This window comes from Szabonella alba (assembly GCF_016765775.1).
Classification (GTDB): Bacteria; Pseudomonadota; Alphaproteobacteria; order Rhodobacterales; family Rhodobacteraceae; genus Szabonella; species Szabonella alba.
Window position 1 is genome coordinate 1 of the sequence record NZ_JAESVN010000012.1, and the last position, 57,671, is coordinate 57,671.

Genomic DNA, 57,671 nt, shown 5'->3' on the forward strand with positions numbered 1-57,671 from the left:
CATTCTTGGCTAGGTCAACTCCAATTATGGCAAACTTCTTCATGGGTACCCCCTCCTATGTGGCGATGATGACCTCACCACCCTGGCACATTGCGATGCCGTCGGGCGGGGGTATCCACCACATCAGAACTGGATCGCATTCGTCGGGAAAACAGTCCCCCGGACTGTTTTCCGATCCTCCTCATTCCGCAAACACCGCAGGCCGACCGGGGCTGCCGTCATGCGGCGCAAGCCAGGTCATGTCCTTGTCCAGCCAGATCAACAGCGACCCACGCTTGCGCAGAGAAGCTGTGTAGCTGGACCAGTTCCTCGTGCGGTATCGGGCGAGTGATGGCTTGCTCATACGATCCGTCTAACCGCATGGATTCGCGATGTGAATCGTTGGGAGACAGGGTTTTGCAACAACGCCCAATGACACGCTCAATGGCGGCTATACGGCAAATGTGCTGACCGGCGGGGCGGGCGATGACCAGCTGTATGGCGATGCGGGGGCGGATGTCTTTGTCTTCGATCAGTCCCCGGCTGCGGGCGGCACTGACCGGATTGTCGATTTCGTCTTGGGCGTCGACCGGATCGATCTCAGCGCGATGGATGCGGATGCGTTACCGGCGGGCGATCAGTCCTTCACCTTCATCGGGGCGGCCCTGTTCTCGGGCGTCGCCGGTGAATTGCGCTATGACGCGGTGACCGGCAGGCTGCTGGGCGATGTCACGGGCAATGCCAATGCCGATCTGACGGTGAACCTTGACGGTGTGGCAGCACTTGGGTTTGGTGATCTGATCCTGTGACCGTCCCGGCCGCGAGGCCGGGGCGCATGGTTTCAGGATATTCAGTCAGGCCCCGTCGCGCAGGATGCCGTTGCCCGCGTAGTTCCGGCTGCGGCGCCGGAAGGCCAGCGCGCTTTCGCCAAAGCGGCGCGAAAAGGCCCGCGACAGGACCGAGGGACAACTGAACCCGGTCAGCACCGCAATCTCGGCCATGTTCAGATCGCTGCCCGCAAGATTGCGCCGCACCGCCTGAAGCCGCAATTCGGCATAGAACGCACCGGGACTATAGCCCAGATCCCGCTGGAACAGGTTTTCCAGCCGCCGCACCGAAAGCCGGACCCTTGCGGCAATATCCCTGATGCGCAGGGGGGCCGAGACTGTGGCCTCCATCATGCCGATGGCGGCGGAAACCTTGGCATCCACCGCCACCCCGTCATATTGCGGGTTCTGCTGCGGCGTCCGGCGGTCGCTGGTCGCGGTGATGAAACTGGTCGCCACCTCATGCGCCAGCCGCGCACCGAAGCGGCGGCGGATCAGGTCGATGGTCATGTCCAGCGCGGGCCCGGCCCCGCCCGCCGTGATACGGTTGCCGGAAATCACGAAACGGTCAGGCACCACCTCAAGATCGGGATAGGTCTGCGCCAGCGCGTCCAGATCCTCCCAATGCACGGTGACGCGGTGACCGTTCAGCAGCCCGGCCTTGGCCAGAACCCATGACCCCGCATCCACCGCCGCCATGGTGCCGACCGACGACGCCAGTTTGCGCAACCCGGTCAGCAGCGGCGTGGTGATGACTTCGGCAATGCGGAACCCGGCGATCACGATCAGAAGATCAAAGCCCTGCGCCGCCGCCAATGTCGGCTGGCAGGGCAGTTCCAGCCCGCAGGTCAGCGGCACCGAGGTCAGCCCCGGTGAAACGACCAGCCATTGAAACGCCTCACGCCCCAATTGCCGGTTGGCGCTGCGCAACGGGTCCAGCGTCGAGGCCACCGTCAGAAGTGAGGCATGCGGCAGCACCAGAAGCGCCACCCGGCAGGGCGGCGGCAGGGCGGTTGTGCGTGTTGCCTTTTCCGTCATCCGATTGCGCAATTTGCCATTCCGGCCCCGTTCTGCGCGCATATCATTGCGCTGTAAAGGAGGACCCCATGCCCTTGACCATGAATCGCGAGGTTTTCATCACCTGTGCCGTGACCGGCTCGGGCGGCACGCAGGACCGGAGCCCGCATGTGCCGCGTTCACCGCGCGAGATCGCCGAAAGCGCGATTGCCGCCGCAAAGGCCGGGGCGGCGGTGGTGCATTGCCATGTGCGCGACCCCGAAACCGGCAAACCGTCGCGCGACCCGGCGCTGTATCGCGAAGTGACGGAACGCATCCGTGACAGTGCGACCGATGTCGTGCTGAACCTGACCGCCGGAATGGGCGGTGATCTGCTGTTCGACGGCACCGAAGCGATGAACCGCATGAGCGCGAAATCCGATATGGCGGGCGCGGCAGAGCGTGTGCAGCATGTCGTCGATTGCCGCCCCGAAATCTGCACGCTGGATTGTGGCACGATGAATTTCGCCGAGGCCGATTATGTCATGGTCAACACGCCGGGCATGTTGCGCGACATGGCGGCCCGGATGGCCGCAAGCGGTGTGCGGATCGAGATCGAGGCCTTTGACACCGGCCATCTGTGGTTCGCCAAGCAGCTTGTGACCGAAGGCATTATTCCCGACCCGGTGCTGGTGCAGCTTTGCATGGGCGTGCCATGGGGCGCACCGGATGACCTGAACACCTTTCTGGCCATGGTCAACAATGTGCCGCAGGACTGGCATTGGTCGGCCTTTGCCATCGGGCGCAATCAGATGGCCTATGTCGCCGCCGCTGTGCTGGCCGGGGGCAATGTGCGCGTCGGGCTGGAGGACAATCTCTGGCTGGACAAGGGCGTGCTGGCCACCAATGCGCAACTGGTGGAACGCGCGGTCGGCATCGTGCAGGCCATGGGCGCGCGGGTCATCACCCCGGCCGAGGTGCGCGCAAGGCTGAAGATGGAAAAGCGCGCGCCGGTGGGCCGGTAGCCCCCAACCTCTCCCTCCGCCACGAGGGGGGAGGGAAGCGCCCGGGATCGACGGGCGGCACGGATGAAATCAGGCGGTCCCCTCCCCCTTGTGGGGGAGGGATGGGGAGGGGGGCTTGGCCCCGCGAATGACAGGATCAGGACCATGACACAAAAAGCGGCAATCATCGGGGGCGGGGTCATCGGCGGCGGTTGGGCCGCGCGTTTCCTGCTCAATGGCTGGGATGTGGCGGTGTTCGACCCCGACCCCGAGGCCCCCCGCAAGGTGGACGAGGTTCTGGCCAATGCACGCGCCGCCCTGCCCGCCCTGTCGGACGGCCCGATGCCGCCCGAAGGGCGGCTGAGCTTTGCCGAAACGCTGACCGAGGCGGTCGAAGGGGCGGATTACATTCAGGAATCGGTTTCCGAACGTCTGGACCTCAAGCACCGCGTCTTTGCCCAGATCCAGCAGGTATCCCCCGATGCGCCCATCGGCAGTTCCACCTCGGGCTTCAAACCGTCCGAATTGCAGGAAGGGGCAGCCAATCCCGCGACGATCTTTGTCGCCCATCCGTTCAACCCGGTCTATCTGCTGCCTCTTGCCGAAATCGTGCCTTCGGCGGTTTCCGATCCGGCGCTGATCGAACGCGCCAAGGAAATCCTGCGGGAACTGGGCATGTTCCCGTTGCATGTCCGCAAGGAGATCGACGCCCATATCGCCGACCGTTTCCTTGAGGCGGTCTGGCGTGAGGCGCTGTGGCTGGTCAAGGACGGCGTCGCCACGACCGAGGAAATCGATGAGGCGATCCGCATGGGCTTTGGCCTGCGCTGGGGGCAGATGGGCCTCTTCGAGACCTATCGCGTGGCGGGCGGCGAGGCGGGCATGAAGCATTTCATGGCGCAGTTCGGGCCCTGCCTGTCCTGGCCCTGGACCAAGCTGATGGATGTACCCGAATTCAATGATGAACTGGTCGATCTGATCGCCGGGCAATCCGACGCGCAATCGGGGCATCATACCATCCGGGAACTGGAGCGCATCCGCGACCAGAACCTGATCGGCTTTCTGCGCGTGCTGAAAGACCGCGACTGGGGCGCGGGCAAGGTCCTGCTGGATCATGATGCGCGCCGCCGTGCGGCGATGCCTGATCCGTCACCCGACCATGCCGCGCCGATGGAAATGGCCCGGATGACCGTGCTGCCGGGCTGGATCGACTATAACGGTCATATGACCGAAAGCCGCTATCTGTTCGCCGCGTCCGAAACCTGTGACGCCTTTCTGCGCCATATCGGCGCCGATATCGCCTATGTCGGCACGGGGTTCAGCTATTACACCGCCGAAACCCATATCCTGCATCTGGGCGAGGCAAAACTTGGCGATGCGCTGACCGGCACGGTGCAGGTGCTGCATGTGGATGAAAAACGGTTGCATATCTTCATCCGCATCCTGAAAGAAGGCGCGCCGGTCGCCACGCTGGAACAGATGCTTTTGCATGTCGACATGAAGGCGGGCCGGGCTGCGCCTGCGCCACAGGCAATTCAGGACCGGCTGCGCCCCATCGCCGCCGCCCATGCCGCCCTGCCCCGGCCCGAGGGCGCGGGTCGCCATGTCGGCCAGCGGAGGGCATGATGCAGTTCGGACTGAGCGATGAACAGCGGATGATCGTCAACACCACCCGCGCCTTTGTCGAGGCAGAACTGTATCCGCATGAGGCCGAGGTGGAACGCAGCGGTCATCTGCCGCTGGACCTGATCCGGGATTTGCAGGCCAAGGCCATGGCGGCGGGGCTTTATGCTGCCAATATGCCCGAGGAGGTGGGCGGCGCGGGTCTCGATACCCTGTCCTGGCTGCTTTACGAACGCGAATTGGGCCGCGCGAATTATGCGCTGCACTGGACCTGTGTCGCGCGCCCCTCGAACATCCTGCTGGCCGGCACCCCGGAACAGCGCGAACGCTATCTGATGCCCTGTATCCGGGGGGAAACCTGGGATTGTCTGGCGATGACCGAACCGGGTGCCGGATCGGACCTGCGCGGCATGAAGGCCAGCGCCCGGCCTGACGGATCGGATTGGGTGCTGAACGGCACCAAGCATTTCATCTCCCATGCCGATATCGCGGGCTTCACCATCGCCTTCATGGCGACCGGGGAAGAGGACACACCGCGCGGCCCGAAAAAGAAGATCACGGCGTTCTTCGTCGACAAGGGCACACCCGGTTTCACCGTGCGCGACGGCTATCGCAATGTCAGCCATCGCGGCTATTCCAATGCCGTGCTGGAATTCGACGACTGCCGGGTGCCTGCCGAAAATGTGCTGGGTGAGCCGCACAAGGGCTTCGAGGTCGCCAATACATGGCTGGGCGCGACCCGGTTGCAGGTCGCCGCAACCTGTCTGGGGCGCGCGGCGCGGGCGCTGGATCATGCGGTATCCTATGCCGCCGAGAGGCGGCAGTTCGGTCAGGCCATCGGCAAGTTTCAGGGTGTCAGCTTCAAGCTGGCCGACATGGCGATGGAGTTGAAGGCCGCCGAACTGCTGACATGGGAGGCGGGCTGGAAATTCGATCAGGGTACGGTCACCGAGGCGGATATGTCCATGGCGAAGCTCAAGGCAACCGAGATGCTGGCCATGGTCGCGGATGAGGCGATCCAGATTCATGGCGGCATGGGCCTGATGGAGGAACTGCCGCTGGAACGGATCTGGCGCGATGCGCGGGTGGAACGGATCTGGGAAGGCACATCCGAGATCCAGCGCCATATCATCAGCCGCGAACTTCTGCGCGCGGTTGGTGGCTGACGCGCCGCGCCGGGGGTTTTGCACCCCCGGACCCCCGCAGGATATTTGAGAACAGATGAAGGAACCAAATGTTAACCTTTGCCCTCCATCCTTCTGACGCGGTACAGGCGGGGACGCCGATGACCGTAACAGGTGAAGCGACCCTGCCTCCTTCGTTGGGGGCAGGGCGTCTTGTGAGTTTCATCTGTTCAAAAGTATCCTCGGAGGGAGGAGGCGCGCCCCGCGCCTCCGTGGGGGGCAGACAGCCCCCCTTCGACATTCACCGTCGAGTGTGGACCGTGGCATGAGCCGCCTGTCACGCCTGCTGCGACCCCGGTCGATTGCCGTTCTCGGCTCGGGCTGGGCGCTGAATGTGATCGAGCAATGCCGCGCAATGGGATTTGCGGGTCCGGTCTGGCCGGTGCATCCGACGCGGGCGCAGATCGGCGGGCTGGACTGCTATCGCTCGCTTGCCGATCTGCCCGGGGTGCCGGATGCGACCTTCATCGGGGTCAATCGCCATGCCACGCTTGAGGTGGTGCGGGAGCTTTCGGCCATGGGGGCCGGGGGGGCGATCTGCTTCGCCTCAGGCTGGCAGGAGGCAGGCGAGGCGGATCTTCAGGCCGGACTTGTGGCGGCGGCGGGGGATATGCCGGTGCTCGGCCCGAATTGCTATGGCCTGATCAACTATCTCGATGGGGCGCTGCTCTGGCCGGATCAGCATGGCGGGCGGCGGGTGGAACGCGGGGTTGCGCTGCTCAGTCAGTCCTCGAATATCGTCATCAACCTGACGATGCAGGCGCGGGGGCTGCCGGTGGCCTATGTCGCCTGTCTGGGCAATGCAGCACAGGTGGGGCTGACCGAACTGGCCGGGGAATTGCTGGCCGATCCGCGCGTCACCGCGCTGGGGCTTTATGTCGAGGGGATCGGCGATGCGCCGGGGTTCGCGGCACTGGCCGAACGGGCGGCAAAGGCGGGCAAGGGCATCGTCTGCATCAAATCGGGCAAGACCGAACAGTCCCGGCAGGCGGCGCAGTCGCATACCGCGTCGCTGGCCGGTGGCGGCGCGGCCTCATCGGCCTTTCTGCGGCAGGCAGGCGTGGCCGAGGTTGCCAGCCCCGATGCGCTGATCGAGACGCTGAAAATCTTTCATGTTCACGGACCATACCTTGGCCCGCGACTCTGTTCGCTGTCCTGTTCGGGCGGAGAGGCGGGGCTGGTCGCCGATCTGGCCGCCCCGGCGGGTCTGGAATTTCCGCCCGTGCCCGGCCCGGTAGCAGCGCATCTGTCCGGGATTCTGGGGCCGATTGTCGCCATTGCGAACCCGCTGGATTACCACACCTTCATCTGGGGCGACGGGCCGCGCACGACGGATGTGTTCAGCACCATGTTGGCCGCCTATGATGCGGGGATCTTCATCATTGACCCGCCGCGCCCCGACCGTTGCGATCCGTCCAGCTTTCTCCCGGCGCTGACGGCCATCGAGGCGGCACAGGCCGCGACCGGCAAACCCGCCTTTCCGGTCTCGTCACTGTCCGAGAATTTCGATGAGGATCTGGCGATTGCAATGATGGCGCGCGGAGTTGCGCCCCTGATGGGGCTGGAGGCGGCATTGCCTGCGTTGAAGGCGGTGCAGCGACCGGCCGCGCGTCCGGGCTGGCGTCCCTTGCCCGCCTTGCCTGTCCGCCCGGTCAGGCTGCTGGATGAGGCAGAGGCCAAGGCGCGGCTGGCCTCTGCCGGGATTGCCGTGCCGCAGGGCGTGACGGCGGCGGACCTGCCGGGACTTGCGGCGCGGACCCATGCGTTGGCGGGGCCTTTCGCGCTGAAAGGTCTGGGCTTTGCCCACAAGACCGAGGCGGGGGCGGTGCGGCTGAACCTTGTCTCGCTGGAGGGGCAGGCCGAAATACCGGGGGCGACGGGCTATCTGGCCGAGGAAATGGTGACGGGGGCGCTGGCCGAACTGCTGGTCGGGTTGCGGCGCGATCCGGTTTACGGCGCGACGGTAACGCTGGGATTGGGCGGCACCATGGCGGAACTGCTGGCCGATACGGTGACGCTGGTCCTGCCGGTCACCGGGGACGAGGTGAACGAGGCGCTGCGCCGCCTGCGGCTTTGGCCGCTGCTGGACGGCTATCGCGGGCGGGCGGTGGCGGATTCCGGCGCGGTGGTCGCCGCGGTGCTGGCATTGCAGGACATGATACAGGCCGATGACCGGCTTGAGGAAATTGAAATCAATCCGCTGATGGTCCGCGCCCGCGGTGCCATTGCGGCGGATGCGGTGATCTGGGAGGCAGAGACATGATGCAGATGCGAACGGAAGGCCCGATCCGGACAAGGCGCGAAGGTGCCATTCTGGAGGTGACGCTGGACCGGCCCAAGGCCAATGCGATCGACCTTGCCACCAGCCGGATCATGGGGCTGGTGTTCCGGGATTTCCGCGATGATGACAGTCTGCGCGTCGCGATCCTGCGGGCCGAGGGCGAGAAGTTCTTTTGCCCCGGCTGGGATCTGAAGGCCGCCGCTGATGGTGATGCCGTCGATGGCGATTACGGGGTCGGCGGCTTTGGTGGCTTGCAGGAATTGCCGAACCTGAACAAGCCCGTCATTGCGGCGGTCAATGGCATCTGCTGCGGGGGCGGGCTGGAACTGGCGCTGTCCTGTGATCTGATCCTCGCCTCGGACAATGCCACATTCGCGCTGCCGGAAATCCGGTCGGGCACGGTGGCGGATGCGGCCTCGATCAAGCTGCCCAAGCGCATTCCCTATCATGTGGCGATGGATCTTTTGCTGACCGGGCGCTGGTTCGATGCCGAGGAGGCGCGGCACTGGGGTCTTTTGAAGGAAATCACCACGCAGGCCGATCTTTTGCCCAAAGCGTGGGAATTGGCGCGATTGCTGGAGAGCGGCCCGCCGCTGGTCTATGCCGCGATCAAGGAGGTTGTGCGTGAGGCCGAGGACATGCGTTTTCAGGATGCGCTGAACCGGATCACCAAGCGGCAATTCGTGACCGTCGACCGGCTTTATTCCAGCGAGGATCAACTGGAAGGCGCGCGCGCCTTTGCCGAGAAGCGGGCTCCGGTCTGGAAGGGGCGGTAAGGGCGCTTTTCAACGCGCCTTGCCGCCTGCAAACGGGCAGGATTGCCCCGCCCCCTGGGAGGGCTGTCTGCCCTCCTAGGGCCCCTCCCGAGGATATTTCCGGACAGAAAAAGGCCGGGCGTAAATGGGTCTGGAGGTTATTCCCCCCAGACCCTTTCCAGCAGCGCGATCCAGTTGCGATGCGCGATCTTCTCGACCAGTGCGGCGCCGAACCCGTGATCCAGCATCGCCTGTTGCAGCGCGGGCAGGCCGGTGACATCGCCGATGCCCTGCGGAACGGTCGCGCCGTCGAAATCGGACCCGAAACCGACGCCCTCTTCGCCAAGATGCGTCAGCAGATGGTCCAGATGGCGCAGCACCGGTTCCCACGTCATTTCGGGTGATTGCCGCCCGTCGGGGCGCAGGAAGCAGGTCGCGAAATTCAGCCCCACCAGCCCGCCGCGTTCTGCAATCATGGCAAGCTGCCGGTCGGTCAGGTTGCGGGTCGAGGGGGTGACGGCATGGGCATTGGAATGGGTCGCAACCAGCGGCGCGGTCGAGATCCGGGCGATGTCGTTGAACCCGGCCTCATTCAGATGTGACAGATCCAGCATGATGCGCAGCGCGTCGCATTCGCGCACCAGCGCCCGGCCCGCATCGGTCAGGCCCGGCCCGGTATCGGGGCTGCCGGGAAAGCGGAAGGGCACGCCATGGCCGAACACCGTGGGCCGGGACCAGACCGGCCCGATGGACCGCAGCCCCATCGCATGCCAAAGCGGCAATTCGTCCAGACCGGGGCTGATCGCCTCGGCCCCTTCCATATGCATGACGCCCGCAATCCGGCCTGTGGAAATGGCCGCGCGGATCCCGGCCGCCGTGGTGCAAAGGCTGAAATCATTCGGCGCGCTGCGGGCCATCCAGTGCAGATGTCCTGCCATGGACAGGGCGACGGGTTGCGCGCCCTTGGCGTCGATCAGATCGGGCAAAGGCAGGTCATAGGGCGGCGCATCCATCTGCGCCATGAAACCGGCACTGTCATGCGCGACCGGCGAGGGGATGTAGATCGCAAAGAATCCGCCCGCGAACCCGGCCTTTTGCATGCGGGGCAGGTCCAGATGGCCGACGGGATTGCCCTGTTCGTCCCGTTCACCCTTCAGCCAAAGCTCATCCCGCCGGTCGGGCGCATGGTAAAGCCGCAGCAGGAAATCGTTATGTCCATCAAAGACGGGGTGGTTCATGTCATCCTCTCCGGGGGTCAGCTGCCCAGCATCCTGTCCGCGCTCGCCTCGAACAGGGTGCGGGCATAATCGGTTTTCATCTGTGCGCCGGCCAGCGCCTCGCGCGTCAGTTCCTCGACCGCGCGGCCATGCTGCATGACCAGAACGCGGTCGCACATATGGTCGATCACGGCAAGGTCATGGCTGACCATCAGGAAGGTCAGACCGCGTTCGGCCCTCAGCCGGTTCAGCAGGTTCAGCGTTTCCGCCTGAACCGAGGCATCCAGCGCCGAGGTCGGTTCATCCAGCAGCAGGATTTCGGGTTCCAGCATCAGCGCGCGGGCAATCGCGACGCGCTGGCGCTGCCCGCCCGACAGTTGATGCGGATAGCGGAAGCGGAAGGCCGCGGGCAGGCCGACATCCTCCAAAGCGCGGACGACCCGCGCATCACTGCCGCCGATGCCGTGAATGGCCAAGGGTTCGGACAGGGTGCGGTCCAGCGTATGGCGCGGGTGCAGGCTGGCATAGGGGTCCTGAAACACCATCTGCACCCGGCGGCTGAAGGCGCGGCCGCGCGGGGTCGGGACCGGTTCGCCGCCGATGCGGATCGTGCCTGCGCTGACCGGGGCCAGCCCGCAGATCGCGCGCAGGATGGTCGATTTGCCCGATCCGCTTTCGCCCACCAGTCCGAAACTGTCTTTCTCACCGACGCGCAGGCTTACGCCCTCCACGGCGCGCACAAGCTGGCCTTTGGCGGGGTAATGCACCGACAGGTTTTCGATCTCGATCATGGACATCGCACTATTCCGCCCATTCCGCGGCCCGGTCCAGTCCGGGCAGGGGGCTGCGGTTGCCGCCGATGCGGGGCAGGCAGTTCAGAAGGCCCTGAGTATAGGGATGGGTCGCGTTCATCAGATTCTTCGCCTCCAACTCCTCGACCACGCGGCCCTTGTACATGACCAGAACCCGGTCGCAGAACCGGCCCACCAGCCGCAGGTCGTGGCTGATGAAGATCAGCCCCATGCCCCGGTCGCGCACCAGCCCGTCAAGAATAGACAGAACTTCGGCCTGCACGGTCACATCCAGCGCCGAGGTCGGTTCATCCGCAATCAGCAGATCGGGGTTCGGGATCAGCATCATCGCGATCATCACGCGCTGGCCCATCCCGCCGGACAATTCATGCGGATAGGCCTCCATCACCCGTTCGGGGCCGCGGATCTGCACGGCCTCCAGCGCCTCGATGGCTTTGAGGCGGGCCGCCTTGGCCGACATGCCGTCGCGCAGGCGCAGCCCCTCGGTCAGTTGTGCGCCGATCTTCATCACCGGGTTCAGCGAATATTTCGGATCCTGCATGACCATCGCGATGCGCTGACCACGCAGGGCGCGCATCTGGCGTTCGGATGCGGCCATCAGGTCGATGCCGTCAAAGCGCATCTCCTCCGCCTCGATCCGGCCCGGCGGGCGGATCAGCCGCAGCACGGAACGCCCGGTCATCGTCTTGCCCGAACCGCTTTCGCCGACGATGCCCAGCCGTTCGCGGCCAAGCGAGAAGGAAACGCCGCGCACGGCCTCGACCTTTCCGGCCTCGGTGTCGAAGGTCACGCGCAGGTTCTTGACGGAAAGAAGCGTCATTTGCCGCTGCTCCTTGGGTCCAGAACATCGCGCAGCCCGTCACCCAGAAGGTTGAACCCAAGGCTGACGATGAAGATCGCCAGCCCCGGCATGGTCGCGACCCACCATTGTTCAAACAGGAACTTGCGGCCCGAGGAAATCATCAGCCCCCATTCCGGGGTCGGCGGCTGCACGCCAAGGCCAAGGAACCCCAGACCGGCAGCGATCAGGATCACCCCCGCCATGTCCAGCGTTACGCGGATGATGACCGAAGGCAGGCACATCGGCATGACATGGCCCCAGATGATTCGCCCCGATCCCGCGCCTTGCAGGCGCACGGCGGCGATATAATCCGATGTCCGCACGGTCAGGGTTTCGGCCCGCGCCACCCGCGCATAGGGCGGCCATGCCGTCAGCGCGATGGCCAGTACCGCATTCTCGATCCCCGGCCCCAGCACGGCGACAAGCGCCAGCGCAAGGATCAGGCGGGGGAACGCCAGAAAGATATCGGTTATGCGCATCAGCACCTGATCGACCCAGCCGCCGAAATAGCCCGCGACCGTGCCGATCATCAGCCCCAGCAGCGGCGCGGTGACCGCGACCAGCGTGACGATGTAAAGCGTGATGCGGCTGCCATAGACGATCCGGCTCCAGATATCGCGGCCGAAATCGTCGGTTCCCAGCCAATGCCCAGGCGTGCCGGGTGGCAAAAGGCGTTGGCCAAGGTTCTGCGTCAGCGGGTCATGCGTTGCCAGCCATGGCGCGAAGGCTGCCATCGCCAGCAAAAGAAGGATAATGAACAGCCCCACCATGGCCAGCGGATTGCGCCGCATCCTGAGCCAGGCCAGATAGCTTTGCCCCAGACGGGCTTGCAGGCGCGACGAGGGGCTGGGATCGCGCAGCCATTCGGTCATCGTGGCCATCAGCGTGCCCTCGGATCGACAAGACGATAGAGCAGGTCGGAGGCCATGTTCAGCGTCACGAACACCACCCCGACAACCACCGTGCCGCCCAGAACGGCGGGCATGTCCGCCGCGAACAAGGCATCGGTGATATAGCTGCCAAGGCCCGGCCATGCGAAAATCGTCTCGGTCAGGACCGACCCTTCCAGCAGATAGGCATAGGAGAGCGCGATCACCGTGATCAGCGGCACCATAACGTTTTTCAGCGCATGGACCCAGACCACGCGCCATTCGGGCATGCCCTTGACCCGGGCCGTGGTGATATATTCCTGCCCCAGTTCATTCATCATGAAACTGCGGGTCATGCGGCTGATATAAGCCATGGAGGTGTAGCCAAGCACCGCCGAGGGCAGCACGATATGGCTGAGCGCATTGCGGAACATCGCCCATTCGCCCGCCAAGGCGGTGTCGATCAGAATCATCCCGGTGCGTTGCGGCACATCCAGTTCGAACATCATCGAGAATCCGGCATCCAGTCGCCCCGGCCCGCCGACCCAGCCCAGAATGCCGTAGAAGATCAGCAGTGCCAGCAGCCCCAGCCAGAAGACCGGCATGGAATAGCCCATCAGCCCGACGATCCGCACGATCTGGTCAACCCATGTGCCGGGCCGCGTTGCCGCCAGAACACCGGCAGGCACCCCCACCAGAACCCCGAACAGCGTGGCGATGGTGGCCAGTTCCAGCGTGGCGGGGAAATAGCGGATGATATCCTCGGACACCTCGCGCCGGGTGCGCAGCGACTGGCCCAGATCACCCTGAACCGCATCGCCGACATAGATCGCGAACTGCTTCCACATCGGCTCATCAAGGCCAAGGGCGATGCGCGTTGCCTCATATTGTTCGGTCGTGGCGCGTTCGCCGATGATGGCCAGAACAGGGTCGATGGGCACGACACGGCCGATGATGAAGGTTACCAGCAAAAGGCCAAGGATGGTGATGGCCAATGACAGAGCCGTGCCGCCGATCAGGCGGATCGGACGCGGCAGCCGGAACGGCGGGGCGGGGGTGTCGGGGACTACGGTCATGCGGGAAAGGGCATCGGCGGGCGGAACAAGCCGCCCGCCGAAAGCCTCTTACTTCTCGACCAGCCAATAAGTCGCCTGATCGACGGTGCCACCGGTGTAGAAGTTCTGCACATTGCTGCGCATCGCGGTGCGGTTGTTTTCCTGGAACATCGCGATGAAGGGCGAGGTGTCACGATGCTTGCGCTGGATCTCTTCGTAAAGCGCACGGCGCTTGTCGGCATCGCGTTCGATCACGGCGGCCTCGGTCAGGGCCATCAGTTCGCCCGGATCATAGGCGTTGCGCCATGCAAGGCTGCCGGTCAGGTTCGCCTCATCCGAATTGTCGGCATTCAACGCGAAGGTCGAGGCATTGGTATGCGGGTCGGGATAGTCCGGTCCCCAGCTTTGCAGTGTCAGGTCATGCTGGCGTGCGCGGTATTCGCCCAGCACTTCCGCGCCTTCGCCGATGGACAGCGTCAGGTTGATCCCGGCCTGCGCAAAGGTGTTCTGAACCGATTGCGCCATATCGGTGCGGTTCTGGCTGTTGCGCACGCTCATCTTGATTTCAAGCGGCAGGGTCACACCGGATTCCGCCAGCAGCGCCTTGGCCTTTTCGATATCCAGCGAATAGGGCGTCTCGTCTATCGAACCCAGATAGCCGCGCGGCAGGAAGGCCTGATGCACGGTCTGTTCGCCCTTCAGGAAGCTTTCGGTCATGCCCTGATAGTCGATGGCCCAACGCATCGCCTCCAGCACTTTCGGATTGGCCAGCGCCTCATTCTTCTGATTGGCCGAGACGTAATAGATATAGCCTGCCAGATCGGTCTCGACGCGGATATCGGCATTGCCTTCCATCCCCTCGATATCAACCGAGGTTACCTCACGGCTGATGTCGATATCGCCGCGTTCCAGGAGCAGGCGGTTGGTCGCGCCTTCGGGAATATGGCGCATGAAGACGCGCCGCAGTTTCGCATCGCCGCGCCAATGGCCCTCGCGCGCCTCAAGGATATAGCTGTCAGACGGCTTGTAGGAGCGCAGCACATAGGCGCCGGTGCCGGCGGTGTTGGTTTTCAGCCAGGCATTGCCCATGTCGCCATCGACCTCATTGGCCATGACGGTTTCCTTGTCCACGATGGCCCCGACCGCAGCGGTCAGGCAGTTATAGACAAAGGTGGGCGCATAAGGCTTGTCGGTCTTCATCGTGACCGTATCGCCGTCGAAGGTGATCATTTCCTCGACATTCTCGGGCGTGAAGCCGAACTGCGTCAGGATGAAGGCCGGGGCCTTGTTCAGCTTGACGACACGCTGCAGCGACCATGCCGCATCTTCGGCCCGCAGCGGATTGCCCGAGGCGAAGGACACATCGGGGCGGATCTTGAACGTATAGGTCACGCCATCCTCGGCCACGTCCCAGCTTTCGGCCAGACCGGGGACGAGTTCGCCGGGCCGGGTCGGGTCCAGTTCGACCAGAGAGTCATAGGTGTTGTTGACAAGGTCGGTGCCCGAGAATTCGAACGCTTCATGCGGGTCGATGGACACGATATCGTCAATCGCATCGGCGATCACCAGCGTATCTTCGGGGGTTTGCGCCATCAGCGCGGCAGGCGCGGCCCCGGCCAGAAGCGAGGCCAGCACCAGCGCGGTGCTGCGGCGGAACGGAAGGTCGAAGGACATTGCAGACTCCCTGTTTTTCATTTTGCGATGCGTCTATACCCGGAACGGGCGGGCGCAACTTTGACCAAGTGGGCAACTTTCGTTCCCCCCTGTCAAGGCGAGTCGTGTCGCCCCCTGAAAGAAGGAAAATCCCATGTCGGACTGCCCGGTTTTCGATGGCCATAACGATCTGCTGAGCAAGCTTTGGGCGTCCGGTGATCGCCATGGCACCGCATTTTTCGAAGGCCGCGGCGACGATCTGGATCTGGTGAAATGCCGGGCGGGTGGGTTTGCGGGCGGATTTTTTGCGATCTGGGCGCCGGGCGATCCGGCCACCGCGCCAGACCCGATGGCGACCTATCGCGCCTTTGGCCCGATTGATCCCGAAGGCGCGCGGCAGGCGACGATTGAACAGGCCGCGATCCTGCACCGTATGGCCGCCAACCGGCCCGATGTGATCCGCATCTGCCGGTCCGCTGCCGAGATTACAGCGGCACGGGCGGCAGGCGCGATTGCCGCGATCCTGCATATTGAGGGATCCGAAGGCATCGGCCCCGGTCTGGACGAGCTGTATCTGTATCACGCCGCCGGGCTGCGGTCGCTTGGTCCGGTCTGGAGCCGTGACAACATCTTCGGCCATGGGGTGCCCTTCAACTTTCCGGCCTCGCCCGATACCGGGCCGGGGCTGACGGCGGCGGGGTTTGATCTGCTGCGGATCTGCAACCGGCTGGGCATTCTGTTCGATCTGAGCCATCTGAACGAGGCCGGGTTCTGGGATGTGGCCGGGCGCAGTGAGGCGCCGCTGGTCGCCACCCATTCCGGCGCCCATGCGGTGACGCCCGCGACCCGCAACCTGACCGACCGGCAACTGGATGCGATTGCCGAAAGTGGCGGGCTGGTCGGGCTTAATTTCGGCGTGGCCTTCATCCGGCCCGACGGCATCAAGAACCCCGATACCGGACCGGAGCACATGTTGCGCCATCTGGATCATCTGATCGCGCGGCTGGGGGAGGGCGGAGTGGCGCTGGGGTCGGATTTCGACGGCACGATGATCCCGGCCTTCATGGGGTCGTCGGCGGGCCTGCCGGAACTGGTCGCGGCGATGGAGGGGTCGGGCTATGGCCCCGACCTGATCCGCCGGATCACCTGGGACAACTGGCAGGACGTTCTGGCGCGGACCATCGGCTAGGCCAGACCCGGTAAGCCAGACCCGGACAGGTGCCGGTTGCGCAGGTCCGGGCATTCCGGCCCGCCTGCGGTCAGCTTATCTCATTGCCCTCGGCATCCAGCAGGATGACATCCATCGGCACCTTCTGCTGGCGGAAGAATCGTTGCAGCTTCTTGCCCAGTCCCGGCACCACCTTGTCACAGGTCAGGCTGACGGTCTTGCCCTCGACCGACATCATGCCGAAACTGACCTTGCTTTGCCCGGTTTCCTTGCGCAGCGTCTTGCCCATCACCTCGGCCTTCTTGCGCCGGTGCAGCATGAAGGTCGGTTCTTCATCGCCCGTGCCGGGCACGAAGGCAAAGGGCAAGGGCTGCTTGCGCGCGATCTTCACGAATTTCTTGAGCTGGATCCCCTCAAGGCCAAGGCCTGCGCCGTCTTCGCCTTCATCTTCCATGGCGTGATCTTTCATGCGCTGTCCCCGCAGGGACGGAATAATGCTTGAATCAATGCAATCATGGAACGTCATTTGCCCCTGTGGGTCAAGGACGCAATGATGCTGCGTTCAGACGGGCTTGAGCTTTCGGCGGACTGTGTCATACTCAGTCCCGTGTTCAGACTGCGTCTTTGTATATAGATATCCGTTTTTTCTGGATCGGTGAAATTGTTCTGCTAACGTGCCGCTGCGCGATACGGGCCTGTGCCCGAAATTTCAGTTTTTGTTTGAGAGCCTTGAATGGATCTGACCGACCTTCTGACCAGTCGCGGCGATGATGAGCCGAGTGGCGAGAATCTGGAATACGATCCGGCCTTCATCTCGCTTGAACTGGCGGCGCAGCATGGTGAGGAACGTCAGGTCGGTGACAGTGTCATTGCCGCCGAAGAGCCCGATCATGCCGAGGTCATCAGCAATGCGATGGAGGTTCTGGAGCGCAGCCATGATTTGCGCGCGGCGGTATTTCTGGCCTATTCGCTGTTGCGAACCAAGGGTTTTCCGGGCTTTGCGCAGGCGACCACTTACATAAGGGGCTGTCTGGAACAGTGGTGGGACAGTTGCCATCCGCAGCTTGACCCCGATGACGACAACGATCCGACGATGCGCGTCAATGCCATCGCGGCGCTTGCCGATGCAGATACGATGATGCGCGGCATCCGTCTGGCGCCGCTGACCGACAGCCGCGCCTTCGGCAGGGTCTGCCTGCGCGATTTCATGCTGGCCGAGGGAGAGATTTCCCTTGGTGAGGATGGTGAATCGCCCCCCGATCTTTCGGCCTTGTCCGCAGCCTTTCAGGATACCGATCCGGCGCGGCTGCAGGAACTGCGCGACGCCGCGCGGCAGGCGCAGGAAGACATCAAGGCCATCGGGCGGGTCTTTGACGAACAGGTGCCGACATTCGGGCCCGATCTTGCGCCGCTTGAAAAGATACTGCGACAGGTCATGTCGCGTTTTGAAGCGGCCGGTATCGGCGCCGCCGGTGGCGAAGAGCCGGAGGGCGTTGACGGCGATGAAGGGCAGGACGCTGGCGCCGATGGCGCGATTGCGGCCCCCCGGACCATGGCCGCCCCGGCGGGGGCTGGCGTCCCCGGGGTCATCAACAGCCAGCAGGATGTGCGCAATGCGCTGGACAAGATCATCGCCTATTACAAGCGCGCCGAACCCTCCAGCCCGCTGCCGATCCTTCTGGACCGGGCCAAGCGGCTTGTCGGCGCGGACTTCATGACCATCATCAAGGATATGGCCCCGGATGGCCGCAGCAATGTCCAGTTGATCGGAGGTCTGGAGGATGAGGAGGAATATTGACCCGCAGGGGGCAGTCGCGGCATTGTGGTCCAAAGACGTATCTAAATCTTCAGGGAGCTAGAAATGGCCAGTTCACAGAAGTTCATTGCGCGCAACCGGGCGCCCCGTGTTCAGATCGAGTATGATGTCGAGCTTTACGGGGCTGAAAAAAAGGTCCAGCTGCCGTTCGTGATGGGCGTCATGTCGGATCTGGCGGGCAAGTCCGAGGCACCGCAGCCCTCGATTGCCGACCGCAAGTTCCTTGAGATTGACGTCGACAATTTCGACGACCGCATGAAGTCGATGAAACCGCGTGCCGCGTTCACCGTGCCGAACACCCTGACGGGTGAAGGTAACCTTGCGGTGGATATCACCTTCGAGAGCATGGATGATTTCAGCCCTGCCGCCATCGCGCGCAAGGTTGAGCCGCTCAAGAAACTTCTTGACGCGCGCACACAACTGTCAAACCTGATGACCTATATGGATGGCAAGACCGGGGCGGAAAATCTGATCTCGACGGTTATTCAGGATCCCGCCCTGCTCAAGGCGCTTGCCGCGCAGCCGAAAGCGGCGGCTGGCGCGACAGAAGAAGACAAGGGGTAAGTCATGGCCGAAGCTGAACTCCAATCCTCGGGCGCTGCAGGCGAAACCGCCTTTGGCAATTCCGAATTCGCCTCGCTCCTGCAAAAGGAGTTCCGGCCGAAATCGGATCATGCGAAAACCGCCGTCGAACAGGCGGTCAAGACGCTGGCCGAACAGGCGCTGGTCAATACCGCGCTGGTTTCGGACGATGCGCTGCGCACGATCGAGGGCATTATTGCCGAGATCGACAAGAAACTGACCGAACAGGTCAACCTGATCCTGCATCATGCCGATTTCCAGCAGTTGGAAAGCGCATGGCGCGGCCTGCATTATCTGGTGAACAACACCGAAACCGACGAGATGCTGAAGATCCGCGTCCTCAATATCTCGAAGAAGGACATGGCCAAGACGCTCAAGAAGTTCAAGGGCACGGCCTGGGACCAGTCGCCGATCTTCAAGAAGGTCTATGAAGAGGAGTTCGGCCAGTTCGGTGGTGAGCCTTATGGCACGCTGGTCGCGGATTACCATTTCGACCACTCGCCGCCGGATGTGGAACTTCTGGCCGAAATGTCCAAGATCTCTGCTGCGGCCCATGCGCCGCTGATCACCGGAGCAAGTCCGACGCTGTTCCAGATGGACAGCTGGGCGGAATTGGCCAATCCGCGCGATCTGACCAAGATCTTCCAGACCCCGGAATATGCCGCATGGCGCAGCCTTCGCGAAAGCGAGGACAGCAAATATGTCGGCCTTGCGATGCCGCGGTTTCTGGGCCGTCTGCCCTATGGGTCCAAGACCGATCCGGTTGAGGCCTTCGCCTTTGAAGAAGACACCGAGGGTGCGGCTTCCGAGAAATACGGCTGGGTGAACGCCGCCTATGCGATGGCGGTGAATATCAACCGGTCCTTCAAGGAATATGGCTGGTGCTCGCGCATCCGGGGCATCGAATCCGGTGGCGCGGTGGAAAACCTGCCCTCGCACAGTTTCCCCTCGGATGATGGGGGCGTGGATCAGAAATGCCCGACCGAGATTGCGATTTCCGACCGGCGCGAATCCGAACTCGCCCGTAACGGGATGATGCCGCTGATCCATCGCAAGAATTCCGACCTTGCGGCCTTCATCGGCGCGCAGTCGCTGCACAGCCCTGCGGAATACAACGATCCCGATGCAACCGCGAACGCGAACCTTGCCGCGCGCCTGCCCTATCTGTTCGCGACCTGCCGTTTTGCGCATTATCTGAAATGCATCGTCCGCGACAAGGTCGGCTCGTATAAAAGCCGCAATGACATGCAGGACTGGTTGCAGCAATGGGTCAACCAGTATGTCGATTTCTCGTCGGCCACCTCGGCCGAGGATGAAAAAGCCCGTCGCCCCCTGGCCGCAGCCGAGGTGGTTGTCGAAGAAGTGGAGGGGAACCCCGGCTACTACACGTCGAAGTTCTTCCTGCGCCCGCATTACCAGCTGGAGGGACTGTCCGTGTCGCTCCGTCTGGTGTCCAAGCTGCCCACTGAAAAGGGCTGATGACTGCTGGTTTCCCCCCGCAATATTGGCGGGGGGGCCATTCAGAACCGGGTGGTTCGCCACCTATGACGCTTCACAAGAGGAGACTCCAAAATGGCATTTGACGCATACTGCTATTCCCCGTCGCACAAAGACAAAATCCCGGGCGAGACCCAGGACAAGGACATGTCCGATAAAAAAGCATTCGAAGTCATGTCCTTCGAAATCGGCGCCGAGAACAACATCAACATCGGCTCGGTCACGGGCGGTGGTGCTGCCGGCAAGGCGATCTTCAAGGAACTGACGATCACCAAGAAAACCGACACCGCCTCGACCGGCCTGTTCCACGCTATGTGCGCCGGTGAGCATTTCGACGAAGTTGTGGTCGAACTGCGCCGCGCCTCGGGCCAGCATGCCTCGGGCATGTCGGGCAAGACCTTCCTGAAGTTCGACCTGCGCCTTGTCATGGTGAAAGACATCAGCTGGTCGGGTTCGGACGGTGACGATGTCTGCGAAGAAACCGTCATCTTCGAATTCGGTGCGATCCGGATCCACTACTTCCCGCAGGACCAGAAGGGCAAGATGGCCTCGAAGCCCGAGGAAGCGATGTGGAGCCGCGTCAAGAACAACGCCTCGCTTACGGTCTGATGACATTGGAACGGCGCCGTGGATCTGTCCACGGCGCCTGCCCCGTCGCGCCGGCCTTCGGGACCGGTTGCGCAAGCATGACCAGAAGTCAGGAATATTCCGATGCGGGCTGAAGAGCTGCTGAAAACCGGCGATCTCGACGCCACGCTGTCGGCCCTTCAGGCCGAAATCCGGGCCAAGTCCGGTGATGCGCGGCTGCGGATCTTCCTGTTCCAGCTGCTTTGCGTTCTGGGCGACTGGAAACGCGCGATCACGCAGCTGAAGGTTTCGGCTGAACTGGACGCCGCTGCAACCTCGATGGCGCAGACCTATCGCGAAGGCATCATCTGTGAGGTTTACCGTGACAAGGTATTCGCGGGCGAAAAAGAGCCGCTGATCTTCGGTGAGCCGCAGGAATGGCTGGCGCTGATGATCGAGGCGCTGAAGGCGCAGGCTGCGGGCCGCGCCGAGGATGCCGCCAGCCTGCGCGCCCGCGCCTTTGAGGCTGCACCAGCGGTGACCGGCACCCTGAACGGTGAACCTTTCGAATGGATCGCCGATGCCGATATGCGCATCGGTCCGGTGCTGGAGGCGGTCGTGAACGGCCGCTATTTCTGGATGCCCTTCAACATGATCCGGTCCATCATGGCCGAGCCGCCCAAGGATCTGCGCGATTGCGTCTGGACCCCGGTGAATATCGTGCTGAAAAACGGCGGCGATATCGTGGCACTGATCCCGACCCGCTATGCCGGGACCGCCGAACGGGGCAGCCAGGCCGAAAAACTGGCGCGGGAAACCAACTGGGCCGATCTGGGGGCCGAGACCTTTGCCGGAACCGGCCAGCGGCTGCTTGCCACCGATACGGGCGATACGGCGCTGATGGATCTGCGGGCGCTGACGATCAACCATCCTGACACTGATCCCGCTCCGGAGGGCTGATGGCCGAACATGCGCTGACCGAACGGCTTCAGCCATCCCTGCTTGACCGGCTGACAGACGAAGACCCGACAAATCCCAAGGAAACGCGCGACAGCCGGGTGATCGACCTGCGCCGCCTGCGGGAGATCATTCAGCGGGATCTGTCATGGCTGCTGAATACCTATGACAATTCCGGGCTGATCGACCCGGAACGCTATCCGAATGTGGCCCAGTCGGTGCTGACCTACGGCGTGCAGGAAGTGGCGGGCGAGTATTCAACGCTGGAGCGCACGATCCGCATACGCGATTCCATTCACCGCGCGATCGAGAAATTCGAACCCCGCATCATTCCCGGATCACTGGGGGTAGTGTTGCGCGATACTGACAAGGCCGGGCAGACCATCGTGACCTTTGATATTGCGGCCGACATGTGGGCCCAGCCCCTGCCGATGGAACTGTATCTGCGCAGCGAGGTCGATATCACCACGGGCGAGCTGAAGCTGGAACGTCCCAGTGCGGCGGGCGCGATGCCGGGCAGGGCGCGCTGATGGATACCCGCCTGCTGAAACATTACGAGACGGAACTGGCCTATCTGCGCGACATGGGCGCGGAATTTGCCGAGGCCTATCCCAAGATCGCATCCCGTCTGGGCATGGACAGCGCCGAGGTGCTGGACCCCTATGTCGAACGGCTGCTGGAAGGCGTGGCCTTCCTGTCGGCGCGGGTGCAACTGGAACTGGAACTGCAGTTTCCGAATTTCACCCAGCATCTGCTGGAAATCGTCTATCCGCATTATCTGGCCCCGACGCCCTCGATGATGATCGTGGCCTTCGAACCGGATTCGGCACTCGCGGCGACCAAGGATGGCTATGTCGTGCCGCGCAACACGCAGTTGCGGTCGTCGCTGGGCGATGGCGATGTCACGCCCTGCGTGTTCGAGACCTCACAGGATGTGACGCTCTGGCCCATCGAGATTGTCGAGGCGGAATATCTGGACGGGCGCGGGCAGCTTGTGGCGGCGGGGATCACACGGGATGTCGAGGCGCGGGCCGGCATCCGGCTGCGCCTGCGCCGCAAGGGGGCTGACACGATTTCAGACCTGTCGCTGGACCGGCTGACGCTGTTTTTCAACAATCGCAGCGGGCGCAACTGGGATCTGCATGAGTTGTTGAGCACGCAGGTCACCGCGATTGCGGGCCGTTCGACCGACCGGCGGTCGGACTGGGTGCTGGACCTGCCGGGCGCCCGCGTCACGCCGCGCGGCTTCGATCCGGCGGAATCGCTGCTGCCGCGCCCCAAGCAAAGCTTTGACGGCTACCGGCTGCTGCAGGAATATTTCGCGATGCCCGAGCGGTATCATTTCGTGGATATCACCGGGATCAATGCCGCGCTGAAGAAATCCAAGGGCGCGGATGTCGATATCTATCTTCTGCTGCGCGACGGGATGCATGAGATTGCCTCGGCGGTGACGCCCGACGCCTTCACCCTGCATGCAAGCCCCGCGATCAACCTGTTTGAAAAGCGCTGCGACCGCGTTCTGCTTACGACGCGGGATGTCGAACATCATGTCGTCGCCGACCGCACCGCGCCGCTGGACTTTGAGGTGTTCTCGATCAATTCGGTCACCGGCATCTCGGAAAAGGGCGACAGGGATGTGGAATTCCGCGCCTTCTATTCCGCCGATGACTTCACGGCGGCGGGTGACAACCATCCGGCCTATTACACGCAGTTCCGCCGCATGCGGCAGCGGAGTGAGAAGGAGCGGCTGCGCGGGGTGCGGACCTCATACCTTGGGTCCGAGCTTTATTTGACGCTGGTCGACCCGCGGGAGGCACCCTATCGCACCGATCTGGGCCAGTTGTCGGTGCAGGCCATGTGCTCCAACCGCGATCTGCCGCTATTGCTGTCCACCGGGGGGGCGGATGTGTTTCACCTGCCCGATGGCGGTCCGGTCGCCCGGATCACCACGCCGGTGAACCCGACGCGCCCGCGCAGCATGATCGGGCAGGGGGATGCGGCTTGGCGTCTTATCAGCCATCTGAGCCTGAATTACCTGTCGATCACCGATACCGCCAACGGCGGCGGGATCGAGGCGCTGCGTGAACTGGTGGGCATCTATGCGCCGACGGGTGACCGCACCGTGGAAAAGCAGATCGAGGGCATGGTCTCGGTCAGCAGCCGCCCCATCGTGCGGCGCATGTCGGACGGGGTCATGTCGACCGCCGTGCGCGGGCTTGAATTGCGGCTGGGCTTTGACGACAGTTTCTTTGAGGGCACGAGTGTCTATCTGCTCGGCTCGGTTCTTGAGCGGTTTTTCCGGCGTTACGTGACGATCAACAGCTTTACGGAAACCGTGCTGCACACGCAGCAACGGGGAGAGATTGCCCGATGGAAACCGGAAACGGGTCTGGGCCGGATCATCTGACGCATTACGCGCAGCTTCTGGCACGGCCTGACAGCTATCACATCTTCCTCGCGCTTCGCATTCTCGAAGCGCAGTTTCCCGATGCGCCGCGTCTGGGTGAAAGCCAGCGCCCGCGTGAAGAAACCTATCGTCTGGGGCAAGAGGCGGAACTGGCCTTTCCGACCTCGACCATCGCAGGCATGACCCCGCCCGCCCATGGCCGTCCGGGGCATCTGGTCAACCGCTTCTTCGGCCTGTTCGGCCCGCAGGGGCCGCTGCCGCTGCATATCACCGAATATGTGCGCGACCGCCATCGTAACCATCGCGACCCGACGCTGCTGTCCTTTGGCAATATGCTGACGCACCGGCTGTTCGGTCTGTTCTACCGGGGCTGGTCGGTGGCACATCCGGCGCCGTCCTTCGACCGGTCGATGCGGGGGCGGCGGGGGCGGCAGGCCGCCGATTCCTTTGCCGAGAAAGTGGCGGCGATTTCGGGCCACAAGGGCCGCACGATGGACAATCGCGACGCCATGCCCGATCTGGCAAAACGGCATTTCGCCGGGCATCTGACGGCCGGTCCGCGCCATGCCAACGGGCTAGTCTCGATCATCTCGGTCTTTGTGCGCGCGCCGGTGCGGTTGCAGCAGTTTGTCGGCCAGTGGCTGGAGCTTGAGGCGGGCGACCGCTGGCAGTTGGGGCAGCGCGTGGGGCTGGGGCTGGGCACCAGCATCGGCACGCGGGTCTGGTCACATTCCGCCAAGTTCCGCCTGCGCATCGGCCCGATGAGCCTGCCCGATTTCCAGCGCATGATGCCCGGTTCGCCGTCACTGCAACGGCTGGAGGATATCGTGCGCAACTATGTCGGCGATACGCTGGACTGGGACATCAATCTTGTGCTGGCCAAGGAGGAAGTGCCCAAGGCGGTTCTGGGCCAGACAACACGGCTGGGACATACAAGCTGGATCGGAACGCGGGCAGGCGACAGCGATGCCGATGATCTGTATCTTATCCCTGTGGCGCTGGCGCGGCGCCATGGCGGAGGGGCTGCGGTCTGATCTGACGGGATGCATACGATCCGGCTGTCAGCCGGACATCAGGACAGGGAAAGGTGACAGGACATGAGCGAGATCAGCAGGGTTGCGCTGTTTGGCAAATTGAACAAGCTGGGCTATCAGGCCATCGAAAGTGCCGCCGTCTTCTGCAAGCTGCGCGGCAACCCCTATGTCGAGATCGTGCACTGGTTCCACCAGATCCTGCAGGGGTCCGACAGCGATGTGCATCGCATCGCGCAGCATTACAAGCTGGATGCGTCCAACATGGCGCGCGACATGACGCGCGCGCTGGATGCGCTGCCGCGGGGGGCCTCGGCGATTTCCGACCTGTCGTCGCATCTGGAAAGCGCGGTGGAACGGGCCTGGGTTTACGGGTCGCTGAAATACAATTCCAGTCAGGTCCGCACCGGGCACATCGTGCTGGGGATGCTCAAGACCAAGGAATTGCAGAATATCCTGTTCGGCGTGTCGGAGGAGTTCCGCAAGATCAAGCCGGACGATCTGGCCGACAATTTCGCCGATGCCACCGATGGCTCCCCCGAGGATCGCATGGCGCCGCAGGATGGCAGCAGCACCGGTGGCGGCGTCAGCCCGGGTGAACATTCCGGCGCCATCGCGCCCGCCCAGATGGGCAAGGAAGAAGCGTTGCAGCAGTTCTGCACCGACCTGACGCAGCAGGCCCGTGACGGCAAGATCGACCCGATCGTGGGCCGGGATGAGGAAATCCGGCAGGTCGTCGATGTGCTGATGCGGCGGCGTCAGAACAATCCGATCCTGACCGGTGAGGCCGGCGTGGGCAAGACGGCGGTGGTCGAAGGCTTCGCTTTGCGCATCGCGCGCGGCGACGTGCCCCCCAGCCTGAAGGATGCGCGCATCCTGAGCCTTGATGTCGGGCTGCTGCAGGCCGGGGCCAGCATGAAGGGCGAGTTCGAGAACCGCCTGAAGTCGGTGATCGACGAGGTGCAGGCCAGCACGACCCCGATCATCATGTTCATCGACGAGACGCATACATTGGTGGGCGCTGGTGGGGCCGCAGGCACGGGCGATGCCGCGAACCTGCTGAAACCCGCGCTGGCGCGCGGTACGCTGCGCACCATCGGCGCGACGACATGGGCGGAATACAAGAAACATATCGAAAAAGACCCGGCCCTGACCCGGCGGTTCCAGACGGTTGTGGTGGATGAACCGAGCCCCACCAAGGCCATCATGATGATGCGCGGCATCGCGTCCATGCTGGAAAAGCACCACAAGGTGCAGGTGCTGGATGAGGGGATCGAGGCAGCGGTCAATCTGTCGGCGCGCTATATCCCCGCCCGCCAACTGCCCGACAAATCCGTTTCGGTGCTGGACACCGCCTGCGCCCGCGTGGCGATCAGCCAGTTCGCGGTGCCTGCGGAAGTGGACGACAGCCGTCGCCGCATTTCCGCGCTGGAGACCGAGCTGGAAATCATCAGCCGTGATGAGACCGCAGGTTATGAGGTGCATGAACGCCGCGTCGCCGTGACCCATGCCAAGGGGGAGGAGGAAACCCGCCTTGCAGGCCTGACCGAACGCTGGGAGGCAGAAAAGGCCGTGGTCGAGGAGATCCTTGCGATCCGCGCCAGATTGCGCGAGGGCGGCGCGCCGGTCGATCAGGCCGATGCCCCCGCCAGCCCGCTGGAGCCCGAGGCCCGCGCGGCGCTGATCACCGATCTGCGCGCCAAGAACGCGGCCCTGACGGAAATGCAGGGCGACAGCCCGCTGATCCTGCCGATTGTCGATGCGCAGGCCGTGGCGACGGTGGTGGGCGACTGGACCGGCATTCCGGTGGGCCGGATGGTCAAGGATGAGATCGAGACCGTCCTGAACCTTGAAACCCATCTGGCCAAGCGGGTGATCGGTCAGGACCACGCGATGAAGATGATCGCGAAACGCATCCAGACCAGCCGCGCGGGCCTCGACAACCCGCAAAAACCCATCGGGGTCTTCATGCTGGCGGGGACGTCGGGCGTCGGGAAAACCGAAACCGCGCTGGCGCTGGCCGAGGTGCTTTATGGCGGCGAACAGAATGTCATCACCATCAACATGTCCGAGTATCAGGAGGCCCATACCGTCAGCAGCCTGAAAGGCGCGCCTCCCGGCTATGTCGGCTATGGTGAGGGCGGGGTGCTGACCGAGGCGGTACGCCGCAAGCCCTATTCGGTGGTGTTGCTGGATGAGGTCGAAAAGGCCCATCCGGATGTGCATGAGATCTTCTTTCAGGTCTTCGACAAGGGCGTGATGGAGGATGGCGAAGGCCGGTCCATCGACTTCAAGAACTGTCTGATCCTGCTGACCACCAATGCGGGCACGGAAATGATCATGGATCTGTGCGCCGATCCCGATCTGATGCCCGACCCCGAGGGCATGGCCAAGGCGCTGCGGGATCCCTTGCTGAAGATCTTCCCGCCGGCGCTGCTGGGTCGTCTGGTGGTGATCCCCTATTATCCGCTGTCGCCGACCATGATCGCCGAGATCACCAAACTGCAACTGAACCGCATCAAGAAGCGCGTGCAGTCGGCCCATGGTGTGCCGTTCGAGTATTCTGACGCCGTGGTGCAGACCATCGTGGACCGCTGTCAGGAACTGGAATCCGGTGGCCGCATGATCGACGCCATCGTGACCAACACCATGCTGCCGGACATCTCGGCCGAATTCCTGCGCCGCATGATGACCGGCGGTGAGGTCAGCAAGGTCGCCATTGACGTGACCGACGGAGAATTCACCTACGCCTTTGAATGACGAGATCCTGAAAATCCATTTTCATCAAGAGGAGAGAGACCATGCCCGCAGCCGATGGCAAGACCGAGTTCACCGCCGAACTGGACGCCGATCCGCTTGATGAGATGACCAAGCAGGCCAAGGAGTTCATTAAGGAAAGCAAGGTCTTGTCGAAGAAGTTCGGCAAGATCACCTTTTCGCAGAAAATCATGCTCGACCCGCGCAAGTGGAAGAAGAAGACACTGAATGCGGGGATGTATGGCGCGGCGCGGTGGGATCTGAAGATCCTTGCGGTGCGGGTCGGGCAATATGCCAAGGATGGCAAACCCGATGCCAAGGCCGAGGCGGCGCTGTCGAAGGATTACGACAAGATCGTGAAAGCGATCACCAAGAAGCTGTCGCTGGAACTGGAAGAGCTTGAAAAGGGCGGCGACAACAAGAAGGCGCTGAAGGATGGCAAGGCGGCCTTTGCCAAGCTTGACAATGTGGACTTCAAGAGCGCCTTCACCGGTCCGCTGAAATCGGCCATCGACGTGATGAAATGGCTGGAAAAGGCGGTTTCAGGACGCAATGCCAAGAATGCCTTCACCAAGGCGGCCGGGGACATGGCCACCGTTTCGGGCCAGTTCGACAAGGTTGGGCGGGAGGCCAATGCCGCCGTGGCCTTTCTGATGAAATCGGCCAAGGAACATGCCAAGGCCGATGATGCGGGCCTGCAGAACTTTGCCAAAGAAATTGAGAAAAGCGAGAAGATCTTCCAGAAGTTCCTGAGCGAGGCCGAGGCTTTTGAAAAGACACTCGACGAGGCCGAGGCCACGATCAAGGAAGGCAAGCTGGACGCGGCGGGCGTGAAGGCCGAGATCGTCAAGCTGCAGCGCGTGGCCGGGGTGGACAAGTCGGCGCAGGAGGCCCTGAAGGCGGCCAAGACGCTCAAGCCTGCCTTTCTGAAGATCGAGAAATCGCTAAAGTAAGCGCGGGGTCACCGCAGCGCAGAAGGAGCCGGAGAGGTGAGCGAAATCGCTGAAATGGACGACGGGACGTTCCGCGCGCGGTTGCGGGTTTTCATCGAACGTTCGGCCGTGCGGAACACGATCCTTGCACTGGTCATCCTGAATGCGATCATTCTGGGGCTGTCCACTTCGGATTACATCAAGACCAACCTGCCCGGCGTGATCTACACGTTGGACCGGGTTATCCTTGCGATCTTCGTGCTGGAGATTGCGGCGAAACTCTATGCCTATGGATTGTCGTTTTTCCGCAATGCGTGGAATGTGTTCGATTTCTGCGTGGTGGGTCTGGGGCTTTTGCCGCAGACCACCAGCCTTTCGGCGCTGCGCGCCCTGCGGGTGATCCGGGCGCTGCGCATCCTGTCGGCGGTGCCGCAGATGCGGTCGGTGGTACAGGCGCTGTTCGATGCCTTGCCCGGCATGGGCGCGGTCATCATCATGCTGTCGATCGTGTTCTATGTTTTCGCGGTGATGGCGACGATCATGTTCGGCGCGAAGTTCGATGAATGGTTCGGCACGGTGGGGGCATCGCTGTATTCGCTGTTCCAGATCATGACGCTGGAAAGCTGGTCGATGGGCATCGTGCGCCCGGTCATGTATGAGTATCCCTATGCTTGGGCGTTTTTCGTGCCCTTCATCGTGATGACCGCCTTTTCGGTGCTGAACCTTTTCATCGGTCTGTTGGTCAACACGATGCAATCGGCGGTGGAGGCCGAGGCCGAGGCCGAATTTGAAAAGCTACGTGATCTGGTGCGCTCGGAAACCGATCAGGTCGGGGAACAGGTCGCTGCCCTGCAGGGAGAGGTTCAGGCCCTGCGCACCGAGATCCGGGCCCTGATGGAACAGAAGAATGGCTGACAGTTCACAGAAATTCATCTCCCGCAATCGCGCGCCAAGGGTCCAGATCGAATATGATGTGGAGCTTTACGGCGCGGAAAAGAAGGTCCAGCTGCCCTTTGTCATGGGGGTGATGTCTGATCTGGCAGGCAAGTCGGAAGAACCGCAACCGCCCGTGGCCGACCGGAAGTTTCTGGAGATCGACACCGACAATTTCGACGCGCGTATGAAATCCATGCGCCCGCGCGCCGCCTTCACCGTGCCCAATACCCTGACGGGTGAGGGTGAGGTCGCGGTCGATCTGACCTTTGAAAGCATGGCCGATTTCAGCCCTGCCGAGATTGCCCGCAAGGTGGAACCCCTGCGCAAGCTGCTGGAGGCGCGCACACAGCTTTCCAATCTGATGACCTATATGGATGGCAAGACCGGGGCCGAGACCCTGATCGAGCAGACCTTGCAGGACCCGGCGCTGCTGTCGGCCCTTGCCACCAACGCCGCTACGCAACCGGACCGGTCACCTCCCGGCCTTTCCGCCGCGCTGGACGCTTTGCGTTCTGCTGCGCCGGAGGATGGGGAGGCGTCGGATAGGACCGCCGCCGCGCTTGACGCTTTGCGCTCGGCTACGCCGGAGGATGGGAGCGCGCCAGATACGACGTCCGCTGCGCTTGACGCTTTGCGTTCCGTTGCACCGAAAGAAGAAGACGCGCCGGATACGACCACCGTTGCGCTTGACGCCTTGCGCTCTGCTGCGCCGGAGGCTGAGGAAGCGCCGGATACGACATCCGCCGCGCTGGCCGCTTTGCGTTCCGCTGCGCCGGAGGCTGAGGAAGCGCCGGATACAGCATCCGCTACGCTGGCCGCTTTGCGTTCGGCTACGCCAGAGGCTGAGGAAGCACCGGATACAACATCCGCTGCGCTGGCCGCTTTGCGTGCCGCTGCGCCGGAGGATGACGGCGCGCCTGATACGAGATCCTCCGCGCTGGAGGCTTTGCGTTCGGCGACGCCGGAGGAAGCGGACGCGCCGGATACGACATCCGCCGCGCTGGACGCTTTGCGTTCGGCCACGCCGGAGAACGAAGAAACACCCGACGCGGCTGCCGCTGCCTTGGAGGCTCTGCGCGCCACTACGCCCATGGAGGCTGAGGACGCGACTGACACGGCTGCCGCTGCGCTGGACGCGCTACGCTCGGCCACGCCGGAGGACGAAAGAACGCCGGATACATCCGCTGCCGCACTGGACGCCCTGCGCGCCGTTGCACCGCACGAGGATCCGCTTGCCGATCTGCTGGCTGATGCCGCGCCGCTGGTCGATACCGATACCGGGCCGGAAGAGGCGCTGGCCTCGGTCCTGAGCGGGTCGGGAGCCGAGTTCGATCCGCTGGCGGATCTTCTGGCAGATGAGCTTTCACCGGCGGATGAGGGTGAGGCAGGCGGGGATCTTCCCGATCCTGCCTTGCCGGGGGAGGGTGCCGAGACAGCCCCGGATGGCCTGCCCGATCCGGCGCCTGCCGAGGATCCGCTGGCGGCGCTGGATGCTTTTCTGGACCCAACGCCCGACGCTGAAATCCCGGCACCGGCCACAGATGATGCGCTGGCCGGTCCTGACGATCTGCTGGTCGGATCTGCAGGAGGTGAGAGTGTCGACCCCGACGCGGAAGACGGGGCCGATCTTGACGACCTGCTGGCCACGCTGGGCGGTGAGGCTTCGGCACCCGATGCGGATGCAGAGGAGGGCGCGCCTGAGCCCGACGCGGAAGATGGGACCGATCTTGACGACCTGATGGCCATGCTGGGCGGTGAGGCTTCGGCACTCGGTGGGGAAGTGGCAGAGATCGCGCCCGAACCCGACGCGGAAGACGGGACTGATCTTGACGACCTGCTGGCCACGCTGGGCGGTGAGGCTTCGGCACCCGATGCGGATGCAGAGGAGGGCGCGCCCGAACCCGACGCGGAAGACGGGACTGATCTTGACGACCTGCTGGCCACGCTGGGCGGTGAGGCCTCGGCACCCGATGCGGATGCAGAGGAGGGCGCGCCCGAACCCGGCGCGGAAGATGGGACCGATCTTGACGACCTGCTGGCCACGTTCGGCGGTGAAGCTTCGGCACCCGATGCGGCGGCAGAGGAGGGCGCGCCCGCCCCGGTCACGGAAATGGAGGACAGCATGGCCCTGCTTGACGATCTTCTGGCCGCGCCGCCGCAGGCCGCTGCGGCCAGGCCCGCAGGCCCGGTCATCGCCCGGATCACCGCGCCGAAACCCTCGGCCGAGGCGCTGGCCCGGCCCCGGTTCCGCATGGCGGTTTTCGGGGATTTCTCGGGGCGGGCCGCCGCAGGCAAGATCGAGACCGGCGATGCGCTGGCCCGCCGACGCCCGATCGAACTGGATGTCGATACGGTCGAAGAGGTGATCGAGGGCTTTGCAACCCGGCTGGTGCTGCCGGTCGGCCCCGACGGCAAGGGGATCGAGGTGCCCTTGGGCGGGCTTGACGACCTGCACCCGGATGAGATCGTCGGCAATTGTGAGATCTTCGAGGCGCTGAAAGGGCTGCGCCAGCGCCTGTCCGTGCCTTCGATGGCGGCGCGTGCCGTGGCCGAGATGCAGGGCTGGGCGGGGGAGTTCACGACGCAGGCGACCGCGACCCACCGCCATTCCGCCGCAAGCTCGGTGCCCACCGACCGCCGTTTGAGCGATTTCCAGAAACTGATCGGCGATGTTTCGGGGCGGCTGACGCAGGTCTCCCCGGTGGATGACATGATCGCCCAGATCATCGGCCCACATGTCGTGCCCGGCCCCAGCCCCGAGGCGGCGGTGCTGAAGGCCTCGGTCGATGCGGCGATGGGTTCGGCGATGAAACTGATCCTGCACCACCCCGAATTTCAGGCCATCGAGGCGCAGTGGCGCGGGCTGGACCTTCTGGCGCGGCGCATCGAGACCGATGTGAAACTGCAGATCATTCTTTTCGATGTCTCCGCCGAGGAACTGGCCGCCGATCTGGCCGCGAGTGATGATCTGGCGCAGACCGGCCTGTTCCGGCTGCTGGATGCGCCCTTGCAGGAAGAGGGCGGGATCGGCTTTTCGGCGCTGTTCGGGCTTTATACCTTTGAGGAAACCCCGCCCCATGCCGAACTTCTGACTCGGGTGGCGCAGGTCGCGGCCCATGTCGAGGCGCCGTTCTTTGCCGCGATCACCCCGGGCTATCTGGAGGTCGATCTGCGCGACCGTCACCCGCTGACCGCACGGGCCTGGGACGGGTTGCGCGCGCATGACGCGGCGGGCTGGCTGGGGCTGGTCACGCCGCGCTTCCTGCTGCGCCGTCCTTATGGCCGCAAATCCGATCCGATCGACGCTTTCGAGTTTGAGGAGTTTTCCGAACAGGAAGGGCTGAAAGGCATGCTCTGGGCCAATCCGGTGCTGCTGACCGCGTTGCTGATGGCCGCGGAATGGAAGGCGGGCGGGCCGAAGATGACGCTGGGCGGGCAGATGTCGATGGGCGACATGCCCTATCACTTTGCCCGTGACCGGCATGGTGATCAGGTGGCGCTGCCCTGCACGGAACGCAACATGACCGAGGCGCTGGTGCGCCACACGATGACGCGCGGCTATATGCCAGTCGTGTCGATCCGGGGCCGGGATGTGGTGCGGCTGGCCTCGTTCCAGTCCTTGGCCGGATCCGAGATTGCGGGGCCGTGGTCCGGCGCGCCGCCGGTCCGCGACAAGGGCCCTGTGGCCAGCGGGCTGGACCTTGAAATGGAAATGCCCGCGCCCGATGACGGCGTGGAAACTGGGGAAACCGGGGACACAGCGGCGGCAGCCGAGGATGATCTGGATGCGCTGCTGGCCAGTTTCGGCGATGTGGACACACCCAGCGACCCGAATGCGATAGATGCCGAACTGGCAGCACTACTGGAGGGCTTGTAATGCGCGACAACCCGGATCAACATGGGCCCGAAGGACATGACGACGCCCCCATGACGCTGCTTGCAGTGAATCAGGGTTACTGGCTTTATGAGGGCGAGGACTTATTGAACGACCTGCTGTATGGGCGGGGCCTGTATCCGTTCCGGGTGAAGTGCCTGCAGTTCGACAGCGCATTTGAGTTGAACCGCTATACCAAGGGCGGCGTTTCGGTTGCGAATTTGTGGAGGATCAACTCCGACGTGATCGAAAGGCTACGCCGGGAAAACCTTTTGATCGAGATTTTTCCAACCGACTTTTGAATAGGGACGGTTGGGTAAAGAGGATGGCAAGATGTCGCAAAAAGCAATTTTGGAGAACCGCCTCCTGCGTCTGGAGGCCCCCGTCCCCAAGCTGTTCATCAAGGCTGCGCGGGTCGTCGAGGGCTTCAGCAAACTGACCGAGATGACCGTCGATTTCATGGCGGCCGACAAGAAGCTTGACCTTGGCCAGATCGTCGGCCGTGTGGTCAAGGTGAAGATCAAGAAGGGCGATGATGAGGGTTCGGGCTGGCGTGAATTCGTCGGCCATTGCATCGAGGGGCAGTTTATCGGCCTGCAGGAGGGGTATGGTTTCTACTCCATCGAATGCCGGCCCTGGCTGTGGTTCCTGACCCGCAACCGCAACAACCGCATTTTCCAGAACGAAAGTGCGCGGCAGATCATCGAGAAGATCTTCGGCGATCACGGATTCAGCAATTTCGACTTTCAGCTGAACCGCGCGCCGCAGGAGCGCATCTATACCGTTCAGTATAACGAATCCGACTTCGACTTCATCAGCCGCCTGATGGAGGAGGAGGGGATCTATTACTATTTCACCTCCGATAACGGTATCGACAAGATGATGCTGGTTGATGATATCGGCGGCCACAGCCCGGTCGAGAATGCCGCGACCATCGAATATGCGCCGCGTGAAAAGGAATACCGCCGCACCACCGACCATATCTTCGAATGGCGCGGTGCGGAATCGGTGACTTCGGGCAAGGTCACGCTGACCGACTGGAACTTCGAAAAGCCCAAAGCCGACCTGAAAACCGTGAAGGCGATCCCCAAGGGTCAGCATTCACAGAAAAACCATGAGATTTACCGCTATCCCGGCCATTACCGGGAAACCGCGTTGGGTGAGATCTATGCAAGGGTCGAGATGGAGGCGAACGCCGCCAAGCATCAGCTGCGCGACGGGATCGGCAATGTCCGCACGCTGGCCTATGGCAAGACCTTCAAGCTGAAGGCGCATTTCCGCGACAATGAGAATATCGACTATCTGATCGTCAATGCGGTCCACATGATGCAGGTGGAAAACGCCGATGAGGATCAGTCTCAGAAGGTCGAGGCATCCAAGCAGGGCGATCAGGCCAGCAAACTGCCCGGCACGATCAAGTTTGATGAGGAAAACAAGGACGCCTATCGCTGCACGATGAAGGTGCTGCCCAAGACAGTGCCTTACCGCACGGTGCCCCATACCGAATGGCCGAAGATCCCCGGCATCCTGATCGCGCGGGTGACCGGCCCGGCGGGGGAAGAGATCTATACCGACGAATATGGTCGCATCAAGGTGCAGTTCCCCTGGGACCGGGACGGCAAGGAGGATGAAAAGACCACCTGCTGGGTGCGCGTCGTCACCCCCTGGTCGGGCAAGCAATGGGGCATGGTCCATGTGCCGCGCATCGGGCAGGAAGTGGTGATCCAGTTCGAGGATGGTGACCCCGACCGCCCGATCTGCACCGGCATGCTGTATAACAAGGACACGATGCCGCCCTATGCCCTGCCCGACAACAAGACGCAGTCGGGCATCAAGACGCGGTCCTCCAAGGGCGGTGGGGCGGATAATTTCAATGAACTGGTGATGGAGGACAAGAAGGACGAGGAATTCGTCCGGCTTCAGTCCGAAAAGGACTATGTCGAGATCATCAAGAACAATGCCACGATCACCATCGGCATGGAAAAGAAGGATCCGGGCGACTACACCCAGACGATCTATGCCAATCGTTCGGAATTCGTGAAGACCGGCGACAGCACCTTCAAGGTCGAAACGGGCAATGAAATCCGCTATATCAAGTCCAACAAGACCGAGGATGTCGACGGAAATTCGGAAAAGAACATCAAGGGCGACGAGACCAAGGACACCAAGGGCAAATTCACCGAAACGGTGACCGGCGCCTATAAGTCGACCGTCACGGCGGGCATCACCATCGAATCGATGCAGCAGATCGAACTGAAGGTGGGCGGCAACTCGATCAAGATCGACCAGTCGGGCATCACCATCAAGGGGATCATGGTGAAATCCGAAGCGTCGGCAGTGAATGAACTCAAAGGCTCGGCCATGGTGAAAATCCAGGGCGGCATCACGATGATCAACTGAGGATGACATGAGCACCCGCTTTGAGAATCTGAAGAAGATCCCGCCCGAGCCTGCGGCCCGGATGCTGGCCATGGCCAATACGAAACTGCAGACGCCGGTATCCGCCCCGGCCTCGGCGCCTGTGGATGTGGTCTTTGGCGAGTTGGAAAAGAAAGCCGCGCAGATCGACATCCTGCGGCTTCTGGCCGTGGCGCTTCCCCCGCGGGAGGCGACATGGTGGGCCTGTCTGGCCGCGCGCGACCTGATCGGGGAAGAGCCCAAGGCCGTGCCGATCCCGCTGGCCTGCGCCGAACGCTGGGTCTTCAAGCCGACCGAGGAAAACCGCATCGCGGCGCGGGACGCGTTCGAGACGGCGGATATGGATGATGACACCACTTTCTGCGCCATGGCGGCGCTTTATGCCGATGGCACGCTGGGGCCGGGGGACATGAACGACACGCCCGCCCCGCCCAATGGCGTGGGGGCTGCGGTGCTGGCCATGAACATGATTGCGGCCCGGGCGCGGGCCGATACGTTCAAGTCCTATCTCGATCTTCTCATCGACCGGGGCCTTGATATCGCGCGGGGCGGCAATGGCCGCGTCACCGCCGGTCAGGGCGAACAGGTCAAGGCGAAAGGATAAGCCATGCCCGGACCTCCGCAGGCCCGAATGACCGATATGCATACCTGTCTGGCCACTTACGGCGCACCGGTGCCTGTGCTGCCCCCCTGTTGCCCGACGGTGCTGGTTGTGAAGCTGCCCGCCGCCAGAATGACCGACCTGATGGGGCCTGTTCCCCATCCGATTGCCAAAGGGTCTGTGACTGTTATGATAGGCAAACTGCCCGCCGCGCGGATCGGCATTGACCTGTGTGGAGGTCCGACCCCCGCGCCGATCCTGCCGCCGGGCGCCATAACTGTCCTGACCGGAGGCTGATGCCTGAATGCCTGTAACATTGCGGTTTCAATCGACCGGCGCGGTTCCGGGCGACGGGGCGCCGATCGTTATGCGTGGACCCAGCCTGACCATCGGGCGCGGGCCTGAAAACGATGTGGTCCTGCCCGATCCTGACAGGTTGATTTCCAAGAATCACTGCGCGATCGAGGATCAGAACGGCGAAGTGACCGTGATCGATTTCTCGACCAACGGCACCTATCTGAACTATGGCAAGGTTCCGCTGGGTCAGGTGCCGACGCCGCTGAATGATGGCGATGTGCTGTCGATGGGCGCCTATGAGCTGATCGTTGCGATCCTGCCTGCTGCCGGGCGGTCCTCGGACCCGATGGCCAATCTGCCGCCGCCGATTGATGACGGCCCGGTGTCGCATGGCAAGGCGGGGTCCTCGCCCGAAAATCTGCTGGATCTGCTGGACGATCCCGGCGCCTCGCGCAGCGATTTTCTGGATGATCTGATGGGCGGACAGGCGCCGCGCGGCCCGTCGCAGATCGTGCGTGAAGATCCGATCGACAGTCTGATGCTGCCGCAGGTCGATGGGGGGGAGGATCCGATTCTGGGCCATATCCCCGACCCACTGGATGATGATCATGGTCCGTCGCGCGGAGAGCATGGCGCCTCGATCCATGACGGGTTCAGCGCACCAAGGAAGGCTGCTGCGGTCATTCCCGATGACTGGGACGATGATTTCCTGAATCCCAACCCCAATCCGAAACCGGCCAGCCCCCCTGCGACGGCGCCGTCTGTTCCCGATCCTTTGGCCGGTCCTGATCCTTTGGCCGGTCCTGACACGCTTGCCGGGCCCGGGGCAGTGCCCGATCCCCTGCCCGAACCGGACCCCCCCCGCCCTGCGCCGCGACCCGAGCCGCAACGCCCCGCTGCGGTCCCGCCGTCCGCGACGCCCCCGGCTGCAATCCCTCCCGCCGATCCGAAGCCAGAGGAAGAGGAATCACCCTTTGCCGCCCCGGTGGCGCGCAACCGGCTGGCCAGTTCCGTGGTGCCGCCGCCGCCGCCGCTGCAACGTTCGGTTCCACTGAAGGAACCGACGCCCGCCGCTGCTGCCCGGCCTGCCGCACCCCCGTCAGAAAAGGCGCCTGCGGAAAAGGCCGCCGCCGAACCCGCAGCCCCGCCTTCGGCTGCCAGCCTTGATGCGGCGCGTGCCTTTTTCCGCGGCGCCGGGGCCGAGGATGTGACCATCCCCGACGCCGATATGCCCGCCGAGATGGAGCGGATCGGCCGCATGGTCTTTACCCTGATCGCCGGGCTGCGTGAGATCCTGATGACGCGGTCCTCGATCAAGTCTGAATTCCGCATCAACCAGACCATGATCGGCGCCGGCGGGAACAACCCGCTGAAATTCGCGCTGTCGGCGGAACATGCGGTGGAATTCGTGCTCAGGCCCAAGGCGAAGGGCTATCTTGAGGGCAATGCCGCCGTGGAAGAGGCGCTGAAGGACATCAAGGCGCATGAGGTGGCCATGGTCACCGGCATGGAGGCCGCGATCAAGGATGTGCTGGGGCGTCTGGACCCCAAGACACTGGAAGAAAAGATCGGTGGCGGCAGCGGCTTTGCCGATCTGCTGAAAGGACGGAAATCGCGCTATTGGGAAACCTATGAAAAGCTCTATGCCGAGATTTCCGAACAGGCCGAACATGATTTCCACGAGTTTTTCAGCAAAGAGTTTTCCAAGGCGTATCAGAAGCAACTGGAAAGATTGAAATGACAGCGCCGGTGCGGGGCGTTAGGCTGCCGGTCGCATAGATCTGCCTTCGGGCACGAATTTGAAGGGGGGCGTCTGTGTCCTGGGATAGCAAGGTTCTCTGGACTGAGGGGTTGTTTCTGCAGCCTCATCATTTCCAGCAGGCGGATCGTTATGCCGAGGGCCTGATTGCGGGGCTGGCGCGGCGCGTGGCGCCCTATCTTTGGGGCGTCAGTGACCTTGAGATTGACGAGGAGGTTCTCAAGCTCGGTCAGTTCGCGATCAAGTCCTGTGCCGGGCTGACGCCGGATGGCGCGGTGTTCCGCGTGCCCGAGGCGGTGGACCATCCCCCCGCGCTGGAAGTGCCCGAGGGCACCAAGGATTGTGTGGTATTCCTGTCGGTTCCGCAGCGTCGGCGCGGCGCGCTTGAGGTGGACATGACCGGGGCCGAACGGTCCGCGGCGCGGTTCCGCCCGGCCGAGATCGAGGTGACCGACACGATGGGTGAGGGGCGCAAGCCCGTCACGCTGGGTATCGGCAAGATGCGTCTGCAATTCGCGCTTGAGGTCGATGACCTTGCCGACCGGATCATCATTCCCATCGCGCGCATCATCGAGGTGAAGCCAGACCGCGAGGTGGTGCTGGACAAGGCGTTCATTCCTTCTGCGCTGGATGTGCGCGCCGCACCGACGTTGGTCGCTTTCCTGCGTGAACTTGAGGGGATGCTGGGCCACCGGGTCAAGGCGCTGTCAGGCCGTCTGGCCGAGGGCGGGCCGACCAAGGGCGTGGCCGAGATTCAAGATTTCCTGCTGCTGATGACGCTGAACCGCAACCTGCCGGTGTTTCGCAATCTGCTGCAGATCGAGAATGTGCATCCAGCCATGCTCTATGATCGCTGCCTCGGGCTGGCGGGGGAACTGGCAACTTTCATGGCGCCGGAAAAGCAGCCGCCGGAAATGCCGCCCTATCGGCATGACAAACTGTCCGCGACCTATAATCCGGTGATCCGGCTGTTGCGGCAATATCTGTCCACGGTGCTGGAACAGACGGCAGTTTCCATCGCGCTGGAGCCGCGCAAATACGGCATTTCGGTCGGGATCATCGCGGATCGCAAGCTGATCAGCACGGCAGGCTTCGTGCTGGCCGTGAAGGCCGATATTCCGGTCGAGAATGTGCGGCGGCATTTTGCGGGGCAGGCCAAGATCGGCCCGGTCGAGGAAATCCGCCAATTGGTGAATTCGGCCCTGCCGGGGATCACGCTGCGCCCGTTGCCCGTTGCGCCGCGCCAGATCCCGTTCCATTCGGGTGTTGTGTATTTCGAGTTGGATCGCGAAAGCCCCTATTGGCGCAAGATGACGACCTCGGGCGGGATCGCGGTGCATGTTTCCGGGGATTATCCGGGGTTGAACATGGAACTTTGGGCCATCCGCACGGGCTGATGCCGACAAGAGGTTTGAACGATGTCTGGAAACGACCCTTTTGCCGAGCCGGATGACAGCGAGCGCACGGTGATCCGTCCCAATCCGGCAGGACGCCGGGGCGGTGGCGGCGCGCCTGCGGCTGCGCCGCCTGCGGGCGTTCCCAATTATCCGGCCGCCGCGCCCAATGCGGCCCATCAGGCCGCCGCACAATCGGTCAGCTACGGGGTGCCGCAATCCAGCGCGGCGCAGGCCGCCGCCGATGCGGGCAAGACCGCCGAAAGCCCCATCGTGCTGGCCATGACGGGTATGAACCGGCTGAACGCAGCGGCGGCGACGCTGTTCGCGCTGGTCAGCCGAATCCGCAACCGCGCCCAGCATATGGAGCCCGAGGCCCTGCGCCGCAATGTCGTGGCCGAGATCCGCGGGTTCGAGACCCGGGCCATTCAGGCAGGCATCGACCCGCAGCAGGTCAAGGTCGCCCGCTATGCGATCTGCGCCACGATTGACGATGTGGTGCTGAACACGCCCTGGGGCGAACAGTCGATCTGGGGCATGCAATCCATGGTCGGCACCTTCCACCGTGAAACCGTTGGCGGCGACCGGTTCTATGACGTGCTGGCGCGGCTGGAACAGGATCCGCCGAACAACATCGAATTGCTGGAATTCATGTATATGTGTCTCAGCCTCGGGTTTGACGGGCGGTTGCGCGTCGAACAGGGCGGCGTGGACAAGCATCTGCAGATCCGCAACGGGTTGGCACGCATAATCCGCGCACAGCGTGGACAGGTGGAACAGGATCTTTCGCCGCATTGGCAGGGCGTGGACCGTCCGCATAAGGCGCTGTCGGCATGGAAGCCGGTCTATATCGCCATCGGCGTGATGGCGCTGCTGCTGTCCATCACCTTTGGGGGCATCTCGCTGGCGCTTGGCACGCAGACCGAACGGCTGCTGGGGCAGCTGGCCTCGGTCGATCCAGGGCGCCCGGCGGTGCTGGAACGCCCCGCTCCGCCGCCTCCGCCCCCGCCGCCTCCGCCCGGACCCAGTCAGGTCGAGGTCGTGTCGGGCTTTCTGGCCAAGGAAATCGAGGCGGGCACGATCAAGGTGTTTGAGGATGCCAATTCCCTGACCGTGCGTCTGGCCGGTGCCGCGATGTTCGGATCGGGGTCTGACAAACTGGCCGATGATGTGGTGGATACGATCGAACGTCTGGCCAAGGCGATGAACGAACAGCCCGGGCAGATCGTTGTCGCCGGGCATTCCGACAATGTGCCGATCCGGTCCTCGCGCTTTCCGTCCAACATGCATCTGTCGCTGGCCCGGGCGGAATCGGTGCGCAAGAAGATGGCCGAGTTCTTTGACGATGCAGAACGCCTGACGGCGGAAGGGCGGTCGGACAAGGAACCCATCGCGCCGAATGACACGGCCGAGGGGCGCGCGCAGAACCGCCGCATTGAAATTCTGCTGTTGAGGGAGGCAAGCTGATGATCAGACGCTATATCTTCCCGCTGTTCAAATCGGCCTATACGGCGATCCTGTTCACGACCATCATCCTGTGCGTCTGCCTTTGGTATTTCGGCCCGATGATCGGCTCGGATGAATGGCGGCCGCTTGATACCCCGCGCGCGCGTTTCATCGCCATCGGCATCCTGTTCGGTCTGGCGCTGTTCACCATTCTGCTGATCTTCCTGCTGCGCCGCAGGCGGAACCGCAAGCTGACCGAGGATATCGTCGCCTCGGTCGATGAGGGCGGTGGAGAGGATGACATAGTCAAGGGTGAACTTGACGAGATGCGCCAGAAGCTGAAAGAGGCGCTGACGCTGCTGCGCAAGTCGAAACTGGGGCGCAAGTCGCTTTATGAACTGCCCTGGTATGTGATGATCGGCCCGCCGGGCGCGGGCAAGACCACGGCCATTGTCAATTCAGGGCTGAAATTCCCGCTGGCCGACGAGATGGGCAAAGGGTCCATCGGCGGGGTCGGCGGCACGCGCAACTGCGACTGGTGGTTTACCGATCAGGCCGTGCTGATCGACACGGCGGGGCGCTACACCACGCAGGAAAGCGATGCGGAATCCGACAATGCGGGCTGGCTGGGCTTTCTCAACCTGCTGAAGCGGCACCGCAAACGCCAGCCGATCAATGGCGCGCTGATCGCGATTTCGCTGTCCGACCTGTCGATGCAGGATGAGGTCACGCAGGCCAGCCATGCCAAGGCGATCCGCCGCCGCCTGCATGAATTGCGCGAAAAGCTGGGTGTGCGCTTTCCGGTCTATGTGCTGTTCACGAAGGGCGACCTGATCGCGGGCTTTGCCGAGTTTTTCGACAATCTGGGCAAGGAAGCGCGGGAACAGGTCTGGGGCTTTACGCTGCCCTTGCCCAAGGGCGGCAAGGCCAAGGCCGACATGTCCCCGATTGCCGCCTTCGACGATGAATTCTCGGGCCTTCTGACGCAGTTGAACAGTCAGGCGCTTGAACGGATGCAGACGGAAATCGACCCTCAGCGCCGCAGCCTGATCGCGGGATTTCCGGGGCAGGTCGCGTCGGTGCGTCAGGTCGCGCGGGATTTCCTGAACGAGGTGTTTCTGGAAAACAAGTTCGAACACCGCCACATGCTGCGCGGTGTCTATTTCACATCCGGCACGCAGGAAGGCACCCCCATCGACCGGCTGATGATGGGCATGGCGCGGACCTTCGGCATCGGGCGGCAGGCCATCGGCACCGGCAAGGGCACGGGACGGTCCTTCTTTCTGACGCGGCTGTTCGAACAGGTCGTGTTCCGTGAGGCCGGTCTGGTTTCGGCCGATGACAAGGTCGAACGGCGTTACAAGATCACCCGGGCGCTGGCCATTGCCGCGACCGTTCTGGTCGCGATCACCGCCGCGACGCTCTGGACGCTCAGCTTCATGGCCAACCGCGCCATGATCGCCGAGGCGACCGAGCGTCTGAACGCCTATCAGTCGGCATCGGCGCTGATCCCGTCAAACCCGATTGCCGACAGTGACGTGCCGTCGGTCGTGCCCGCGCTGAACATCCTTTACGATATGCCCGCCAATACGCTGCGCCAGCTTCCCGAGGGGGAAACTGCCGTCATGCCGGCGGGGGCGGGGTATGGGCTGTATCAGGGCCGGGTGATTGGCGATCAGGGCGCGCAGGCCTATCGCGCGGCGCTGAACCAGCATCTGCTGCCGCGTCTCTTGCTGCGGCTCGAAGACCAGATTCAAGGCAATATCAACAATCCCGATATCCTGTATGAGGCACTGAAGATCTATCTGATGCTGGGCCAGCAAGGCCCGATGAGCAAGGATCTGGTGACCGAATGGATGACGCTGGACTGGAGCCTGTCCTTCCCCGGCCAGCCGCGTGAGGAATTGCGCAATGATCTGGACAAGCATCTTCGCGCCCTGCTGGCGCAGCCGATGCAGAAGATTTCGCTCAACGGGCCGCTGATCGAGATGGTGCAGGATATCCTTGCCGCCACCCCGCCCGCGCAGCGCATCTATACCGGCATCATCTCCAGCCCCCGCGCGCTGGAACTGCCGAAATGGCGGATCACCGATGTCGGCGGCCCTGCGGTGACGCGGGCGCTGGTGCGGTCCTCAGGCAAGCCGCTGAACGAGGGGATCGAGGGGATCTTCACCTATCGCGGTTTCAACGAGGTTTTTCTGGGTGAGGCGCTTGGCGTTGCCAAACGGATCCAGAGCGAAAGCTGGGTGCTGGGCAGTCGCGGCGGGATCGAGGAATCGGATGCCGCCCTTCTGGCGCTCAGCCGCGATGTGCTGGATCTTTACTACAACGATTATGTCGCCCGCTATGAGGGCGTGCTGTCGGATGTGGATATCATCCCGCTGGAAAGCCTGCGCCATGCGGTCGAGGTGACGAATGTGCTGTCGGGTCCGACATCGCCTATCGTCAACCTGCTGAACGCGATTGCCGATGAGACGAGGCTGACCGAGGACCGTTCGGCGCTTCCCACCGCAGCGGTCGGCGAAGGGGTTTCTGCGGTCGCGGGTCTTGAGCTGCGTTCGATCCTCAGTGTGCAGGCGCAGGCCTTTGTCGATGCGCTTGCATTCGGCGCGCAGCAATCGGGCGGCGAGCCCCCCAAGGCGCCCGGTGTCTATGTCGAAGAGCGGTTCTCATGGTTGCATGACCTTGTCCGCCGTCCCGACGGGCAGGCCTCGCAACTGGATGAGCTGGTCCTCACGCTGGAAGAGGTCTACCGGGAAATGAGCAAGCTTTCCTTCTCGGGTGTGGCCTCGGCCTCGACCGATCCGGGCAGCAGTGCGATTTTCGCCCTGACCGAGGCGACGCAACGCCTGCCCGGCCCGATGCAGCGCTGGACCACCCAGATTGCAGCCGGATCCTCGGGGATCACCGCCGATGGCAACCGGGCGGCGATCAATGCGAAATGGCAAAGTTCGGTCGCGCCTTTCTGTGAACAGGCGATCAACGGGCGCTATCCGTTCAACCGCCGGTCCTCAAACGATGTGGGGATGCAGGATTTCGCCCGCATGTTCTCGCCCGGAGGGCTGCTTGATGCCTTCTTCAACGAAAACCTTGCGAATATCGTCGATACCACTTCCCGGCCCTGGACATGGAAGCGGGTGAATGACGCCGATCTGGGCATCTCTCCCGAGGTTCTGGTGCAATTCGAACAGGCAGCGCTGATCCGGCAGGCCTTCTTCACCTCCGGGGCGACGCCTGCGGTCAGTTTCCAGATCACGCCCGAGGCGCTGGACCCCAAGGCCAATGCGGTAAAGCTCGAAGTCGACGGGGCTGCAGTGGATTTCAACCACACGATGGGCCAGCCCGCACCGGTCGGGATTACATGGCCGGGGGCGGCGGGGTTCGGGCGCGTGGCCTTCGATCCGCCGGCGCAGGGCGTGGAAAGCCAGTTGCGGCGTGACGGGCCGTGGGGCTGGTTCCGCCTGCTGGACGCGGCCGAGATCCGGCGCACCAATGTCAGCGACCGAAACCGGGTGATCTTCAATATCGGCGGGCGTATCGCGATCTTCCAGATGCAGTCGGGATCCTCGCTCAATCCCTTTGCCTTGCCCGCCCTGGGCAAGTTCACCTGTCCGCAGTCCTTCTGATGGTGTCGCGGTTCGGTGCCTTTGGCAAACTTCCGGCCCTCGGGGATTTCCTGCGGATGGACCTTGCCGCCGGTTTTATCGACCCCTGGGACCGCTGGTTGCAGGAGGGGCTGGTGATGGCGCGGGGGGCTCTGGGCGGTGCCTGGCAGGAGGCCTATTTTTCGGCGCCGATCTGGCGGTTCAACCTTGGCCCCGGGCTGTGCGGGGCAGCACCGGTGACCGGGGTGATGATGTCCTCGGTCGACCGGGTGGGGCGACAGTTTCCGCTGACGCTGGCCAGTCCGATGCCGGATGGCAATTCGCCGATCCTTGACCATTTCCTATCGGTGCCGATGTTCGAGGCGCTGGATGAGATTGCGCTGGCAGCCCTTGAGGATGACATGACAAAGGATCTGCTGCGCGACCGGCTGGCAACGCTCAGCCTGCCGCAGATGCCGACGCATATCACCGTGCTGCCGGGGCAGGGCGGGCTGGTGGTCAAAGGGGCCGCACAGGGCCAGCTGGTGCCCGAATTGGCGGCAAGCCTTGTGGCACAGGATTTCCGAAAACCCTCGGTCTGGTCGGCAGAGACCGCCGATGGAATGCGCATGATGGTCTGTGAGGGATTGCCCGCAGCGGGACAGATGATCGGACTTTTCGACATGGATGCGAAAGTCTGGCAGAGGATGGAAACAGAATGACGATCCGCTTCAGTGCCACCACCCATGTCGGCAAGGTGCGCAAGGTCAACGAGGATTCCATCCTTGCCCTGCCGGACCAGAAAATCTGGGTAGTCGCGGATGGCATGGGCGGCCATGCGGCAGGGGATTTCGCCAGTCAGGCCATCGTCGACACGATCGCGATGATCCCGCCGGACCAGCCGCCCGGTGATCTGATGCGCGGGCTGCGCCAGTCGATCATGCTGGCCCATGACCGGATCCGCGAAGAGGCCGAGCGCCGCCTGCAGGGCACGGTCGGGGCGACGGTTGTCGCGCTGATCCTGACCGATGAACATTTTGTAACCTTCTGGGCCGGGGACAGCCGCCTTTACCGGTTCCGCGATGGCAAGGTGGAGATGCTGACCACCGATCATTCGTTGGTGGCCGAATTTGTCGCCGCCGGGGAAATGACATGGGATGAGGCCGAGCATCATCCGCAATCCAATGCGATCACCCGTGCCGTGGGCGTGGGTGAAGAATTGCAACTCGACAAGATCCGCGGAGATGTCGCACCCGGCGACCGTTTCCTGCTGTGTTCGGACGGTCTGACGAAGTATGCGGGTTTCACGACACTGGAACGCATGGTCGTCGGCGCGCCCATTGAAACGGTTGCCGACAGTCTGATGACGCTGGCGCTGGATTCGGGCGGGGCCGACAATATTTCCATCATCGTCGTGGATGTGGCCTGACAGGGCTGGGACTGACGGGCCCGGTCGCGCCCGTCTTCCGCCGCCTGCGTTCAAACGCGGGGATGCCGCACGAGGGGCGCAGGCCTCAGGTTTGCCGTATTCAGGATTTGCGCATCAAGGATCGGCCGCAGCGGGGGGGTGCGGCTATTTTTTCTCGGTCGTCAGGATCCGGCTGTCGATGGAAAACGTCGCAGCCATCGCCTCTCCGCTTTCCTGACTGGCTACCGCTTCGGCAAAACTTTCGGTCGATTCAGAAATCGGGCGCAGGTTCTGGAACACCGGTTCCTCGGAATGCAGCACGACGACCTTGCTTTTGCCCAGAACGGAATCATCGACAAGGAAGGCCATGCGCGTGCTGCCCTGCGCCTCTTCGATGCCAAAGGCGACCCGCAGCAGGATCTCGCCCTCACGCCCTTCGCGCAGCGACGCAATGTCATTGGCAGGGCGGTTCACATTGGGCAGCAGGTGAAAGACGCTGCCCGTCACATCGACGATTGAGACCCAAAGGTAACCCGTCGTCACCTCCGCCGGAATGACAATGTCGATGGCGGGGTTTTCGCCCACGAAATAGCGCGCGGCAGGGTTGGGATCGGCCCGGTCGCCAAAGCCGAAGATCACGCCAAAGCCACGCGGAACCGAACGCGGCAGGGCCTGTTCGATCCGGCACAGGTTGGTGTTGAGGATCTCGACATCGACCAGAACGCTGCGATCCCCGGCAATTTCGCGTAGCGCCTCGGAGATGCGCAGGCGGGAGCCCTGTTCTGCCATCTTGCCGGAAATCACGATCCTGTCGCCCAGTGCCCAGCCATCGGCAGGCGCCTCGGATACCTGCAACGGGCCGCAATCGGCATTTTCCGCGACAAGCGCCTGCACCGGGGCGGGATCAAGGAAACGCGGACCCAGCACAAGGTCAAGCCGGGTATCCAGCGCACCGGCCTCGGCCAGCGATTCGCGCATCGCGGCCAGTTCAGCGCGGTCTTCCGTCAGCCCGCTGATCTGCGCGCTGTTGTCGGACACCGAAAGCTGCCATTCCGGCAGGGCGGCAACCTGATCGAACAGCGCCAGAAGATCCGGCCCCCAGCTTTCGGCGATATCGCCGGTGGCAAGCGCCAGATCCGCCGTGCCGCCCGCCGCCTCGGCCCGCTGGGCCAGCGCACCCTGCGTGGTTTCATCCGGGACATGACCGCTGATATGCAGCGCCGCGCCCGGGGCCGTGCCCGCCTCCAGAAGGAAGGGGCTGGCATGGGGCAGGGCCGGGGCCATCAGCCCGGACAGAGCGCCGAAATGCCATGCCGCGCCACCTGCCCCCAGCAGCAAAACAAGGGCGGCGACCAGCAGCCCCGACCCTTTGCGGCGTTCCGGCGGCGGGGGCACTGGTGGCGGCAGGGGTTCGGGCGGGCTGGTGCGCATGACATGGCGCGCGGTATAGGTCGGGTCGATGGCGCGCAGCACATCCTCGGCCGTCTGGAACCGGTCATCCGGGCCGGGCGCAGCCATCTTCGCGATCAGCGATTTCAACGGCTCGGGCACGCCCTCGACATTCAGGGGCGCCTCCTTGATCCGCAAAAGCTGCATCGGGTTTTCGCCGATATCAGGCGGCTCCCCCCGGAAGGTGGCCAGCAACAGCGCGCCAAGCGCATAGATATCCGACCGGTGATCGGAGGCACCGTTCAGCTGTTCCGGCGCGGCAAAGGCATATTTGCCCGCAAATTCATTGCCCACCACGGTTTCGGCGCCGGGATTGTCATCCTTGGCGATGCCGAAATCAATGATGACGGCCTCTTCGGGCCTGCCGTTGCGCAGGATGATATTGTCGGGCGACAGGTCACGATGCACGATATTGCGGGCATGGGCGGCGGCCAGTCCCTCAGCCACCCTTGCGGCGACCCGCACCAGTTCGGGCGCGGACATGCCGCCGGACAGCAGCTTTTCCTCAAGCCCCGGCCCGTCCACGAAATCCATGACCAGATAGACCTGACCATCCTGCGTGCGCTGGTTTTCGGAATAGCGCACGACCGCATCATGGCGCACGTCGCGGATCTGTTCTTCCCGCGTCATCAGGCGCAGGTAGTTTTCATTCTTCGCCAGTTCTGATTGCAGCACCTTGATGGCCACGAGCCGGCCCGAAATCTCGGACCGGGCACGGTAGACATCGGATGTTCCGCCTCGGCCCAGAAGGGCCTCGATCCGATAGGTGTTGTTCAGCAGATCACCCGGTTTGAAGGTGTCGCTCGATCTGGACTTGGTCATTCAGGACCTTCAGCGAGGGGCGGCAATCTGATGGAACTCAGGCTGATGTCAGCTCAGGGCCTGGAATTCGACACGGCGGTTTTCATCGGCACGCGGATCTTCCGCATTGTAGAGGAACCGCTTGCCCATGCCAACGGCCTCAAGCCGGGCCGGCACGATGCCGCAATCATTGACCAGATGGCGCTTCACCTCTTCGGCCCGCAGCAGCGAGAGTTTCTCGTTATAGGTATCGGATCCCGAGGCATCAGTATGGCCGACAATGCGGAAGAGTTCGACATCGACCGCCTTCATCGCCTCACACAAAGTGGCCAGTTTCGGCTTTTCATCAGGGCGCAGCACGGAACTGTCGAAATCGAAGGTGATGCGGATATTGACCTGCTCTTCCTTCTCGATCTGGGAATAGGTCACGGGCGCGATCTCGGTCTTGCCCTCAGCACTGGTGCTGGGCACGACGACCTGCGCGCTGCTGTTGGACACAAGTGCCAGTCCGCGGGTCTTCTGGCGCTGGAATTTTTCCTGCAACTCCTGCGCGCTGTCGGCTGCGCCATCCTGTGCGTGAACAAGGCTCGCCTGCGGCAGTGACAGCAGGGCGGCAAGGGAAAGGGCAATCAAAGACTGTTTCAACATGGCTCAAAGCCTTTCTGAAAAATGCGATGCCTGAAAACTATACCACAGGATGCCCCCGGACAACGAATTTTCAGACCGCCCATGGCATCACAAGCCTGATATCGCGCATCTTGCTGTTTCCCAACCGGGCCCAACCGGTATAGAATGCGGCGCAACCGCAGATTTCAGTTTCCGGGGCTCTAGATGCGTCTCCTGCCCGCCATCATTCTTGCCGTCGCCATCGTGCTTGCCCCGATGATCTGGTTTCTTGGATCCTGGATGTTTTCATCCGGCGGCGGGGACCAGACCGGGGGGCCTGCCGTCGACAGCGGTGCGCGGATCGAGATCGAGATCCTGCGCCAGCAGATGGAGGATCTGCAATTCCGGCTTGGCACGGTCGAGGATGAACTGTCCCGCCTGCAGCAGATGCCGCGCGAACCGATGGAACTGCAGGAAGGCGACGACATGCCGTTTGAGCGGCTGGGCGAAAACCAGATCGTCGACAGCTATGCGCAGGTCGTGCAGATCGCCGGTCGCCGGGGCATCAATACCGGCCTTTCGGTCGCAACCCCGTCCTTTCTGCTGGAAATGTTCGGCCCGCCCCGCGAACAGCTTTCCGACGATTGTGAGCCGATGACCAATCCCAAGCTGAAGGAAATGCTGGTGCTGGGCGATGTCGGCCCGATCCGGGTCAACATGCTGCGCCCGGCGGTCGAATCGATCCGCCGTGTGTTCGAAGAGGTCCGCCGCATGGATGTCGATCTCTACAACCGCATTTCCACGGCAGGCGCGCTGTGCGTCCGGCGCATCAGGGGGTCGCAAAGCTCGGTCTCGTCGCATGCGTTCGGTCTGGCGGTGGATCTGAACATCGACGGCGTGCTGGATACGCTGGGTGATGGCCGCACCCAGCTTGGCCTTACCATCCTGTCGGATTTCTTTCAGGCCGAGGGCTGGTTCTGGGGCGCGTCCTTTTCCCGGGAGGACAGCATGCATTTCGAAGTGTCGAAGGAAACGCTGATCCGTTGGCGCAGCGCCGGTGAGATCTGAACGCCGCCATTCGCGGGTCGCCATCTGCGGGGCTGGGCCGATTACGGGGACGTGAACTGCGCCCCGGCTTTGCACAGCGCCTGAATGGCATTAGACTGGCCATATGTCCCGGCTTTCTGTTCATTCCCCTCATTTGAAAATGGCATGGTTCCGATGAAAGACGCCCTGATCCGCCCGCTGATCCTCTGCGCCATGCTGCTGTTGCTGCCTTCGGCGGCGCTGGCCGAAAGGATCGCGCTGGTCGTCGGGGTAGCAGGCTATGAGCATATCGAACCTCTGGACAATACCGTCAACGATGCAAGGCTGATCGCGAAAACGCTTGAGGATATCGGCTTTACCGTGACGCTGGTCACCGATCCCGGCTATGCCGATCTGGCGCGTGAAATGGAAAGTTTCGCCTTCCAGTCCGAGACCGCGGAACTGGCGCTGATCTATTTTGCGGGCCACGGGATCGAGGTGCAGGGTGAGAATTTCCTTGTTCCCGCCGATGCCGATGTGCGGTCAAACCGCGATGTGCAGCGTCAGTCCGTCTCGCTCAACGATCTGCTGGCAACGGTGGACCGGGCGCGCGTCATGCGCATTGTCATTCTGGACAGTTGCCGCAACAATCCTTTCGGGGACGGGCTGGACCTTGCGGCGCTGGAAACCCCCGAGACCCCGGTTGAGGGCGCGCGCGGCACTGGCGGGCTTGCCCCGCCCTCCCCCGATCGCGGCACCTTGGTCGCCTTTGCCGCCAAGGACGGGCAGGTGGCGCTGGACGGGCTGGAAGGCAACAGCCCCTTTGCGCTGGCGCTGGCCGACCGCATGAAACAACCCGGGCTGGAAATCAGCCTGATGTTCCGGCAGGTGCGTGACAAGGTGTTGGATGTGACGGGAAACCAGCAGGAACCCCATACCTATGGTGCCTTGTCGGGCGTGCCCTTTTATCTGGCGGGCCCCGCCGAAGGCGATGACGGCACCGCGAATGCCGATCTGCGCGTGGCATGGTCGGGCATCCGCCCCGATCAGGAAAGCCAGCTGGTCGCGCTGGCCGATCTGGGGGATACGCGGTCGATGGTGGGGCTGGCCTATATGCGGCTGAACCCTCAGGCCGACCGTTTCGACCCGGCGGAGGCGGTAACACTGCTGACCCGCGCGGCCGAGGCCGGATCGCCCGAGGCGCAGTTCGAACTGGCCAAGCTGTATGAATCCGGCATCGGGGTCGGGGTTGATCCGGCCCGCGCGCTGGAACTCTATCAGGCGGCGGCGGCACAGGATTTTGCCGATGCGATCAACGATCTGGGTTTCCTGCATTATCAGGGCGAACTGGGCCTTCCCGCTGATCCGCAGGCAGCGCTGAAACTGTTCGAACGCGCGGCGGATCTGCGCCATCCGCAGGCGCTGTTCAACTTCTCGGCGCTGATTGATGACGGGCTGATTCAGGGCAAGGGAGCCACGGATGCGGCGGGCTATCTTTATGATGCGCTGCGCAGCGGGGCGCGGGATGTGCTGGATATCCTTGTCGAGCGCCCCAACATGTTCAGCCCTGATGCCCGCCGCGCCCTGCAGCGCAGACTGGCCGATAGCGGATTTTATACCGGGGCCATCGACGGCAGTTTCGGCCCCGGAACGCAGCGCGCGATCAAACTTGCTTTCGGATTGCGTGTCTGATTTTCTGGAAAGCAGTTTTTGACTCAATCGCTTTCATTTGAAAGGACATGAAAATGGCCCGCACGTCTTTTGTTGTCTGCACCGCGCTTGGTCTGGGCGTTGCCTTCGGATCCGGCACAGCCGAGGCCTCGGGGGATGACGTGACAACCCTGCCCGCTGCCGCTGCGTTTCACGAACTTGATTTCCGCATCCTGCCGCCCGGGACCGAACCGGAATCGCTGGGCCATGATGACGGGATGGCGGTCGATCCGGGTGAGGATTCCAATGGCGGCGGGGAAGGCGAATGCAGCGAATGCGGCCCCGGTGAAGGGGAGTATCCGGGCGAGGGTGAGTATCCGGGTGGAGGATCCTATTATTCGGCACCCGAGCGTCCCGACAGCGGCTTCACAGCACTGACGACGGGTCAGACCAATATCGTTGTCAGCTCGCTGACCGAAGGCGGGGAGGCCTGCGCCCGCTATGGGGAGTTGTTGCAGATCGACTGTCTGCGCGACGAATTGATGCGCGCCGCGCGCACCCTGCCGCGGAACGGTGAGTATGCCGAAATGCGTGAGGCGCTGGACGCGGCATCGGACAAGCTGGACCGGATCGTGCTGGAAAACGTGGACCGCACCGCGCCGGTGAACCGCTACCGCGCGCCAAATGCAAATGGTGATCGCGTCTCGGCCACCCCGATCCGGCCCGTGGCCCCCGAAAATCTTGCCCGCGCCAAGGCACAGGCCTCGGCGGTGATGGAGGAGTTGCAGACAACGCTGCTGCGGTCTGCATCGAATTCGGCCCGTAAGCAGGTGCATTTCCAGCGCGCCGCCGAAACCGTGGACAGCATGAAAGTGCTGTTGCGCTCGACCTGACGGATGGCGCGGCGGGCGGGCATTGCGCTGGTGGTCACGCTGGTTGCTGGGGTGGCCCTGCTGCCTGCGGGGCCTGTCCCTGCCGAGGTCACGATCTCGGGCGGCGGCAGCTTTGGCTGGGGCCGCGCGAATGCCGACAGCACGCGCAATGTGGAACGCTGGATTACCGGGGCGGCGCGGTTCTGCGGGTCCTATCACGCGCGCTGGCGGGTGGATTGCCTGCGCGATCAGTATCGGCAGGTGGTGCCGCGCCTGCCCCGGACCGGCCCTTATGCCGCCGTTGCGGTGGCGCTGTCCGCCGCCGCGGATGAACTGGACAGCATCGCCGCGCGTGAGGCCGATCCCGCCCGCGCGCCGGCGCGTCTGACGGAAGGGGGCGGCCGGCAAAGCGCGGGCACGGTCCGCGCCACGGCGCCTGCGCGGCAGAATTCAGCCAATCGCGCGGCGGCGGCGGTTATCGACCGGCTGGCGACGCAGCTTTTGCGCTCGGCACCCGCCGGGGCGACGCGGGATTTCGCGGCCCTGTCCCGCGCCGCCGAAGGCGCCAAGACGCTGCTGCGATCCGGCTGAGACGCGCGCAGATGGAAAAGGGGCGGAAGGCCATGGCCCCCGCCCCCGACGCAGCCCAGTCTTGCTTGCTTCAGAAGGTCATGTCGCGGTCACCCGCCGCATCCTTCACGCGGGTGGGCAGACCCATCCCGTTGAGCAGATCAAGGAAAGGCGCGGGGTCCAGATCCTCGACATTGACCATCCGGCCCGCATCCCATGTGCCTTGGGCAATCAGGATCGCAGCGGCCACCGGCGGCACGCCGGCGGTATAGCTGATGCCCTGACTGCCCACCTCATTGAAGGCATCCTTGTGGTCGGCGATGTTATAGACGAACACCTCGGCCGGTTTGCCGTCCTTTTCCCCCTTCACCAGCGTGCCGATACAGGTCTTGCCGGTATAATCGGGCGCAAGGCTGGCCGGATCGGGCAGCACGGCCTTTACCACCTTCAGCGGGATAACCTCTTGCCCCTCGGCGGTTTTCACCGGCTGTTCCGACAGAAGACCAAGATTTTTCAGTACGGTGAAGACGTTGATGTAGTGATCCCCGAACCCCATCCAGAAACGCACATCGGCATCGGGATAGCGGTTCGCCAGCGAATGCACCTCATCATGCCCGGTCATATAGGACTTTTGCTTGCCCACGACCGGCAGATCCCATTCGCGGCCCACCTCGAACATGGTGTTTTCCTGCCACGCGCCCTTCTGCCAGCTATAGACCGTGCCGGTGAATTCGCGAAAATTGATCTCGGGATCGAAATTGGTGGAAAACCAGCGCCCATGCGATCCGGCATTGATATCCACGATGTCGATGGATGTGATCTTGTCGATGAACCGGTCCTCGGCCAGTCGCGCATAGGCATTGACCACGCCCGGATCGAATCCGACGCCCAGAATGGCGGTGACGCCTGCCGCCTTGCAGGCATCGCGCTTCTTCCATTCGTAATTGGCATACCATGGCGGCGCTTCGCAAATCTTCGCGGGATCTTCGTGGATGGCGGTATCCATATAGGCAGCACCCGTCGTGATGCAGGCATCCAGCACCGACATATTGACGAAGGGGGATCCGACATTGATGACGATCTGCGCGCGTGTCGCACCGATCAGCGCGGCCACGGCGCCGGTATCGGTCGCATCCAGCCCATGCGCCTGAAACGGGCCCGGCACCTTCATCGCACCTTTCTCATGCACCGAGGCGATGATCGCTTCGCATTTGGCGACCGTGCGGCTGGCGATATGCAGATCGCCCAGAATATCGTTGTTCTGCGCGCATTTATGCGCGACGACCTGCGCGACGCCGCCCGCGCCGATGATGAGCACGTTCTTTTTCACTTCGAACCGTCTCCTTTAAGGACAGAGGGAAGGGGGAAGCCCTAGCCAAGGCTTCCGGCGAAATCCTGATAGCCGAATTGCCGTGCCACCGTCAGTGATCCGTCGGTTTCGCGGATCACGATGGCGGGCATCTTCACGCCGTTGAACCAGTTTTTCTTGACCATTGTGTAACCGGCGGCATCGGCAATCGACAGCCGGTCGCCGACATTCAGCGGCGCGGGAAAACTGAACTCACCGAAAATATCGCCCGCAAGGCAGGATTTGCCGCAAATCATGTAATCATGATCGCCTGACGTCTCCATCCGGGCGGATTGGCGGTAGATCAGCAGATCCAGCATATGCGCCTCGACCGAACTGTCGACCACCGCCAGTTTCTTGCCATTGTCCAGAATGTCCAGCACCGTCACCTCAAGGCTGGCGGTGTTGGTGATCGCGGCCTCACCCGGTTCCAGATAGACCTGCACGCCGAAACGGTCGGCAAAGGCGCGCAACCGCGCGGCCAGACGGTCCAGCGGATAACCCTCACCGGTGAAATGGATGCCGCCGCCAAGGCTGACCCATTGCAGCTTCGCCAGAAACCCGCCGAACTCGGCCTCGATCCGGCCAAGCTGCGCGTCAAACAGGTCGAAATCATCGTTTTCGCAATTGTAATGGATCATCACGCCGCTGATGCGGTCGGCCACCGATTCAAGTTTCGCCAGATCCCATTCGCCCAGACGGCTGAAAGGGCGGGCCGGATCGGCAAGATCAAAGCCCGAAGTCGAAAACCGCGGATTGAGCCGCAGACCGCGTGCAATCCCTGCGGTCTTGTTGTCGAAACGGTCCAGCTGACTGATCGAATTGAAGATGATCTTGTCGGCGTAACCCACCGCCTCATCCACCTCATCCTCGGCCCATGCGACGGAATAGGCATGGGTTTCCTTGCCGAACTTCTCGCGCCCCAGCCGCAATTCGTACAGGCTGGACGAGGTCGTGCCGTCCATATGGTCGCGCATCGCGTCAAAGACCGGCCATGTCGCAAAGCATTTCAACGCCAGCAGCGTCTTTGCCCCCGACAGATCCCGCAGACGGTCCATCCTGGCCATATTGGCGGCAAGACGGGTCTTGTCGATCAGGTAGAAAGGCGTCGGAATCATGGCGTCCCCCCCGGAATGGCAAGAGCGGTCGATATAGGACCCATGCCCGGGTGATGCAAGCAATCGCCGGGTGTGCAGACGGAAGGTGTCGATATCCTTGCGCCGCTTATATCATGCGGATCACATCGCGCCCCACGGCCAGAACATAGCCGCGCCGGGCGATGGTCTTGACCAGAAGTTCGCTGACCATCTGATTGCCAAGCGCATCGCGCAGCCGCTTGATCCGCGTCGCTCCCGCCGCCTCCTCGCAATCTGATGCGTCGCGGCCCGAGATCACCGCCTCGATCTGCGCGCCGGTCAGCACATCATCATCCATCCGCGCCTCGGCCAGCACCGACAGCGTTTCAAGCGCGGCCTCGGTCAGGGCGAATTCCATGTCATTGATATAGACCGCGCGGGAATCGCGACTGATCAGGAGGGACGACACCTGAATCCCCGAGCGCTGGATTGCGGATATCCGGCGGTTCAGCGTGATGATCGTGACCAGAAACACAAGCGCCGCCACCATCAGCGCCGTGGCAAAGACCAGCAGCACGAAGATCACGACGCGGTAACTGGCCAGCACATCGGAAAAGGTGGTGCCCGACTGGGCAAGGATTTCCAGCAGGCGGATCTCGGCGCCCGAGGTCAGGCCATCACTTTCAACGAACAGCCGTTCCACCCGCGCGTTGAAGGCATTGGCGTCGGGCAGGTTCAGAAACAGCAGCACCGCCGCCGCGAACAGGATCAGCACGATGGCCGCGATCCCCCCGGCAACGACCCGGTTGCCGGCTTTCAGCGGATCAGAAACGGCGGAAGAACTCACCGGCACCGGCTTTCCTTTCTTCCAGACCTTCCGGTCCGAAAACCGAAATCACATTCAGCAGGGTCCAGCCCGCCGCCGACAGGCGCGGCGCGATGACCCTGGGCGCGGCCTGAACCGAACAGGCCGCATCGGACACATCCATCACGCCGTAATGCAGGCGGAGGGGATTGTCCTGCTTGGCCTTGTAATCGGCAAAGCATTCGGCCTGCGCCGCCCCTGCAAAAGACAGGGTCACAAGGACCGGAAACAGAATGGCCCGAAGGCATAGCGATCTGGGTCTGGGTCTGGGAATGGGTCGGGGCACGGGGGCAGACTCCTTCTGGCAGGGGCGGTGCGGATGCAGGGGTTCCGCCGGACCCTTGGCGACAATCTGCGCATCGGGGCCGGGATAATCAATATCGCAAGGGCCGCTATCGCATAACAGCGCCCCGATATTGCGCAGCAGCGGCCCGGGGTCCGAGGGTCGGGACAGGAACCGCCCCCCGGTCTGCCGCATCGCCCAGATGCAGGGACCGGGGGGCCCGAACCCCTTGCAGGCCCGATGGCCCCCTTGAGAAGGACACCCGATGTTGACCGAGAATTCACCCAATCTGCGCCGCTTCCTTGTGACTGTCGCTGCCGTCGTGACCGCCTTTGCACTGATGACTGCGGCGGCTGCCCTGCCCACCCGGGCGGCCGGGGCCGATCCGGTGCAGCCTGCGCTTGCAGGGGCGATGGATCTGCGGCTGAAGGCGGTTGAGGTCGATCACCGTGACCGTGACCGTGACCGCCCCGGCCTGCACCGCCGCGATGGCCGGGGGGAGGTCAGAGGCGTTCCGGCGCGTCCCCCGCATGTCCGCTCTCCCCATATCCGCCCCCCGCAGTTCCGGCCGCCGCACGCCCACCGACCGCATATGCAG

48 protein-coding genes and 2 pseudogenes (1 of these 50 running past the window's edge) are annotated in these 57,671 nt (G+C 63.1%); 35 read left to right on the top strand and 15 right to left on the bottom strand.

What is annotated here, in order from left to right:
• Nucleotides 1-184 precede the first annotated feature (184 nt).
• Nucleotides 185-343: pseudogene (locus JL811_RS17615) on the bottom strand (IS5/IS1182 family transposase); the annotation flags it as partial.
• 34 nt (nucleotides 344-377) lie between these two features.
• Between JL811_RS17615 and JL811_RS17620 the strand changes: the two are divergent.
• On the top strand, nucleotides 378-788 hold the full coding sequence (locus JL811_RS17620; RefSeq protein WP_337924766.1) for a M10 family metallopeptidase C-terminal domain-containing protein: 411 nt from the start codon (nucleotides 378-380) through the stop codon (nucleotides 786-788).
• Nucleotides 789-833: 45 nt separating this feature from the next.
• On the opposite strand, the gene JL811_RS17625 is transcribed toward JL811_RS17620, so the two are convergent.
• Entirely contained in the window at nucleotides 834-1,844 is a 1,011-nt protein-coding gene (locus JL811_RS17625; RefSeq protein ID WP_202690028.1) for a GlxA family transcriptional regulator, read from the bottom strand.
• Between the two features lie 68 nt (nucleotides 1,845-1,912).
• On the opposite strand from JL811_RS17625, the gene bcoG reads away from it, so the two are divergent.
• From bcoG to JL811_RS17650, 5 genes are all read left to right on the top strand, one after another.
• Nucleotides 1,913-2,827 carry a 3-dehydrocarnitine:acetyl-CoA trimethylamine transferase BcoG gene (gene bcoG, locus JL811_RS17630; RefSeq protein WP_202690029.1) on the top strand — a complete coding sequence of 305 codons (915 nt, stop codon included), beginning with the start codon at nucleotides 1,913-1,915 and terminating at the stop codon, nucleotides 2,825-2,827.
• A 144-nt stretch (nucleotides 2,828-2,971) separates the two neighbouring features.
• On the top strand, nucleotides 2,972-4,432 hold the full coding sequence (locus tag JL811_RS17635) for a carnitine 3-dehydrogenase (RefSeq protein ID WP_202690030.1): 1,461 nt from the start codon (nucleotides 2,972-2,974) through the stop codon (nucleotides 4,430-4,432).
• Nucleotides 4,432-5,595: an acyl-CoA dehydrogenase family protein gene (locus JL811_RS17640; protein ID WP_202690087.1), complete on the top strand. Its 1,164-nt coding sequence runs from the start codon at nucleotides 4,432-4,434 to the stop codon at nucleotides 5,593-5,595. Before JL811_RS17635 ends, JL811_RS17640 begins: the two co-directional genes overlap by 1 nt.
• 283 nt (nucleotides 5,596-5,878) lie before the next feature.
• Nucleotides 5,879-7,876, top strand: a complete 1,998-nt coding sequence (locus JL811_RS17645) for an acetate--CoA ligase family protein (RefSeq protein ID WP_202690031.1) — start codon at nucleotides 5,879-5,881, stop codon at nucleotides 7,874-7,876.
• On the top strand, nucleotides 7,873-8,670 hold the full coding sequence (locus JL811_RS17650; RefSeq protein ID WP_202690032.1) for a carnitinyl-CoA dehydratase: 798 nt from the start codon (nucleotides 7,873-7,875) through the stop codon (nucleotides 8,668-8,670). The genes JL811_RS17645 and JL811_RS17650 overlap by 4 nt, the downstream gene beginning before the upstream one ends.
• A gap of 137 nt (nucleotides 8,671-8,807) precedes the next feature.
• Here JL811_RS17650 and JL811_RS17655 read toward each other — a convergent pair whose 3' ends face one another.
• From JL811_RS17655 to JL811_RS17680, 6 genes are read right to left on the bottom strand one after another with little or no spacing between them, the layout of a single operon-like run.
• Nucleotides 8,808-9,887 carry a dipeptidase gene (locus JL811_RS17655; protein WP_202690033.1) on the bottom strand — a complete coding sequence of 360 codons (1,080 nt, stop codon included), beginning with the start codon at nucleotides 9,885-9,887 and terminating at the stop codon, nucleotides 8,808-8,810.
• Between the two features lie 17 nt (nucleotides 9,888-9,904).
• Nucleotides 9,905-10,663 (bottom strand): ABC transporter ATP-binding protein, encoded by a 759-nt coding sequence (locus JL811_RS17660; RefSeq protein WP_202690034.1) that lies wholly within the window; start codon nucleotides 10,661-10,663, stop codon nucleotides 9,905-9,907.
• A gap of 4 nt (nucleotides 10,664-10,667) precedes the next feature.
• Nucleotides 10,668-11,498: an ABC transporter ATP-binding protein gene (locus JL811_RS17665; RefSeq protein ID WP_202690035.1), complete on the bottom strand. Its 831-nt coding sequence runs from the start codon at nucleotides 11,496-11,498 to the stop codon at nucleotides 10,668-10,670.
• Nucleotides 11,495-12,400, bottom strand: coding sequence for a nickel transporter permease (gene nikC / locus JL811_RS17670; RefSeq protein WP_202690036.1), 906 nt, complete (start codon nucleotides 12,398-12,400; stop codon nucleotides 11,495-11,497). The genes JL811_RS17665 and nikC overlap by 4 nt, the downstream gene beginning before the upstream one ends.
• Nucleotides 12,400-13,464, bottom strand: coding sequence for an ABC transporter permease (locus JL811_RS17675; protein ID WP_202690037.1), 1,065 nt, complete (start codon nucleotides 13,462-13,464; stop codon nucleotides 12,400-12,402). Before JL811_RS17675 ends, nikC begins: the two co-directional genes overlap by 1 nt.
• Nucleotides 13,465-13,512: 48 nt before the next feature.
• Nucleotides 13,513-15,117: an ABC transporter substrate-binding protein gene (locus tag JL811_RS17680; protein ID WP_202690038.1), complete on the bottom strand. Its 1,605-nt coding sequence runs from the start codon at nucleotides 15,115-15,117 to the stop codon at nucleotides 13,513-13,515.
• A gap of 133 nt (nucleotides 15,118-15,250) precedes the next feature.
• On the opposite strand from JL811_RS17680, the gene JL811_RS17685 reads away from it, so the two are divergent.
• Nucleotides 15,251-16,285 (top strand): dipeptidase, encoded by a 1,035-nt coding sequence (locus tag JL811_RS17685; protein ID WP_202690039.1) that lies wholly within the window; start codon nucleotides 15,251-15,253, stop codon nucleotides 16,283-16,285.
• A 70-nt stretch (nucleotides 16,286-16,355) separates the two neighbouring features.
• Here the strand turns inward: JL811_RS17685 and JL811_RS17690 are convergent, their stop codons facing one another.
• Nucleotides 16,356-16,718, bottom strand: a complete 363-nt coding sequence (locus tag JL811_RS17690; protein ID WP_202690040.1) for a hypothetical protein — start codon at nucleotides 16,716-16,718, stop codon at nucleotides 16,356-16,358.
• Nucleotides 16,719-16,997: 279 nt separating this feature from the next.
• Here JL811_RS17690 and tssA point away from each other — a divergent pair, with 279 nt between their 5' ends.
• From tssA to JL811_RS17800, 23 genes and pseudogenes are all read left to right on the top strand, one after another.
• Nucleotides 16,998-18,062, top strand: a complete 1,065-nt coding sequence (tssA, locus tag JL811_RS17695) for a type VI secretion system protein TssA (protein ID WP_202690041.1) — start codon at nucleotides 16,998-17,000, stop codon at nucleotides 18,060-18,062.
• Nucleotides 18,063-18,125: 63 nt separating this feature from the next.
• Complete coding sequence (gene tssB / locus JL811_RS17700) at nucleotides 18,126-18,644, top strand: type VI secretion system contractile sheath small subunit (protein ID WP_202690042.1); 519 nt, start codon at nucleotides 18,126-18,128, stop codon at nucleotides 18,642-18,644.
• 3 nt (nucleotides 18,645-18,647) lie between these two features.
• Nucleotides 18,648-20,141, top strand: a complete 1,494-nt coding sequence (gene tssC, locus JL811_RS17705) for a type VI secretion system contractile sheath large subunit (protein ID WP_202690043.1) — start codon at nucleotides 18,648-18,650, stop codon at nucleotides 20,139-20,141.
• A 93-nt stretch (nucleotides 20,142-20,234) separates the two neighbouring features.
• Complete coding sequence (locus tag JL811_RS17710) at nucleotides 20,235-20,768, top strand: Hcp family type VI secretion system effector (RefSeq protein ID WP_202690044.1); 534 nt, start codon at nucleotides 20,235-20,237, stop codon at nucleotides 20,766-20,768.
• Nucleotides 20,769-20,870: 102 nt separating this feature from the next.
• Nucleotides 20,871-21,686 (top strand): type VI secretion system accessory protein TagJ, encoded by an 816-nt coding sequence (locus JL811_RS17715; RefSeq protein ID WP_202690045.1) that lies wholly within the window; start codon nucleotides 20,871-20,873, stop codon nucleotides 21,684-21,686.
• On the top strand, nucleotides 21,686-22,213 hold the full coding sequence (gene tssE / locus JL811_RS17720) for a type VI secretion system baseplate subunit TssE (protein ID WP_202690046.1): 528 nt from the start codon (nucleotides 21,686-21,688) through the stop codon (nucleotides 22,211-22,213). Before JL811_RS17715 ends, tssE begins: the two co-directional genes overlap by 1 nt.
• Nucleotides 22,213-24,090 carry a type VI secretion system baseplate subunit TssF gene (tssF, locus tag JL811_RS17725; RefSeq protein WP_202690047.1) on the top strand — a complete coding sequence of 626 codons (1,878 nt, stop codon included), beginning with the start codon at nucleotides 22,213-22,215 and terminating at the stop codon, nucleotides 24,088-24,090. Before tssE ends, tssF begins: the two co-directional genes overlap by 1 nt.
• Entirely contained in the window at nucleotides 24,054-25,124 is a 1,071-nt protein-coding gene (gene tssG / locus JL811_RS17730) for a type VI secretion system baseplate subunit TssG (protein WP_202690048.1), read from the top strand. Before tssF ends, tssG begins: the two co-directional genes overlap by 37 nt.
• A gap of 63 nt (nucleotides 25,125-25,187) precedes the next feature.
• Nucleotides 25,188-27,881, top strand: coding sequence for a type VI secretion system ATPase TssH (gene tssH, locus JL811_RS17735; protein ID WP_202690049.1), 2,694 nt, complete (start codon nucleotides 25,188-25,190; stop codon nucleotides 27,879-27,881).
• Between the two features lie 41 nt (nucleotides 27,882-27,922).
• Nucleotides 27,923-28,831 (top strand): hypothetical protein, encoded by a 909-nt coding sequence (locus JL811_RS17740; protein ID WP_202690050.1) that lies wholly within the window; start codon nucleotides 27,923-27,925, stop codon nucleotides 28,829-28,831.
• A gap of 54 nt (nucleotides 28,832-28,885) precedes the next feature.
• Complete coding sequence (locus tag JL811_RS17745; protein ID WP_202690088.1) at nucleotides 28,886-29,725, top strand: ion transporter; 840 nt, start codon at nucleotides 28,886-28,888, stop codon at nucleotides 29,723-29,725.
• Nucleotides 29,718-30,191: pseudogene (gene tssB / locus JL811_RS20020) on the top strand (type VI secretion system contractile sheath small subunit); the annotation flags it as partial. The gene JL811_RS17745 and the pseudogene tssB (JL811_RS20020), both read left to right, overlap by 8 nt.
• Nucleotides 30,192-30,836: 645 nt before the next feature.
• Nucleotides 30,837-33,623 carry a type VI secretion system contractile sheath domain-containing protein gene (locus JL811_RS20280; RefSeq protein WP_337924767.1) on the top strand — a complete coding sequence of 929 codons (2,787 nt, stop codon included), beginning with the start codon at nucleotides 30,837-30,839 and terminating at the stop codon, nucleotides 33,621-33,623.
• Nucleotides 33,623-33,922: a hypothetical protein gene (locus tag JL811_RS17755; RefSeq protein ID WP_202690052.1), complete on the top strand. Its 300-nt coding sequence runs from the start codon at nucleotides 33,623-33,625 to the stop codon at nucleotides 33,920-33,922. The genes JL811_RS20280 and JL811_RS17755 overlap by 1 nt, the downstream gene beginning before the upstream one ends.
• Nucleotides 33,923-33,953: 31 nt before the next feature.
• A complete protein-coding gene (locus JL811_RS17760; RefSeq protein WP_202690053.1) occupies nucleotides 33,954-36,020 on the top strand; it encodes a type VI secretion system Vgr family protein in 2,067 nt (688 codons plus the stop codon).
• A 7-nt stretch (nucleotides 36,021-36,027) separates the two neighbouring features.
• Complete coding sequence (locus JL811_RS17765; protein WP_202690054.1) at nucleotides 36,028-36,642, top strand: DUF6931 family protein; 615 nt, start codon at nucleotides 36,028-36,030, stop codon at nucleotides 36,640-36,642.
• A 36-nt stretch (nucleotides 36,643-36,678) separates the two neighbouring features.
• Nucleotides 36,679-36,936 carry a PAAR domain-containing protein gene (locus JL811_RS20195; protein ID WP_273542506.1) on the top strand — a complete coding sequence of 86 codons (258 nt, stop codon included), beginning with the start codon at nucleotides 36,679-36,681 and terminating at the stop codon, nucleotides 36,934-36,936.
• Between the two features lie 70 nt (nucleotides 36,937-37,006).
• A complete protein-coding gene (gene tagH / locus JL811_RS17775; RefSeq protein WP_237685047.1) occupies nucleotides 37,007-38,677 on the top strand; it encodes a type VI secretion system-associated FHA domain protein TagH in 1,671 nt (556 codons plus the stop codon).
• Between the two features lie 74 nt (nucleotides 38,678-38,751).
• Complete coding sequence (tssK, locus tag JL811_RS17780; protein ID WP_202690057.1) at nucleotides 38,752-40,092, top strand: type VI secretion system baseplate subunit TssK; 1,341 nt, start codon at nucleotides 38,752-38,754, stop codon at nucleotides 40,090-40,092.
• A 21-nt stretch (nucleotides 40,093-40,113) separates the two neighbouring features.
• A complete protein-coding gene (tssL, locus tag JL811_RS17785) occupies nucleotides 40,114-41,556 on the top strand; it encodes a type VI secretion system protein TssL, long form (protein ID WP_202690058.1) in 1,443 nt (480 codons plus the stop codon).
• Complete coding sequence (gene tssM / locus JL811_RS17790) at nucleotides 41,556-45,161, top strand: type VI secretion system membrane subunit TssM (RefSeq protein WP_202690059.1); 3,606 nt, start codon at nucleotides 41,556-41,558, stop codon at nucleotides 45,159-45,161. The genes tssL and tssM overlap by 1 nt, the downstream gene beginning before the upstream one ends.
• Complete coding sequence (gene tagF / locus JL811_RS17795; protein ID WP_202690060.1) at nucleotides 45,161-45,841, top strand: type VI secretion system-associated protein TagF; 681 nt, start codon at nucleotides 45,161-45,163, stop codon at nucleotides 45,839-45,841. Before tssM ends, tagF begins: the two co-directional genes overlap by 1 nt.
• Nucleotides 45,838-46,548, top strand: coding sequence for a PP2C family protein-serine/threonine phosphatase (locus JL811_RS17800; RefSeq protein ID WP_202690061.1), 711 nt, complete (start codon nucleotides 45,838-45,840; stop codon nucleotides 46,546-46,548). The genes tagF and JL811_RS17800 overlap by 4 nt, the downstream gene beginning before the upstream one ends.
• Before the next feature lie 144 nt (nucleotides 46,549-46,692).
• Here JL811_RS17800 and JL811_RS17805 read toward each other — a convergent pair whose 3' ends face one another.
• On the bottom strand, nucleotides 46,693-48,798 hold the full coding sequence (locus JL811_RS17805; RefSeq protein WP_202690062.1) for a serine/threonine-protein kinase: 2,106 nt from the start codon (nucleotides 48,796-48,798) through the stop codon (nucleotides 46,693-46,695).
• 48 nt (nucleotides 48,799-48,846) lie between these two features.
• Nucleotides 48,847-49,425, bottom strand: coding sequence for an OmpA family protein (locus JL811_RS17810; RefSeq protein ID WP_202690063.1), 579 nt, complete (start codon nucleotides 49,423-49,425; stop codon nucleotides 48,847-48,849).
• Nucleotides 49,426-49,608: 183 nt separating this feature from the next.
• On the opposite strand from JL811_RS17810, the gene JL811_RS17815 reads away from it, so the two are divergent.
• From JL811_RS17815 to JL811_RS17830, 4 genes are all read left to right on the top strand, one after another.
• On the top strand, nucleotides 49,609-50,451 hold the full coding sequence (locus JL811_RS17815) for a M15 family metallopeptidase (RefSeq protein WP_202690064.1): 843 nt from the start codon (nucleotides 49,609-49,611) through the stop codon (nucleotides 50,449-50,451).
• Between the two features lie 153 nt (nucleotides 50,452-50,604).
• Entirely contained in the window at nucleotides 50,605-52,101 is a 1,497-nt protein-coding gene (locus tag JL811_RS17820; protein ID WP_202690065.1) for a caspase family protein, read from the top strand.
• A gap of 53 nt (nucleotides 52,102-52,154) precedes the next feature.
• Nucleotides 52,155-52,952, top strand: a complete 798-nt coding sequence (locus JL811_RS17825) for a hypothetical protein (RefSeq protein WP_202690066.1) — start codon at nucleotides 52,155-52,157, stop codon at nucleotides 52,950-52,952.
• A gap of 3 nt (nucleotides 52,953-52,955) precedes the next feature.
• Entirely contained in the window at nucleotides 52,956-53,522 is a 567-nt protein-coding gene (locus tag JL811_RS17830; RefSeq protein ID WP_202690067.1) for a hypothetical protein, read from the top strand.
• A gap of 70 nt (nucleotides 53,523-53,592) precedes the next feature.
• On the opposite strand, the gene JL811_RS17835 is transcribed toward JL811_RS17830, so the two are convergent.
• The 4 genes from JL811_RS17835 to JL811_RS17850 all read right to left on the bottom strand — a co-directional run bounded on the left by JL811_RS17835 (nucleotide 53,593) and on the right by JL811_RS17850 (nucleotide 57,007).
• Complete coding sequence (locus tag JL811_RS17835; RefSeq protein ID WP_202690068.1) at nucleotides 53,593-54,831, bottom strand: saccharopine dehydrogenase NADP-binding domain-containing protein; 1,239 nt, start codon at nucleotides 54,829-54,831, stop codon at nucleotides 53,593-53,595.
• 41 nt (nucleotides 54,832-54,872) lie between these two features.
• A complete protein-coding gene (locus JL811_RS17840) occupies nucleotides 54,873-55,967 on the bottom strand; it encodes a carboxynorspermidine decarboxylase (protein ID WP_202690069.1) in 1,095 nt (364 codons plus the stop codon).
• 106 nt (nucleotides 55,968-56,073) lie between these two features.
• Nucleotides 56,074-56,772 (bottom strand): winged helix-turn-helix domain-containing protein, encoded by a 699-nt coding sequence (locus JL811_RS17845; RefSeq protein ID WP_420496790.1) that lies wholly within the window; start codon nucleotides 56,770-56,772, stop codon nucleotides 56,074-56,076.
• The gene (locus tag JL811_RS17850) at nucleotides 56,750-57,007 is read right to left on the bottom strand and encodes a hypothetical protein (protein ID WP_337924765.1); all 258 of its coding nucleotides are present in this window, start codon (nucleotides 57,005-57,007) and stop codon (nucleotides 56,750-56,752) included. Before JL811_RS17850 ends, JL811_RS17845 begins: the two co-directional genes overlap by 23 nt.
• 331 nt (nucleotides 57,008-57,338) lie before the next feature.
• Between JL811_RS17850 and JL811_RS17855 the strand changes: the two genes are divergently transcribed.
• Nucleotides 57,339-57,671, top strand: partial view of a hypothetical protein gene (locus JL811_RS17855; RefSeq protein WP_202690071.1) — the 5' portion only. Its footprint extends 240 nt past the window's final position; the window shows 333 of its 573 coding nt (coding positions 1-333); the start codon lies at nucleotides 57,339-57,341; its stop codon lies beyond the right edge, outside the window.

Bases quoted from the DNA above. Each gene is read 5' to 3' on its own strand.
- JL811_RS17675 (WP_202690037.1), bottom strand. From the start codon at position 13,464: ATGACCGTAGTCCCCGACACCCCCGCCCCGCCGTTCCGGCTGCCGCGT.
- JL811_RS17635 (WP_202690030.1), top strand. From the start codon at position 2,972: ATGACACAAAAAGCGGCAATCATCGGGGGCGGGGTCATCGGCGGCGGT.
- tssE (WP_202690046.1), top strand. From the start codon at position 21,686: ATGGCCGAACATGCGCTGACCGAACGGCTTCAGCCATCCCTGCTTGAC.
- JL811_RS17680 (WP_202690038.1), bottom strand. From the start codon at position 15,117: ATGTCCTTCGACCTTCCGTTCCGCCGCAGCACCGCGCTGGTGCTGGCC.
- JL811_RS17740 (WP_202690050.1), top strand. From the start codon at position 27,923: ATGCCCGCAGCCGATGGCAAGACCGAGTTCACCGCCGAACTGGACGCC.
- bcoG (WP_202690029.1), top strand. From the start codon at position 1,913: ATGCCCTTGACCATGAATCGCGAGGTTTTCATCACCTGTGCCGTGACC.
- JL811_RS17645 (WP_202690031.1), top strand. From the start codon at position 5,879: ATGAGCCGCCTGTCACGCCTGCTGCGACCCCGGTCGATTGCCGTTCTC.
- JL811_RS17815 (WP_202690064.1), top strand. From the start codon at position 49,609: ATGCGTCTCCTGCCCGCCATCATTCTTGCCGTCGCCATCGTGCTTGCC.
- tssL (WP_202690058.1), top strand. From the start codon at position 40,114: ATGTCTGGAAACGACCCTTTTGCCGAGCCGGATGACAGCGAGCGCACG.
- tssB (WP_202690042.1), top strand. From the start codon at position 18,126: ATGGCCAGTTCACAGAAGTTCATTGCGCGCAACCGGGCGCCCCGTGTT.
- JL811_RS17765 (WP_202690054.1), top strand. From the start codon at position 36,028: ATGAGCACCCGCTTTGAGAATCTGAAGAAGATCCCGCCCGAGCCTGCG.
- JL811_RS17840 (WP_202690069.1), bottom strand. From the start codon at position 55,967: ATGATTCCGACGCCTTTCTACCTGATCGACAAGACCCGTCTTGCCGCC.
- JL811_RS17800 (WP_202690061.1), top strand. From the start codon at position 45,838: ATGACGATCCGCTTCAGTGCCACCACCCATGTCGGCAAGGTGCGCAAG.
- JL811_RS17755 (WP_202690052.1), top strand. From the start codon at position 33,623: ATGCGCGACAACCCGGATCAACATGGGCCCGAAGGACATGACGACGCC.
- JL811_RS17685 (WP_202690039.1), top strand. From the start codon at position 15,251: ATGTCGGACTGCCCGGTTTTCGATGGCCATAACGATCTGCTGAGCAAG.
- JL811_RS17650 (WP_202690032.1), top strand. From the start codon at position 7,873: ATGATGCAGATGCGAACGGAAGGCCCGATCCGGACAAGGCGCGAAGGT.
- JL811_RS17710 (WP_202690044.1), top strand. From the start codon at position 20,235: ATGGCATTTGACGCATACTGCTATTCCCCGTCGCACAAAGACAAAATC.
- tagH (WP_237685047.1), top strand. From the start codon at position 37,007: ATGCGTGGACCCAGCCTGACCATCGGGCGCGGGCCTGAAAACGATGTG.
- JL811_RS17820 (WP_202690065.1), top strand. From the start codon at position 50,605: ATGAAAGACGCCCTGATCCGCCCGCTGATCCTCTGCGCCATGCTGCTG.
- JL811_RS17690 (WP_202690040.1), bottom strand. From the start codon at position 16,718: ATGGAAGATGAAGGCGAAGACGGCGCAGGCCTTGGCCTTGAGGGGATC.
- tssA (WP_202690041.1), top strand. From the start codon at position 16,998: ATGGATCTGACCGACCTTCTGACCAGTCGCGGCGATGATGAGCCGAGT.
- JL811_RS17660 (WP_202690034.1), bottom strand. From the start codon at position 10,663: ATGTCCATGATCGAGATCGAAAACCTGTCGGTGCATTACCCCGCCAAA.
- JL811_RS20195 (WP_273542506.1), top strand. From the start codon at position 36,679: ATGCATACCTGTCTGGCCACTTACGGCGCACCGGTGCCTGTGCTGCCC.
- tssF (WP_202690047.1), top strand. From the start codon at position 22,213: ATGGATACCCGCCTGCTGAAACATTACGAGACGGAACTGGCCTATCTG.
- nikC (WP_202690036.1), bottom strand. From the start codon at position 12,400: ATGGCCACGATGACCGAATGGCTGCGCGATCCCAGCCCCTCGTCGCGC.
- JL811_RS17715 (WP_202690045.1), top strand. From the start codon at position 20,871: ATGCGGGCTGAAGAGCTGCTGAAAACCGGCGATCTCGACGCCACGCTG.
- JL811_RS17745 (WP_202690088.1), top strand. From the start codon at position 28,886: ATGGACGACGGGACGTTCCGCGCGCGGTTGCGGGTTTTCATCGAACGT.
- JL811_RS17825 (WP_202690066.1), top strand. From the start codon at position 52,155: ATGGCCCGCACGTCTTTTGTTGTCTGCACCGCGCTTGGTCTGGGCGTT.
- tssM (WP_202690059.1), top strand. From the start codon at position 41,556: ATGATCAGACGCTATATCTTCCCGCTGTTCAAATCGGCCTATACGGCG.
- JL811_RS17665 (WP_202690035.1), bottom strand. From the start codon at position 11,498: ATGACGCTTCTTTCCGTCAAGAACCTGCGCGTGACCTTCGACACCGAG.
- JL811_RS17625 (WP_202690028.1), bottom strand. From the start codon at position 1,844: ATGACGGAAAAGGCAACACGCACAACCGCCCTGCCGCCGCCCTGCCGG.
- JL811_RS20280 (WP_337924767.1), top strand. From the start codon at position 30,837: ATGGAGGCTGAGGACGCGACTGACACGGCTGCCGCTGCGCTGGACGCG.
- JL811_RS17655 (WP_202690033.1), bottom strand. From the start codon at position 9,887: ATGAACCACCCCGTCTTTGATGGACATAACGATTTCCTGCTGCGGCTT.
- tssH (WP_202690049.1), top strand. From the start codon at position 25,188: ATGAGCGAGATCAGCAGGGTTGCGCTGTTTGGCAAATTGAACAAGCTG.
- tssG (WP_202690048.1), top strand. From the start codon at position 24,054: ATGGAAACCGGAAACGGGTCTGGGCCGGATCATCTGACGCATTACGCG.
- JL811_RS17640 (WP_202690087.1), top strand. From the start codon at position 4,432: ATGCAGTTCGGACTGAGCGATGAACAGCGGATGATCGTCAACACCACC.
- JL811_RS17760 (WP_202690053.1), top strand. From the start codon at position 33,954: ATGTCGCAAAAAGCAATTTTGGAGAACCGCCTCCTGCGTCTGGAGGCC.
- tagF (WP_202690060.1), top strand. From the start codon at position 45,161: ATGGTGTCGCGGTTCGGTGCCTTTGGCAAACTTCCGGCCCTCGGGGAT.
- tssC (WP_202690043.1), top strand. From the start codon at position 18,648: ATGGCCGAAGCTGAACTCCAATCCTCGGGCGCTGCAGGCGAAACCGCC.
- JL811_RS17805 (WP_202690062.1), bottom strand. From the start codon at position 48,798: ATGACCAAGTCCAGATCGAGCGACACCTTCAAACCGGGTGATCTGCTG.
- JL811_RS17810 (WP_202690063.1), bottom strand. From the start codon at position 49,425: ATGTTGAAACAGTCTTTGATTGCCCTTTCCCTTGCCGCCCTGCTGTCA.
- JL811_RS17830 (WP_202690067.1), top strand. From the start codon at position 52,956: ATGGCGCGGCGGGCGGGCATTGCGCTGGTGGTCACGCTGGTTGCTGGG.